The sequence below is a fragment of the Candidatus Competibacter denitrificans Run_A_D11 genome, assembly GCF_001051235.1.
GTDB lineage: Bacteria > Pseudomonadota > Gammaproteobacteria > Competibacterales > Competibacteraceae > Competibacter_A > Competibacter_A denitrificans.
Window position 1 is genome coordinate 1 of record NZ_CBTJ020000111.1, and the last position, 56,950, is coordinate 56,950.

58 protein-coding genes and 1 pseudogene (1 of these 59 cut by a window edge) are annotated in these 56,950 nt (G+C 55.3%); 32 read left to right on the forward strand and 27 right to left on the reverse strand.

Translation table 11 applies throughout. From position 1 onward, the window contains the following. Positions 1-177: 177 nt before the first annotated feature. From BN873_RS18950 to BN873_RS17120, 13 genes are all read left to right on the forward strand, one after another. On the forward strand, positions 178-855 hold the full coding sequence (locus BN873_RS18950; protein ID WP_053085435.1) for a carbonic anhydrase: 678 nt from the start codon (positions 178-180) through the stop codon (positions 853-855). Between the two features lie 237 nt (positions 856-1,092). Continuing rightward, the gene (locus BN873_RS17065; RefSeq protein WP_048676606.1) at positions 1,093-1,572 is read left to right on the forward strand and encodes an SUF system Fe-S cluster assembly regulator; all 480 of its coding nucleotides are present in this window, start codon (positions 1,093-1,095) and stop codon (positions 1,570-1,572) included. Positions 1,573-1,602: 30 nt separating this feature from the next. Further along, positions 1,603-3,051, forward strand: coding sequence for a Fe-S cluster assembly protein SufB (gene sufB, locus BN873_RS17070; RefSeq protein WP_048676608.1), 1,449 nt, complete (start codon positions 1,603-1,605; stop codon positions 3,049-3,051). Between the two features lie 25 nt (positions 3,052-3,076). Beyond that, positions 3,077-3,376 (forward strand): hypothetical protein, encoded by a 300-nt coding sequence (locus BN873_RS17075; RefSeq protein WP_048676610.1) that lies wholly within the window; start codon positions 3,077-3,079, stop codon positions 3,374-3,376. A 21-nt stretch (positions 3,377-3,397) separates the two neighbouring features. After that, the gene (locus tag BN873_RS17080; protein WP_048676612.1) at positions 3,398-3,871 is read left to right on the forward strand and encodes a Uma2 family endonuclease; all 474 of its coding nucleotides are present in this window, start codon (positions 3,398-3,400) and stop codon (positions 3,869-3,871) included. Between the two features lie 100 nt (positions 3,872-3,971). Beyond that, complete coding sequence (locus BN873_RS17085; protein WP_048676614.1) at positions 3,972-4,844, forward strand: DNA adenine methylase; 873 nt, start codon at positions 3,972-3,974, stop codon at positions 4,842-4,844. Further along, entirely contained in the window at positions 4,841-5,962 is a 1,122-nt protein-coding gene (locus tag BN873_RS17090; RefSeq protein ID WP_048676616.1) for a hypothetical protein, read from the forward strand. Before BN873_RS17085 ends, BN873_RS17090 begins: the two co-directional genes overlap by 4 nt. Positions 5,963-6,046: 84 nt before the next feature. After that, on the forward strand, positions 6,047-6,817 hold the full coding sequence (gene sufC, locus BN873_RS17095; RefSeq protein WP_048676617.1) for a Fe-S cluster assembly ATPase SufC: 771 nt from the start codon (positions 6,047-6,049) through the stop codon (positions 6,815-6,817). 10 nt (positions 6,818-6,827) lie between these two features. Continuing rightward, complete coding sequence (gene sufD / locus BN873_RS17100) at positions 6,828-8,150, forward strand: Fe-S cluster assembly protein SufD (protein ID WP_048676620.1); 1,323 nt, start codon at positions 6,828-6,830, stop codon at positions 8,148-8,150. Continuing rightward, positions 8,147-9,412: a cysteine desulfurase gene (locus BN873_RS17105; protein WP_048676622.1), complete on the forward strand. Its 1,266-nt coding sequence runs from the start codon at positions 8,147-8,149 to the stop codon at positions 9,410-9,412. Before sufD ends, BN873_RS17105 begins: the two co-directional genes overlap by 4 nt. Next, positions 9,412-9,855 carry a Fe-S cluster assembly sulfur transfer protein SufU gene (sufU, locus tag BN873_RS17110; protein WP_048676624.1) on the forward strand — a complete coding sequence of 148 codons (444 nt, stop codon included), beginning with the start codon at positions 9,412-9,414 and terminating at the stop codon, positions 9,853-9,855. The genes BN873_RS17105 and sufU overlap by 1 nt, the downstream gene beginning before the upstream one ends. A 23-nt stretch (positions 9,856-9,878) precedes the next feature. Further along, a complete protein-coding gene (locus BN873_RS17115) occupies positions 9,879-10,217 on the forward strand; it encodes an SUF system Fe-S cluster assembly protein (RefSeq protein ID WP_048676626.1) in 339 nt (112 codons plus the stop codon). Between the two features lie 66 nt (positions 10,218-10,283). After that, the gene (locus tag BN873_RS17120) at positions 10,284-10,529 is read left to right on the forward strand and encodes a hypothetical protein (protein ID WP_048676628.1); all 246 of its coding nucleotides are present in this window, start codon (positions 10,284-10,286) and stop codon (positions 10,527-10,529) included. Positions 10,530-10,608: 79 nt separating this feature from the next. Here the strand turns inward: BN873_RS17120 and BN873_RS17125 are convergent, their stop codons facing one another. Then, complete coding sequence (locus BN873_RS17125; RefSeq protein ID WP_048676630.1) at positions 10,609-11,091, reverse strand: hypothetical protein; 483 nt, start codon at positions 11,089-11,091, stop codon at positions 10,609-10,611. Continuing rightward, on the reverse strand, positions 11,088-12,047 hold the full coding sequence (locus BN873_RS17130) for a methyl-accepting chemotaxis protein (RefSeq protein ID WP_048676632.1): 960 nt from the start codon (positions 12,045-12,047) through the stop codon (positions 11,088-11,090). The genes BN873_RS17125 and BN873_RS17130 overlap by 4 nt, the downstream gene beginning before the upstream one ends. Positions 12,048-12,381: 334 nt before the next feature. On the opposite strand from BN873_RS17130, the gene BN873_RS17135 reads away from it, so the two are divergent. The 3 genes from BN873_RS17135 to BN873_RS17145 are packed head-to-tail and all read left to right on the forward strand — an operon-like array spanning position 12,382 to position 13,930. Next, positions 12,382-12,780 (forward strand): DUF1924 domain-containing protein, encoded by a 399-nt coding sequence (locus tag BN873_RS17135; RefSeq protein WP_048676633.1) that lies wholly within the window; start codon positions 12,382-12,384, stop codon positions 12,778-12,780. Between the two features lie 10 nt (positions 12,781-12,790). Next, entirely contained in the window at positions 12,791-13,285 is a 495-nt protein-coding gene (locus BN873_RS17140) for a diheme cytochrome c (RefSeq protein WP_048676635.1), read from the forward strand. A 36-nt stretch (positions 13,286-13,321) separates the two neighbouring features. Continuing rightward, positions 13,322-13,930, forward strand: coding sequence for a cytochrome b/b6 domain-containing protein (locus BN873_RS17145; RefSeq protein WP_048676637.1), 609 nt, complete (start codon positions 13,322-13,324; stop codon positions 13,928-13,930). A 16-nt stretch (positions 13,931-13,946) separates the two neighbouring features. Here BN873_RS17145 and BN873_RS17150 read toward each other — a convergent pair whose 3' ends face one another. From BN873_RS17150 to BN873_RS17165, 5 genes are all read right to left on the reverse strand, one after another. Beyond that, positions 13,947-14,816, reverse strand: coding sequence for a DMT family transporter (locus BN873_RS17150; protein ID WP_048676639.1), 870 nt, complete (start codon positions 14,814-14,816; stop codon positions 13,947-13,949). 673 nt (positions 14,817-15,489) lie between these two features. Further along, positions 15,490-16,221 carry a helix-turn-helix domain-containing protein gene (locus BN873_RS19755; protein ID WP_082161375.1) on the reverse strand — a complete coding sequence of 244 codons (732 nt, stop codon included), beginning with the start codon at positions 16,219-16,221 and terminating at the stop codon, positions 15,490-15,492. Continuing rightward, on the reverse strand, positions 16,214-17,140 hold the full coding sequence (locus BN873_RS19760; RefSeq protein WP_082161376.1) for a Dam family site-specific DNA-(adenine-N6)-methyltransferase: 927 nt from the start codon (positions 17,138-17,140) through the stop codon (positions 16,214-16,216). Before BN873_RS19760 ends, BN873_RS19755 begins: the two co-directional genes overlap by 8 nt. 349 nt (positions 17,141-17,489) lie before the next feature. Further along, positions 17,490-18,038, reverse strand: a complete 549-nt coding sequence (locus BN873_RS20200) for a hypothetical protein (RefSeq protein ID WP_139031768.1) — start codon at positions 18,036-18,038, stop codon at positions 17,490-17,492. A 64-nt stretch (positions 18,039-18,102) separates the two neighbouring features. After that, on the reverse strand, positions 18,103-18,456 hold the full coding sequence (locus BN873_RS17165) for a hypothetical protein (RefSeq protein WP_048676645.1): 354 nt from the start codon (positions 18,454-18,456) through the stop codon (positions 18,103-18,105). A 100-nt stretch (positions 18,457-18,556) separates the two neighbouring features. Here BN873_RS17165 and serC point away from each other — a divergent pair, with 100 nt between their 5' ends. Beyond that, positions 18,557-19,636: a 3-phosphoserine/phosphohydroxythreonine transaminase gene (gene serC / locus BN873_RS17170; RefSeq protein WP_048676647.1), complete on the forward strand. Its 1,080-nt coding sequence runs from the start codon at positions 18,557-18,559 to the stop codon at positions 19,634-19,636. Positions 19,637-19,713: 77 nt separating this feature from the next. Further along, positions 19,714-20,883, forward strand: coding sequence for a 3-phosphoglycerate dehydrogenase family protein (locus BN873_RS17175; RefSeq protein ID WP_048676650.1), 1,170 nt, complete (start codon positions 19,714-19,716; stop codon positions 20,881-20,883). 219 nt (positions 20,884-21,102) lie between these two features. Here the strand turns inward: BN873_RS17175 and BN873_RS17180 are convergent, their stop codons facing one another. Beyond that, positions 21,103-22,008 carry a LysR family transcriptional regulator gene (locus BN873_RS17180; RefSeq protein WP_048676651.1) on the reverse strand — a complete coding sequence of 302 codons (906 nt, stop codon included), beginning with the start codon at positions 22,006-22,008 and terminating at the stop codon, positions 21,103-21,105. A 160-nt stretch (positions 22,009-22,168) separates the two neighbouring features. On the opposite strand from BN873_RS17180, the gene BN873_RS17185 reads away from it, so the two are divergent. Beyond that, positions 22,169-23,038, forward strand: a complete 870-nt coding sequence (locus BN873_RS17185) for a pirin family protein (RefSeq protein WP_048676653.1) — start codon at positions 22,169-22,171, stop codon at positions 23,036-23,038. 36 nt (positions 23,039-23,074) lie between these two features. Here the strand turns inward: BN873_RS17185 and ggt are convergent, their stop codons facing one another. Continuing rightward, positions 23,075-24,811 (reverse strand): gamma-glutamyltransferase, encoded by a 1,737-nt coding sequence (ggt, locus tag BN873_RS17190; RefSeq protein ID WP_053085436.1) that lies wholly within the window; start codon positions 24,809-24,811, stop codon positions 23,075-23,077. A gap of 257 nt (positions 24,812-25,068) precedes the next feature. Here ggt and BN873_RS17195 point away from each other — a divergent pair, with 257 nt between their 5' ends. Then, entirely contained in the window at positions 25,069-25,494 is a 426-nt protein-coding gene (locus BN873_RS17195; protein ID WP_048676655.1) for an OsmC family protein, read from the forward strand. Between the two features lie 18 nt (positions 25,495-25,512). Further along, positions 25,513-26,454: a pirin family protein gene (locus BN873_RS17200; RefSeq protein ID WP_082161377.1), complete on the forward strand. Its 942-nt coding sequence runs from the start codon at positions 25,513-25,515 to the stop codon at positions 26,452-26,454. 71 nt (positions 26,455-26,525) lie between these two features. Here the strand turns inward: BN873_RS17200 and BN873_RS17205 are convergent, their stop codons facing one another. The 9 genes and pseudogenes from BN873_RS17205 to BN873_RS21070 all read right to left on the reverse strand — a co-directional run. Continuing rightward, entirely contained in the window at positions 26,526-26,927 is a 402-nt protein-coding gene (locus tag BN873_RS17205) for a diacylglycerol kinase (protein ID WP_048676657.1), read from the reverse strand. A gap of 31 nt (positions 26,928-26,958) precedes the next feature. Next, positions 26,959-27,471: a phosphatase PAP2 family protein gene (locus BN873_RS17210; RefSeq protein ID WP_048676659.1), complete on the reverse strand. Its 513-nt coding sequence runs from the start codon at positions 27,469-27,471 to the stop codon at positions 26,959-26,961. A 101-nt stretch (positions 27,472-27,572) separates the two neighbouring features. Next, complete coding sequence (locus BN873_RS17215; protein ID WP_082161378.1) at positions 27,573-28,637, reverse strand: YihY/virulence factor BrkB family protein; 1,065 nt, start codon at positions 28,635-28,637, stop codon at positions 27,573-27,575. 7 nt (positions 28,638-28,644) lie between these two features. Continuing rightward, complete coding sequence (locus tag BN873_RS17220; RefSeq protein ID WP_071244432.1) at positions 28,645-29,730, reverse strand: YihY/virulence factor BrkB family protein; 1,086 nt, start codon at positions 29,728-29,730, stop codon at positions 28,645-28,647. 44 nt (positions 29,731-29,774) lie between these two features. Then, complete coding sequence (locus BN873_RS17225; protein ID WP_082161379.1) at positions 29,775-32,015, reverse strand: YgiQ family radical SAM protein; 2,241 nt, start codon at positions 32,013-32,015, stop codon at positions 29,775-29,777. Between the two features lie 414 nt (positions 32,016-32,429). Continuing rightward, complete coding sequence (locus BN873_RS17230) at positions 32,430-34,346, reverse strand: PatA/PatG family cyanobactin maturation protease (RefSeq protein WP_048676661.1); 1,917 nt, start codon at positions 34,344-34,346, stop codon at positions 32,430-32,432. Positions 34,347-34,351: 5 nt separating this feature from the next. Further along, positions 34,352-37,912, reverse strand: coding sequence for a tetratricopeptide repeat protein (locus tag BN873_RS17235; protein WP_048676663.1), 3,561 nt, complete (start codon positions 37,910-37,912; stop codon positions 34,352-34,354). 129 nt (positions 37,913-38,041) lie between these two features. Then, positions 38,042-40,252, reverse strand: coding sequence for a 1,4-alpha-glucan branching protein GlgB (gene glgB, locus BN873_RS21065; protein ID WP_048676788.1), 2,211 nt, complete (start codon positions 40,250-40,252; stop codon positions 38,042-38,044). A 654-nt stretch (positions 40,253-40,906) separates the two neighbouring features. Next, positions 40,907-41,506 (reverse strand): annotated as a pseudogene (locus tag BN873_RS21070) (GlgB N-terminal domain-containing protein); the annotation flags it as partial. Positions 41,507-41,767: 261 nt separating this feature from the next. Here BN873_RS21070 and BN873_RS17245 point away from each other — a divergent pair. Both BN873_RS17245 and BN873_RS17250 read left to right on the forward strand, forming a co-directional pair. After that, positions 41,768-42,334, forward strand: coding sequence for an NUDIX hydrolase (locus tag BN873_RS17245; RefSeq protein ID WP_048676665.1), 567 nt, complete (start codon positions 41,768-41,770; stop codon positions 42,332-42,334). Positions 42,335-42,456: 122 nt separating this feature from the next. Next, positions 42,457-43,263: a hypothetical protein gene (locus BN873_RS17250; RefSeq protein WP_171820516.1), complete on the forward strand. Its 807-nt coding sequence runs from the start codon at positions 42,457-42,459 to the stop codon at positions 43,261-43,263. Positions 43,264-43,328: 65 nt separating this feature from the next. Here the strand turns inward: BN873_RS17250 and folD are convergent, their stop codons facing one another. Next, positions 43,329-44,231 (reverse strand): bifunctional methylenetetrahydrofolate dehydrogenase/methenyltetrahydrofolate cyclohydrolase FolD, encoded by a 903-nt coding sequence (gene folD / locus BN873_RS17255; protein ID WP_048676669.1) that lies wholly within the window; start codon positions 44,229-44,231, stop codon positions 43,329-43,331. 108 nt (positions 44,232-44,339) lie between these two features. Between folD and BN873_RS17260 the strand changes: the two genes are divergently transcribed. From BN873_RS17260 to BN873_RS17275, 4 genes are read left to right on the forward strand one after another with little or no spacing between them, the layout of a single operon-like run. Further along, positions 44,340-44,852, forward strand: a complete 513-nt coding sequence (locus tag BN873_RS17260) for a GNAT family N-acetyltransferase (RefSeq protein ID WP_053085437.1) — start codon at positions 44,340-44,342, stop codon at positions 44,850-44,852. A gap of 42 nt (positions 44,853-44,894) precedes the next feature. Further along, positions 44,895-45,254: an HlyD/EmrA/EmrK family protein gene (locus BN873_RS17265; RefSeq protein ID WP_048676671.1), complete on the forward strand. Its 360-nt coding sequence runs from the start codon at positions 44,895-44,897 to the stop codon at positions 45,252-45,254. Further along, positions 45,251-45,532, forward strand: coding sequence for a hypothetical protein (locus BN873_RS17270; RefSeq protein WP_048676673.1), 282 nt, complete (start codon positions 45,251-45,253; stop codon positions 45,530-45,532). Before BN873_RS17265 ends, BN873_RS17270 begins: the two co-directional genes overlap by 4 nt. Before the next feature lie 36 nt (positions 45,533-45,568). Then, positions 45,569-46,840 (forward strand): NAD(P)/FAD-dependent oxidoreductase, encoded by a 1,272-nt coding sequence (locus tag BN873_RS17275; RefSeq protein WP_048676674.1) that lies wholly within the window; start codon positions 45,569-45,571, stop codon positions 46,838-46,840. Between the two features lie 215 nt (positions 46,841-47,055). Here the strand turns inward: BN873_RS17275 and BN873_RS17280 are convergent, their stop codons facing one another. The 5 genes from BN873_RS17280 to BN873_RS17300 form a co-directional block, all read right to left on the reverse strand. After that, positions 47,056-47,268 carry a tautomerase family protein gene (locus tag BN873_RS17280; RefSeq protein ID WP_048676792.1) on the reverse strand — a complete coding sequence of 71 codons (213 nt, stop codon included), beginning with the start codon at positions 47,266-47,268 and terminating at the stop codon, positions 47,056-47,058. A 37-nt stretch (positions 47,269-47,305) separates the two neighbouring features. After that, positions 47,306-47,734 carry a nuclear transport factor 2 family protein gene (locus BN873_RS17285; RefSeq protein WP_071244434.1) on the reverse strand — a complete coding sequence of 143 codons (429 nt, stop codon included), beginning with the start codon at positions 47,732-47,734 and terminating at the stop codon, positions 47,306-47,308. A gap of 18 nt (positions 47,735-47,752) precedes the next feature. Beyond that, a complete protein-coding gene (locus BN873_RS17290) occupies positions 47,753-48,493 on the reverse strand; it encodes an SDR family NAD(P)-dependent oxidoreductase (protein ID WP_048676676.1) in 741 nt (246 codons plus the stop codon). 75 nt (positions 48,494-48,568) lie between these two features. Next, entirely contained in the window at positions 48,569-49,165 is a 597-nt protein-coding gene (locus tag BN873_RS17295) for a TetR family transcriptional regulator C-terminal domain-containing protein (RefSeq protein WP_048676678.1), read from the reverse strand. Between the two features lie 133 nt (positions 49,166-49,298). Beyond that, entirely contained in the window at positions 49,299-49,790 is a 492-nt protein-coding gene (locus BN873_RS17300; protein ID WP_374727174.1) for a DUF411 domain-containing protein, read from the reverse strand. 549 nt (positions 49,791-50,339) lie between these two features. Here BN873_RS17300 and BN873_RS17305 point away from each other — a divergent pair. The 3 genes from BN873_RS17305 (at position 50,340) to BN873_RS17315 (ending at position 52,236) form a co-directional block, all read left to right on the forward strand. Then, a complete protein-coding gene (locus tag BN873_RS17305; protein ID WP_048676680.1) occupies positions 50,340-51,236 on the forward strand; it encodes a hypothetical protein in 897 nt (298 codons plus the stop codon). 119 nt (positions 51,237-51,355) lie between these two features. After that, positions 51,356-51,742, forward strand: a complete 387-nt coding sequence (locus BN873_RS17310) for a VOC family protein (protein ID WP_048676682.1) — start codon at positions 51,356-51,358, stop codon at positions 51,740-51,742. A gap of 65 nt (positions 51,743-51,807) precedes the next feature. Continuing rightward, positions 51,808-52,236, forward strand: coding sequence for a PH domain-containing protein (locus BN873_RS17315; protein ID WP_048676683.1), 429 nt, complete (start codon positions 51,808-51,810; stop codon positions 52,234-52,236). A gap of 181 nt (positions 52,237-52,417) precedes the next feature. Here the strand turns inward: BN873_RS17315 and BN873_RS17320 are convergent, their stop codons facing one another. Genes BN873_RS17320 through BN873_RS17330 form a run of 3 tightly spaced genes read right to left on the reverse strand, consistent with a single transcriptional unit; the run spans position 52,418 to position 54,125 of the window. After that, the gene (locus BN873_RS17320) at positions 52,418-53,185 is read right to left on the reverse strand and encodes an anti-sigma factor family protein (protein WP_048676685.1); all 768 of its coding nucleotides are present in this window, start codon (positions 53,183-53,185) and stop codon (positions 52,418-52,420) included. Continuing rightward, positions 53,186-53,692: an RNA polymerase sigma factor gene (locus BN873_RS17325; RefSeq protein ID WP_048676687.1), complete on the reverse strand. Its 507-nt coding sequence runs from the start codon at positions 53,690-53,692 to the stop codon at positions 53,186-53,188. Between the two features lie 7 nt (positions 53,693-53,699). Beyond that, positions 53,700-54,125: a nuclear transport factor 2 family protein gene (locus BN873_RS17330; protein WP_048676689.1), complete on the reverse strand. Its 426-nt coding sequence runs from the start codon at positions 54,123-54,125 to the stop codon at positions 53,700-53,702. A 288-nt stretch (positions 54,126-54,413) separates the two neighbouring features. On the opposite strand from BN873_RS17330, the gene BN873_RS17335 reads away from it, so the two are divergent. Further along, on the forward strand, positions 54,414-55,394 hold the full coding sequence (locus BN873_RS17335) for an ACP S-malonyltransferase (protein ID WP_139031770.1): 981 nt from the start codon (positions 54,414-54,416) through the stop codon (positions 55,392-55,394). A 436-nt stretch (positions 55,395-55,830) separates the two neighbouring features. Further along, positions 55,831-56,950: the 5' portion of an acyl-CoA carboxylase subunit beta gene (locus BN873_RS17340; protein WP_048676801.1), read on the forward strand. Its footprint extends 440 nt past the window's final position; the window shows 1,120 of its 1,560 coding nt (coding positions 1-1,120); its start codon is at positions 55,831-55,833; its stop codon lies beyond the right edge, outside the window.

Below are 56,950 nucleotides of genomic sequence, written 5' to 3' on the forward strand. Positions count from 1 at the left end.
CGCTATCAGAAACTGGATGTAGTCTTCATCTGTGACTTTCGGTGGGTTCATAACCTTCCTTATCGCTCTTTATCAACCAACTGCGTAACTCCTAGTTTTTTTAGATCGAACCCTAAATTTTTTAAGCGGCCGGCCGATCTTGCAATGACATGCCGATTTTCGCCGGAGATTATCTCAGTGTTCAAAGCTCATCCTGCAAACTGCCCAGCGCCAAGCTGTCACGATCACGCCCATTATTTACCGGCCCCTGACCTTAACCGACGCCGGTTTATCCAACTTGCCGCCCTCGGCGGTGGCATCACTTTACTCGCCCTGGCGACACCCTGGCGGATCACGCGGGCTGAAACCGGGCATGGTCCTGCTTTACAAGCGCAAGCAGCGAACGCCGGGCATGATACCTCCGGCAAGCAGGGTACTGATCCGCAAGCAGGGGCCGCCGCCCATACCGCTGAGGCCCTGTTGCTAAGCTGCATGGACTATCGCTTGATCGACGATATCACCCGCTATATGGATGGTCGCGGCATGACCAACCAATATGATCACATTGTGCTGGCAGGCGCCTCACTGGGTGCGCTCAGCGATTATTCCAAGCAATGGAAAGAGACATTCTGGGAGCATTTGAAAATTGCCAGCGATCTGCACCACATCAAGAAAGTCATCCTGATGGACCACCGCGATTGCGGCGCTTACAAGGTGATCCTGAAAGCAGATTTTTCCAAAGATCCGCAGTTGGAAACCCGCATCCACGCTAAATTTCTCCGTGATTTGATGACCGCCATCCACAAGCGCCACCCTGATTTAGAGGTCGAAAGACTCATGATGAATCTTGATGGCACCGTACAACCCATCAGCTAAATTTTCCCACCTCATCCCGACCGATCCCGCCACACACTCTACGCGGCTCCGGTCGGGTTCTGCGCATCAAGCCGATTTCTGTCCTGGAAGGACTGGTCTTCAAAATATCGGGATTGCTGTCGGCTCCTTCCTCTAACCCATCAACATCCGCCTCTTGGCAACCTGCCAGTTTGGAACTATCCTATATCTATATAGCACTAATCTAGTACCGATTTCTCAGTTCAGTATGGAGTGTCCATGATCCGCATTACCCGCGAAGCTGATTACGGCATCCTGCTGATGACCTATTTAGCTCAGGCTGAGAGCCAGGCATTGAGCGCCGCCGCCTTAGCCCAACAGCGTCACCTGCCTTTACCGATGGTCAGTAAGATTCTGAAAACGCTGGCGCGGGCTGGCCTGCTCACCTCACAGCGTGGGGCGCTGGGCGGCTACAGTCTGGCGCGACCGCCCGCCGCTATTTCCGCTGCCGACATCATCGGCGCGCTGGAAGGCCCCATTGCCATCACCGAATGCAGCGAGGAAGGCCACGATGGCTGCTGTTCGCGGCAGGCGTATTGCGAGGTCAGTGGGCATTGGCCACGGATCAATCAGGCTATTTTCAACGCCTTGCAAGGCATCAGCCTGCTGGAAATGAGCCGACCCGATCCGCTACAGCCGGTGCAGTTTCATCCGCTGCGCCAAACCGTGACCGCCAACGCCGCCGATCATCCGATTTGAGCCGCCACCTTTCGCACAGGAATTTGAACGATGAACGATAGCAACCAAGCCCTCGAAAAGTTGGCCGCCAGCGATTACAAGTACGGCTTCGTCACTGACATTGAGCAGGAAACGGTGCCGCCGGGGCTGAATGAAGACGTGATCCGGCTGATTTCTGCCAAGAAAGACGAGCCGGACTGGCTGCTGGCTTGGCGACTGGAGGCGTTTCGCTTTTGGCTGACCCAGACCGAGCCGACCTGGGCGCGGGTGCATTATCCGCCGATTGATTATCAATCCATTTCTTACTACGCCGCACCGAAGCAGAAAGGCGATGGCCCGAAGAGTCTGGACGAGATCGACCCGGAATTGCGCCGCACTTACGAAAAGCTCGGTATTCCACTGGCAGAACAGGCGATTCTGGCGGGCGTGGCGGTGGATGCAGTGTTCGATTCGGTGTCAGTAGCGACCAGCTACAAGGGCAAACTGGCGGAACAGGGCATCATCTTTTGCTCATTTTCTGAGGCGGTGCGCGAGCACCCCGAACTGGTGAAGAAGTATCTGGGAACGGTGGTGCCCTACCGCGATAACTTCTACGCAACGCTCAATTCGGCAGTGTTCTCGGATGGTTCTTTCGTCTACATCCCGCCGGGCGTGCGCTGTCCGATGGAATTGTCTACCTACTTTCGCATCAACGCCAGCAACACCGGCCAGTTCGAGCGGACGTTGATTATCGCCGACGAAGGCGCATCTGTGTCATACCTTGAGGGGTGCACCGCGCCCATGCGCGATGAAAATCAACTCCATGCGGCAGTGGTGGAACTGGTAGCGCTGGACAATGCCACCATTAAATATTCCACCGTGCAGAACTGGTATCCGGGCGATGCCGAAGGTCGGGGCGGTATTTACAACTTCGTGACCAAGCGCGGCTTGTGCAAGGGCCGCGATTCCAAGATTTCCTGGACGCAGGTCGAAACTGGTTCGGCGATTACCTGGAAATATCCGAGTTGCATTCTGCGCGGTGAAAATTCAGTCGGGGAGTTCTATTCGGTCGCCCTGACCCGTGATTATCAGCAGGCCGACACCGGCACCAAGATGATCCACATGGGCAAGAATACCCGCAGCACTATTGTTTCCAAGGGTATTTCCGCCGGTCACGGTCAGAATGCGTATCGGGGCTTGGTAAAAATCCTGCCGACCGCCGAAAACGCCCGTAATTATTCGCAATGCGATTCCCTGCTGATGGGCGCTCAATGCGGTGCGCATACCTTCCCGTATATCGAAGTGCAGAATCCGACCGCCCAGGTCGAGCATGAGGCCAGCACCTCGAAAATCAGCGAGGATCAGCTTTTTTATTGCAAGCAGCGCGGCATCAGCGCCGAGGATGCGGTGAGTTTGATCGTCAATGGCTTCTGCAAGGATGTATTCAAAGAATTACCGATGGAATTTGCGGTGGAGGCGCAGAAGTTGATTGAATTGAAATTGGAAGGGAGTGTGGGTTGATTAAATTGATTGGAGTAATAAATCAATGGAAAATTTTATAAACAATTTAGCTGATATGAACTGGGGATGGTGGCCGTTTGTTTCACTCAAACCAGCTCAAGATGAAAAAATGACAAATGCTTTAGTGGCCAAGATGGCTCTTTATTTTGGTACTTTTTATGGAATTATTTTTTATCTTATCACAATGGGATCGCTTGCAAATTTTAATATAATTAAAGCCATATTATTTTTAGTATACATAATTATATTCTTCTTTGTTGGCTATCGAGTTACTTTTGCTTATTTCTGGAATAAACGTGCTGATCGTTTAAGGTCTAAAGAGTAAGCTCTAAGAGAATCATAGTTCATGCAATGGCAAGACGTTTGTGAACATCCCAGTTTGCAGAATTTGCCCTTTAAAATTGAACTCAATGAAAAAGGGCAGATTCTCATGTCTCCTGTAAAGGTTTATCACTCGGCTTTTCAGGGGAAAATCAGCCAATTATTGCCGAAGCAGGGTGTAGTCCTTGCTGAATGCGCGATCAAGACTGCAAAAGGAACCAAGGTTGCTGATATTGCCTGGTGCTCAGAGGGGCGATTTAAGCAGATTGAGCAGGAAACAGAGTGCTCTATTGCGCCGGAAGTGTGTATAGAAGTGCTTTCTTTCAGCAACACGAGCGGCGAGATCGAAGAAAAACGGACTCTTTATCTTGTGGCGGGAGCCATTGAATTTTGGGCCTGTAATGAAAATGGCAATATGGCTTTTTTTGATGGCAATGGCCCATTAAAAACTTCCAATTTGATTCCTGATTTTCCACATCAAGTAAAAATTATTACTTAAATGAAATCGCAAATCAACTTGAGAGCTTACGAAGCGATGGAGTAATTGCCTGATGGCAATAAGAGCGAGAAGTCCATCACCGATATTCCTGGATGAGAATATGGAGACAGAAAGCTCCAGGGTGGTCTACGTCCGTAACCGTCGTCGCCGAATTGTTTTTGGCTGGTATGGTGGGAAATTCTCCCATCTGGATTGGCTGCTTCCGTTATTGCCAGTTTGTCACCATTATTGTGAGCCATTCTCTGGCTCTGCTGCTGTGCTACTCAACCGCTCGCCGTCACCAGTAGAAACGTACAATGATATGGATGGTGAGGTCGTCAACTTCTTTCGCATGTTGCGCGACCAGCACGAAGCGCTGATTCGGGCCATCGCATTGACGCCTTTTTCACGAGAGGAATATCACCGCGCCATCTATGGCGATACCAACGAAATCAGCGATATTGAGCGAGCCAGACGGTTTTATATCCGGGCCCGGCAAACGCGCACGGGCCTTGCCCAAACGGCATCGCTGGGTCGCTGGGCGAATTGCAAGGACACCAGCCGGGCGGGAATGTCCGGGGTCGTTTCTCGCTGGTTGGGTGGCGTGGAAGGACTTGACGACATTGCCCAGCGTTTGCTGCGGGTGCAGATTGAAAACCGCCCGGCTATCGATGTTATTCGGCTTTATGACAGCCCCAAGACACTTTTTTATTGCGATCCACCCTATTTGCACGCCACCCGCGGCGATACCAACGCTTACCGCTTTGAGATGGATGAGAGGCAATACCAGGAATTTGCTGAAGTCGCCCATCAATGCAAAGGCATGGTCGCTGTTTCGGGTTACGATCACCCTGTTATGGAACAACTCTTTCCCTCAGCACATTGGTTCAAAACCCTGGGTCAGGATAAAACTATTCACTCCACTAAGGGCGCTCGGCAGGAAGTGCTATGGACGAATTATGAGCCGCAGAGGCAAAAAGGACTTTTAGCATGACCCCGGAAGAAATCCTGAAAAATATCGTGGAACAAGCAACCGCGACACTTAATACCTCGGTCATTGCCGACTCGATCATTCGGGAACGGGTCGATTACATTTGCCGCTGCCTAAGTAACCGTGCCGGAGTGCGCTTGTTGATGGCCTGCTTATTGGGAAAGCTGGATAAGCCCACTATCGATCCGCGCAAACCCTATACCGAAATTGGTGGGACCGACAGCTTTTCAGGACGCACCTACGATGAACGTTATCTGACCCCTTTCATCAATCAATACCGATTGCCGGTCAATTCAACCACCGCCTTTCTCACACCGACTTTGCGCAATATCAATCAACCGTTATTCACAAACTGGGAACTGGTTGGCAGACCGCGTGAACTTTATAAAAAAACACTCGAATTGCTTGAAGATGTGGCTAAACAGCGAATAACGGCCGATGTGGTTCTGGTAGAAACTGTTCGTGTATTGATGCTGATGCGTGATGAAAAACTGGCACGGATGGCGTCTCTGCTGAAAGGACTTGAGCGCTCTGAAGGTACTTTGCCACTGTCCTCAGAGGCTATTATTACGCTGATTAGCCAGCATCTTGCTTGCAAGAACGCCAGCCGTTTACCGGTTCTGGTAGTAGCAGCCGCGTATCAAGTGGCAGGAGCACGCCTGACGGAAAGCCTGTTACCTCTGCAATCGCATAATGCCGCTGATTTACAAACAGGTGCATTGGGTGATGTGGAAATTGGTCTGGTTGGCGATGATGCGGCTGTCACCGTTTATGAAATGAAAATGAAGCGCGTCACTCCAGAGGATATCGATACGGCAGCAACCAAAATCGCCAGAGCACAGCAACGGATTCACAATTATCTATTTGTGACTACGGATGTCATTGAGTCGATAGCTTCTCGCTATGCGGCCACTTTTTATGAAAAAACAGACGGTACTGAAATTGCGATTTTGGATTGCATCGGATTCCTACGCCATTTCTTGCATTTATTCCACCGTATTCGGAGTGATTATCTGACGGCCTATCAATCGCTGGTTTTAAATGAGCCGGATTCAGCCGTCAGCCAAACGCTTAAAGAGGCATTTTTGGCCCTGCGCCAAGCCGCCGAGAGCGGGGAGTAATGAAAATTCGCATCAACAGATCACTTAAAACAGGCTGCTAGATTCCCTTTTTTAGAGGCTATTGACTACAGGAACCCATTCATCATGCTGGAAATCCGCAACTTGCACGCCACGGTCGAAGGCCGGGAGATTCTCAACGGCATCGACCTTCACATCCGGGCCGGTGAAGTCCACGCCATCATGGGGCCGAACGGCTCCGGCAAGAGCACGCTGGCGAATGTCATTGCCGGGCGCGAGGGCTATGTGGTCACCGAGGGTGAAGTGTTGTTCGAGGGTAAGAATCTGCTGGAGATGGCCCCGGAAACCCGCGCCTGTGAGGGCCTGTTTCTGGCGTTTCAGTATCCGGTGGAAATTCCCGGCGTCGCTAACCTGTATTTCCTGAAAGCCGCCGTCAACGCCGTGCGCAAATATCGCGGCGAAGCGCCGGTCGATGCGATGGACTTCTGGGATTTGGTCCACGAACGCATGGAATTGGTGAAGATGGATGAATCCATGCTCAAGCGCTCGGTCAATGAAGGCTTCTCTGGCGGTGAGAAAAAGCGCAATGAAGTGTTTCAGATGGCAGTGTTGCAACCCCGGTTCGCGGTGCTGGACGAAACCGATTCCGGGCTGGACATCGACGCCCTGCGGGTGGTGGCCGATGGCGTGAACGCGCTGCGCGGCCCGGAACGCGGCTTTCTGGTCATCACCCACTATCAGCGCTTGCTCGATTACATCGTGCCGGATTACGTGCATGTGCTGGTCAATGGCCGCATCGCTCGCTCTGGCGGCAAGGAACTGGCGCTGGAACTGGAAGAACAGGGCTATGCGCTCTACAACGAGGAACCCGGCCGGGCGCGTCGGGCCGCCGCGTGAGATTCGTACCATGACCGCTGTAGCCCCACTGCCCACTGATTTCTGGCGTCAACGCTTTATGACGTTCGTTGCCAACCACCACGAGCCGGAGCCGATCACCCGCTTGCGCCAACAAGCGTTTGAGCGGTTCGCGGCGCTCGGCCTGCCGACCCGCCAGCAGGAAGCCTGGCGTTTTACCGATCTCAGCGCCTTGACTGCGTTGACGCTTCAACCGCCTGCCGATGCGCCCGTTGACGCTAGCGCGTTGCCGACATTGGAAACATCCGCACACCGGCTGGTCTTCGTCAATGGCCGTTACGCGCCGGGATTGTCGAAGCTGGAAACGCTGCCGGATGGGGCGACTATCGCCAGCCTGAACCCTCACCCCAACCTCTCTCCCACCGGGGGAGGGGCTGAAGACGAGTTTGCTCAACTGCCCGGCTTGGAACAGCACCCCTTCGCCGCGCTCAATGGCGCGTTTGGGGAAGACGGCGCGGTCATCCATCTGCCACGCGGCACGGTGCTGGAAACGCCGATTCATCTGATTTTCCATTGCACCGGTGGCGATATGGCGGTTTATCCGCGCCTACTGATCACGCTGAAAGACCGTGCCCAAGCTACCGTAGTAGTCGAATATCGCGGACAAGGCCGTTATCTGAATGCGCCGGTAGCCGAATTATCGGTCGGCGCGGGCGCGGTGCTGGATTACCACCAGATTCAGGAAGAATCGGCGCAGGCGTTCCATCTGGGCGGCATCCGCGTTAAACAAGGCCGCGACAGCCAGACCCGCTTGCATCTGCTGTCCTTCGGCGGCCAACTGGCCCGCACCGATCTGGAAACGCTGCTGGACGGTGAACAGGCTCAATGCCTGTTGAACGGCCTGACCGTGGCCCGCGATAACCAGGCCGGCAATTTCTACGTCCGGGTCGAACACGCCCACCCGCACGGCAGCAGCCAACAATCCTTCAGAAGCGTGCTGGACGGTAAGGCGCGGTCGGTGTTCGATGGCATGATTCACGTCCGTCCGCACGCCCAGAAAACCGACGCCCGCCAATCCAGCCGAAATCTGCTGCTGTCCAAGCAAGCCGCCGCGCACTCCAACCCCCGGCTGGAAATTCTGGCCGATGACGTGAAATGCGGTCACGGTTCCACCACCGGCTTTCTCGATCCCAACGCCGAATTTTATCTGCGCGCGCGCGGCATCCCCGCCGCCCAGGCTCGCGCCATGCTGGTTTACGCCTTCGCCAACGACAACCTCAACCTAATGAGCCTGACGCCATTGCGTGAGCGCCTGGCCCGCCTGTTGGCCGAGCGGCTGGCGCTCGACAGCATCGAGGAGGACATCGCATCATGAGCGCCCCGTCCGCGCTATCCCCTTTGCCGGCCAAAAGTTATGAGCCGGATTTGGCCCGCATCCGCCTTGAATTCCCGATTCTGGGCCAAAAGATTCACGGCAAGCACTTGGTTTATCTGGATAACGCCGCTTCGGTGCAGAAGCCGCGCGATGTGATTAAAGCCGTTAGTGATTGCTACAGCCATTACTACGCCAACATCCATCGCGGCGTGCATTTGCTGTCGGAACGCTCGACCACCGCCTACGAAAACGCCCGGGAAACCGTCCGCGCCTTTATCAACGCCGCCAGCGGGCAGGAAATCATCTTCACCCGTGGTACGACGGAAAGCATCAATCTGGTGGCGAGCAGCTTTGGCGGTAGCCGATTCCAGTCGGGCGATGAAATCCTTATCACCGGCATGGAGCATCATTCCAACATCGTGCCGTGGCAACTGCTGTGTGAGCGCACCGGCGCCACGCTCAAGGTCGCGCCGTTCACCGATGCGGGCGAACTGCTGCTGGACGAGTACGAGCGGCTGTTGGACAGCGGGCGGGTGAAACTGGCGGCCTTCGTCCATATTTCCAACGCGCTCGGCACCATCAACCCGGCCAAGACGCTGATTGAACTGGCCCACGCCCGCAATATCCCGGTGCTGGTGGACGGGGCGCAGGCAGTGGCGCATCTGCCGGTAGACGTGCAGGCGCTGGATTGCGATTTCTACGCTTTCTCCAGCCACAAGATTTATGGCCCCAGCGGGGTTGGCGTGCTGTACGGCAAACAGGCGCTGCTGGAAGCGATGCCGCCCTATCAAGGTGGCGGTGACATGATTCGGCTGGTCACTTTTGAAAAAACCGAATACGCCGACCTGCCCAATAAATTCGAGGCGGGTACGCCGAACATTGCGGGAGTCATCGGCTTGGGGGCGGCGCTGGATTGGCTTAACAGCGTCGGTTTGGAAACGGTCGCCGCCCACGAACACGCGCTGCTGAACTACGCCACCGCCAAGTTGGCGGAGATTCCGGGCTTAAACATCATGGGCACCGCCCGCGACAAGGCGGCGCTGGTGGCGTTCACCCTGCGCGGCGCTCATCCGCACGACATCGGCACCATTCTCGACCGGGAAGGTATCGCCATCCGCGCCGGTCATCATTGCGCCCAGCCGGTGATGCAACGCTACGGCGTTCCCGCCACCGCCCGCGCTTCGTTCGCGGCCTACAACAGCCGTGAGGAAGTGGACTATTTGGTTGACGCTCTCTGGAAAGTGAAGGAGTTATTTGAATAATGAACGACTTGCGCGACTTGTACCAAGAAGTCATTCTGGATCACAACAAGCGGCCCCGGAACTTCCGCATCATCGCGGAACCGACTCACAAAGCCGATGGCGTCAACCCGCTCTGCGGCGACCGGGTGAGTGTATTTCTCGATATTCAGGATGGGACGATCAAGGACATCGCGTTTCAGGGGGCGGGTTGCGCCATTTCCAGCGCCTCGGCCTCGCTGATGACCGAAGCCCTCAAAGGCAAAAAGGTCGCGGACGTCGAACATCTGTTCGATGCCTTCCATAACGTTGTCACCACCGACTGCGAGTGTCCGAAAGGCTTGGGCAAGCTTAGCGTATTGGCTGGGGTGCGCGATTATCCCAGCCGGGTTAAATGCGCGACGCTGGCCTGGCACGCGGTGCGCGCCGCACTGGAAGAACACAAGCAGCCGGTGGCGACCGAGTAATTTTCTCCGTTCAGGAGGCCCGCATGAGCACGACGACGATGGATTTACCGGATGCTGAGGAACTGGAAGCCAAGGTCATTGAAGCCATCAAAACGGTTTATGATCCTGAAATTCCGGTCAATATTTATGAATTGGGGTTGATCTACAATCTGGAAGTCGATCCCATCGGCAATCATGCCGACATTCAAATGACCCTGACCGCGCCCGGCTGTCCGGTCGCCGGTTCCATGCCGGAATGGGTGGAAAACGCGGTTCGGCACCTCGCGGGCGTGGAATCGGTCAACGTCGAACTGGTGTGGGACCCGCCGTGGTCTACCGAGCGGATGTCGATGCGCGCCAAGTTGGAATTGAATATGCTATGAGTCAGTGAACTTGCTGAGTCATCTCAGCATAACATCGGCTTCGACCTCGACGACCAAGGTACTCCTGTGGAAAATTTCGTCCCTGTCTTTGAATCCAAAGTCAAAAAGCTTTATGACAAGGTGGTCAAAGAGCTATCTATCCCCAAAAAAGAACGGAATAAGAAGCGCCTTAAGAAGATGCTGCGAGAAATCAAAGGCATGAAGAAAACGATTCGATCCGCAAAAAAGGTCAAATCCTGTCCCCACTGCGGCCATGCGCTATGGGACGAAGATGATCTGCCCTATGCGGATACGGATGTAGCGGCCGCCTAAGATGGGCCTTGCCCCCTTCAATATAGAACGACGCCGACACAGGCTTATCACGCTGGCGCCGCTCTACCTCTAAGCCTTTCTATCCAGCAGCCGCGCGGCGTAGCGCGTCATGCACATTTGGATATTTTCGCCCAAAGGCTGAGGCACAAAAGGCATCTACCTCACTGGCCAAGCGCGCAAGACTATCCACTTGCTCGATCTTTTCGATCCATGGTCGCACACCAAAATCCTTCTCGCTGATATCCAAAAGAATATCGAGAACGGCGAATCGGACTTCGGCAAGACCTTTTTTAGAGGTGGTCGAGCTAGGATGGGTTGGCGGTAGGTTCTGAACCGTAGCGTTCTTTGGAGCTTCAATCAGTTTCAGTTGATACAACATATCAAATGAATCGATATCGACTTCTCGGATTCCCAGACGCAACAAGTCATTGACGCTACGCACTCCATTAATCATGATCAAAAGCTGATAAAGATTCGGTGGAATGTTCGTTTTGGCCGCGTTATTTTGTGCGGCGCCGAACGTGGTCTTGACTGGAATATCGCTCGGCTTGTAGCCACTCATGAAGATTTCCCTGCCTCGCGATCAATACGGATGCGGCCTATCGCGTCGCGTAGCCTACCGACATCGGCCAGTAAAGCATCCCGTTCACTCGTCTGAGAAAGCCCATTAGCCCGTGCCGTAATGTCATCAGCCACGGTGCGAATCGCCAGGCTGATATTGCGCAACCGGCTTTGCATCATTTCAAGAGCGCCGATCAGCGATGCAGGCGTCTTGGCATTCAGCCGCTCGGTGAGATCGCCCCGCGCCATACGACTGGTGGCGGTCACCGCATCCTCCGGGTCAGTTCCCAGCGCGGTTAAGACGCTATGCGATAGCGCAACAGCGACCGCAACCAGCAGCCCAGTCAGCAATAAAGTCACTAAAGCAGCGGTAAACACCTGATTGCTGGTATTGCTTCGCACGGTAGCCGCTTCATCGCCAAATCGTTGAGCAACGCGCTTTTGGAGATCAGCCACTAACGAGTCGATACCGGCGGACGTCGACCGGTCCATACCACGAACTTCAAGGTCAATGGCCGCCTGAGCCTTGACGTCCAAGACTGCTTGTTTATCGAGCGCCTTACGATAACGCTCACCCAGTAGTTTATGTTCGGCAATGGTTTTTTTAACCTCTTTAGTCGGCTCTTCCATGCTCAGAGTGGACAGATTGCTGCTTAAGCTTTGCAGCATCTTATCCATCTTAGCTTCCTGCGCTTCAAAGCCTTGCCAATGCTTGTTACGCAATTCGAGGTCACTACCTCGAATGAGTACGTTTTTCCACTCCTGTACCTGCCGCTGAAATGCTATCTGGGCCTCGCGGGCTGTATCGACGATCTGGGTGAGTTTCAACCCCTGCTGATAGGCAAAATCCGTTGCATCCAGCAAGCGACCCGATGCCCACCAACCTCCGAACAGTAGAACGATGATCAACGCGATCATACCGGCCACTAGGGCCATCAAACGGGTTCGAAAACGCATGACGGGTTCACCAATGAGTTGATATCCGATGATTATTGATTGAGAAAACCCGCTTGAACAGCATCATGGGGTAATCTCTTTTAATTATAGAAGCTACGCAGTTAGATTTTTAACACATTGATTTTTCTTTAACTTGTGCAGCACATCATAAAAATTATTTTTAGATCAACGGCTTATTGTTTTAAGCGCGTAACTCCTAAATTATGTTAAGCATTTTTACAGGTAACCGTTTTTACCGCTAGCCCCAAACTCAAATAAACGGCTTTAAGATTCAATTTAGCTTGTGCTTGTATGCTGGAACGCATGATGCCCCTCCCCATACTGGAGAATCACCATGCGTTTTGCCTTCATCACTGTCTTATTAGTCCTCAGTTTCAGCACTCACGCCGAAACCCCCGCTGATTTTCAAAAACAGTTCGCCGCCCAAGCCCAGCAGGAAAACCCCGCATTCACCGGCTTTTCCGCCGAGCAGGGCCAGCGCTTCTATGCCAACACGCACGGCAAGGAGTGGAGCTGCGCCTCTTGCCACAGTCAAAACCCAAAGGCCATCGGGCAGCATATCGCTACCGGTAAAACCTTGGCGCCACTGGCCCCTGCCGCCAGCCCGGAGCGCTTTACCCGCCCTGATAAGGTCGAAAAATGGTTCAAGCGCAATTGCAATGAGGTGCTGGGCCGAGCCTGCACGGCGCAGGAAAAGGGTGATGTGCTGAGCTATCTGTTGAGCGTTCGCTGAGGAGACCGCCATGAGCCTACCCTATTGGAGTCGTTGGCCGGTTCTGTTGTCGGGGGTACTGCTGGCCACTGCTGGCGCGGCCTTCGCCGATGACGATGATGATGACAATGCACGTATCCGCCCGCTGAATCATGCTGCCTGGCGGCAGGAATGCAGCACCTGCCATATCGCCTACCCGCCGCAATTACTTCCCGCCGTGTCGTGGCGGGCGATCATGAAGGGACTGGATCAGCATTTTGGCACTGATGCCTCGCTGGACCCCCAACAACAGGCCGATATTCTGCGCTTTTTGGAGGCTAACGCCGGTGGCGAGGGGCGTTCGAGGCGCGGCGAGCCACTCTTACGCATCACCGAAACCCGCTGGTTTGTTCATGAGCATTCCGAGGAATTGCCCAAGGATATTTGGAGCCGTCCCAGCATTAAATCCGCCGCCAATTGCAACGCCTGTCATACCGCAGCGGAGCGTGACGATTACAGCGAGCACACCTTGCGCATCCCGAAATAGGGAAACCCAGCGCATAACCCACTGTTGGAGATGGTCATGAATCCTTTTAATCGAGTCCGCTGGTTCCATGGCTTGTTCGTTCTGGCATTCCTGCTGGCCTATTTCACCGGTGACGAGGGCGAGCGATTGCATGTCTGGCTCGGCTACAGTTTGGTGGCGTTTTTGGTGATCCGGCTGTTCACGACGCTGGTCAAGGTGAAGGGATTTCCGCCGCTGTCGCCGACATTTCGTCCTGGTATGGCCGTTAGCGCCGTAAGCCGTTCCTTGGTGGTCGCCTTGCTTCTTGCCATCAGCGTAACGGTGGCCACCGGGTTGACAATGGTCGATAACGCCCGCGTGCTGGGCATAACCGCTGCTGCGCCCGCCAACGTCGTCGCCGCTGCCGATGAGGAATGGGCAGAGTCCACGATCCCCCCCTGGCTTGAACAGGTGGAAGATATCCATGAACTGGCTGCTAACACGACGCTGACGCTGGCGGGCTTGCATGTGGGTTTTCTCCTGGCATTCCGGCGACGTTTTGCGCTCAACATGATTCCAGGATTAGCGAATCTGGCGCAATGCTGTAGCGGCTTGGCCGCGAAAATAGCGCCGATGGCTGGAATCTCATCGTCTGCAACGAAGGGGACGATTTTGCCAGAGCGCTAGCCGATACTCGGCGGATTCACCCGGTTTTGGCGGGGCGGCTAAAAGTCGTCATATAGACGCCGCCCACCGCCAGCGCCATGCCCATCAGCGAGATCGGGGGCAGCGTCTCGTTAAACAAAACCCAGGCGATTAAGGCTGTGCTCAACGGCACCAGATAAAACAGGCTGGCGACATTGACCGCGCTACCGCTGTGGATCAGCACGTTGAGCAAGCTGATCGCGCCAATGGACAGCACCAGCACCAGCCAGCCCAGCGCGAAGATAAACTCCGGCATCCAGTCGATCTGGAATTCGGTAAACAGGGCAATGGCGATGGCCGTTACGATAGCGCTGGGTACGAACTGAATCACCGAGCCGGTGCGCAGATCAAAGCCGGAGCAAAAGTGTTTTTGATACAAGGTGCCGATGGTGATGCCCAGCAAAGCCGCCAGTGCCGGAATCAGGATCGGCCCCAGCGCATTCTGGAGGCCGAACTTGCCGCTGATCACCAAGGTCACGCCGACAAAGCCCAGCGCCAGTCCGAACCATTGCCGCGCCACCACCCGTTCGCCCAACAGCCAGCCCGCACCCAGCGCCGTCAAGAGCGGCTGCATCCCGACCACCAGCGCGGCGATGCCGGACGGCAGGCCGTGTTTAATCGAGATAAAAACCCCGCCCAAATAAATGGCGTGAATCAGTATGCCGGATACCCCGATATGGATCCATTGACGCGGATGTTTCGGCCACGGTGCACCGCTTAAGACCGCCAGGGTTGTCATGAGAACGATGACGCACAGATAGCGCACCAACAAAAAAGATAATGGTTCGGCGTGCGGTATCCCAAAGCGCGCACCGATAAAGCCGGTACTCCACAAAAAAACGAACAACAGCGGGTAGAGGCGTTTCATGTCAGACCGGCGGGCGGGTTGGGGAAATGTAAGTTGCCGCTTGCGTGGCATCTGCACAAGGCGGGTTATAGATGACTGGCGCTGGATTATCCAGCGAAGCCACCCAGGCTATCCTTAAAGTTGATTCTGTAGCCCTCGGCTCATCTGTATGGGACTAAATCATTATTCATTTTAAAAATTCGATTTTATTAAATGCACCCATTTTACACATAACGTTACCAGTACTATCATATTGCAAACCTTTTCCAAGTGTAATTCTGACTTTCCTGCCTTTGAATTTTATTGGCATCTCAGTTTTTTCATTCCACGCTTGACAGATAGGTGCAGCACACAAGCCACTATGATATCTGCTATCTTTACTCACAACTGTAAGATAGCAATTAGCTCCGCATTCATATACCAGAATAGATCCTTCAACAACTGTATTTTTTTCATTAGCTGTAGTTATGCAAAGAAGGCTTGTTAACACAAACCCAGTAGTAATATGGTATTCATATTTTTAGCCCCCAACAGTTAAATTCAGCGGTAACCAAACAGTGAAGCTATAAGAAGTTTTCATCAAGGAATCTAAACAGCCGAAGCCCATTGTTTCAACTAACCCAAAGTGGCTGCGGATAAGCTGTAATCGGTGAACAAAAGTGAAGTTTTTGGGGTGTTTCAGTTGAGCGTCATGTTAGGTGCTTCTACGCCGGATTTCATTTTCAATTATCTCTTTTACGAACAATGGTATTTCTTTCTCTAGGAAACGTGCCTTTGTTTTTAACTTTTCATAGGTGGTAACTTCATCCTCTTGCCAAACAAGATCAAGCCGCCGTATTTGGCGCATGGCAATATGTGAATAATTTTCTGGATAAGCCCAATAACATGTCAGACAAATCGTTCTGTCTTTAGTGTTTTTCCAGTTCTCGCAATGCTCACAAGACCACGATTTGGCACGATTTGCTGAACCAGAAAGCAACATAAAATCTTCTGGGTCAAGTTCAACACTCTCCCCATCACCACCAACTTCATAGGGTACACGATGGTCAATCTGTAATTCTCGCCCATCAATTTCCTCAAGGTAGATAAAACACTTACAACCATATTTTTCTGTTAGGGCATCTTTAATTTTTTTGGATAGCCCAGTTCTACCTGATAATTTTGTAAACCTCTTGGTCTTTACATCGCCGAAGCGATAAGCAGCAATCTTGCGTCCATCGGAACTCATAACCCTGAAAGTTTCAAGTGGGATTCCGTGCTCGCGCACATCTCTGATTGCCCTTGGTGGGTGGTTATAACCGTATATTTCTTTCAACTCCTCAGTTGTGATAAACCCATGCTCCAAAATATGGTCAATAACAGTTTTGGGGCGTTTTGCTGTAACAGAATGACAGAGTTCAATGAAGTCTTTTGGTAGATTAGGCATATTGAGCTTGGGGTTCGAGCAAGACATACTGCTGCGCTTTTGGTTGATGATAATCCTTTGGTTTGCATGGAAGTCTATCTGTCAGCGCACGAGAGAGATAGAGAGATTCATAGGTAATCTCATCACGCCCAAGCAAAGTGGACTGGCTAGAACGCCCCGCCTCCAATTCAACGCGGGCAAGTTCAAGCGAGGCGGGCAGTAGTTCCCCAAATGCTTTTTCGCCCCTGCGCCCATCGTAGCTGACAATATATGAAATATCTCTTGAATTAAGCTCTTCAAGAGCGGCCACAAAGTTAGCATGAGTAATTCCAGAAAAATAACGTGAATCTCGGTCCCCGCACACCCCTTGGTAGGGTGGGTCCATATAAACAAGATCTAATTTTTTTGCTTTAGCCAAAACAGCTTTATAATCCAAAGATGAAAATTCCGTTTTTTCTTTTAACAGTTTGGAAACACTAAGAATATTCGCACGCATAGTCTGTGGCCGGGTACCGTGTCGTCTTTTATCAGGGCTTTGATTGAACATCCCTTCAGAGTTGTACCGAACTGAACCTTTGACACATCTCGCTAATAGATAGAGAAAAAGACGTGGGTCTTGTGTGCGGTTGAAGCCCTCTCGAACTCTGTAATAGTGCTCAATGGAGTCGCTATATTGCTCATTCCAAACTGTTTCATAAAATGAAGCGACATTGGATGGGGATTCGACAATCAATCGCAACAACTCGACCAATGGCTCATTCAAGTCGTTAATGAGATATGTTTTCGCCATGTGGCGAGCGGCAACAGCAATGCTAATTGCAGCAGAACCTGCAAATGGCTCGATTAAGCAATCAACCCCCTGTGGTATATACTGTAAAATGATGGGGGCTAAATTTCGCTTGCTACCTTGATATTGAATGGGGTGTGGGACTTTTTTCATGTAGCCACTATACCTCTATATGATTGGCTCGGCAGCCCAAAGCACCTAATGGGGCGGCGGATAAGCCGTGAAGCCGGAAAAGCTAAAGGCTTTCACGGCCGATGTTGGCTTCATCCGCTGGTCCTGCGGCGCTTCGCGCCGAGCAAGCAGCAGATGGTGATCCGCCGCCCCGTTGTTGGGGATGCAAAGCGTCCCCGACAATACCTGAGTTAAGCCGCAGTGCGTAGTGGCAGGCGGCGGGTTAGGCTGCAAGCCTACCCGCAAGGTCAGCCATGAAGCAACGTCGGTTTGAGCGAGATTTCATCACAGCCATAAATTAACGACTAGCGGCCATCAGCATAACCCAAACTCATGGCTTACGTTGCCCAAAGTAAAAACCGATATACCAGAAGAGAAGGGAGGTAGCTGCTCCTCCGCAGAGCATTCCAAGCAATTCATCAGAGTTTCGGACTATCCCTGGAAAGTCACCATGTAAACCAATATATCCTAAGAATAGCCCTGCCAGAGTTAACCCCCAAGTGGTTGCTAAGCGCAAGGGTGACTTTCTAATAAAGGTAACGAGAGCTATCGCGCTCGCTGGAGGAATAAGCAATAAGAAGAAGGGTTCTCGATGAGATGAGTCTGAACCATGTGCTAATCCAGTCGCATACAAAGTTACCATGATGGCAATTACGCCAAACAGGGGCCAAGGTCTGTGATTCGCGCCAATTTTCTCCGCAAAAAATATGATTATCGCGCCTGGCGTAGCAATAATGAAAGCAGCAATGAAGGTGGTTAAAAATCCTAGATGCAACGGCCCATTGAAACTCGCTATTGCTGAGGGCGATAAGCACTGAAGACCTATGCCAAAGATCCAATATGGTAGACGCATTAATCTTGGTACTGGTTGATGCATCATCCAGATCTCCGATATTGGCTAACCCATGATGAGCTATAAAGTAGGGCTGGCATGAATAATAGACTCAACCCTGAAACTCCCGCACCACCTCAATTAACCCCACCAGATTGTTATTCAGTTCTTCAAGTTGCTCGGCGGGAATCCACCGTTCGGTGTGATGTGCGCCACCGACTTTCTGGATCGGATACTGCGCCATAAACGCCGCTTTTACCCGAAACTGGGTAACGGCTCCAAAACCGCTCTGCTTCACATTCCATTGTTCCGCGATTTCAGAGGCATAGCGCTCATTGGTAACCGGATAGAAGATCGGCTGCTCCGGCAGCCGTGGCGGCCAGCGGCTGAAGCCGTTCTGCCGGAGCAACGCTAACTCTCTGGGGCCAACCGGCCGGAACAAGGTCACCGTTTCTGCTTGTTTCATGGCGCTATTTCGTCCGTGGGGCAACACTGCGCATTATCAGAAACCGAACATTTCTGCTACCATGCGCGGCATTTCAGTACAGTCATAAAGGATGTTTACGATGTCACGCCCCTATAACTTTAGCGCGGGTCCGGCGATGTTGCCGGAAGCAGTTCTGGAACAGGCCAAGGCCGAGATGCTCGACTGGCATGGCTCCGGCATGTCAGTGATGGAAATGAGCCATCGCGGCAAGGAATACATCTCGATTGCCGAACAGGCCGAAGCCGATCTGCGCGAACTGCTCGCCATTCCGGCCAATTACAAAGTGCTGTTTTTGCAAGGCGGTGCGTCCAGCCAGTTTGCGATGGTGCCGATGAATCTGCTGCGCGGCAAGACCAGGGCCGATTACCTCAACACCGGGCAGTGGTCGAAAAAAGCCATTTCCGAAGCCAAGAAATACTGCCAGGTCAACGTGGTAGCCAGTTCCGAGTCGGCGAATTTCTCGACCGTTCCAGCGCGCGACACCTGGAAATGCGATCCAGAGGCTGCCTATTTGCACTACACGCCCAACGAGACCATCGGCGGCGTCGAGCTGCACACCATCCCGGACGTGAGCGTACCGCTGGCGGCGGATTTTTCCTCGACCCTGTTATCGCGGCCGCTGGATGTGAGCAAGTTCGGCGTGATCTACGCTGGTGCACAAAAGAATATCGGCCCCGCCGGACTGACTATTGTCATTATCCGCGAAGATCTAATGGGTCAGACTGTGGCCGGGACGCCGACCATGCTCGACTACGCGACGATGGCGAAAGAAAGCTCAATGTACAACACGCCGCCGACTTATGCCTGGTACATCGCCGGGCTGGTATTCCAGTGGTTGAAGGCCCAAGGCGGGTTGAAAGCGATGGGCGAGCGCAATAAAGCCAAAGCGGACTTGTTGTACAAGGCCATTGACGAATCCGGCTTTTACAAAAATCCGGTCGATCCGGCCTATCGCTCGTGGATGAACGTGCCGTTCATTCTGCCCGATGAAGCCTTGGATAAGCCCTTTTTGGCCGAAGCCAAAGCCGCTGGGCTGTTGACGCTCGCCGGGCATCGCTCGGTCGGCGGGATGCGCGCCAGCATTTACAACGCGGTGCCGCTGGAAGGCGTTAAAGCGCTGGTCGATTTCATGGCCGATTTCCAGAAGCGGCGCGGCTAAACGATTCCCCCACCTAAACAACCCCGGCTGCCTGGCAGTCGGGGCTTTCTTTTTTGGAAATGACGGATTGAACCCCGATGGCTAAATACAAAATCCTCACTCTCAATAACATCAGCGTGTGTGGTCTGGAGCGCCTGCCCCGCGACCGCTATGAAATCGCCTCGGAAATCCAGCATCCTGATGCGGTGCTGCTGCGCTCCTTTGCCATGCACGACTGGCCGGTGCCTGGGACATTGAAAGCGGTGGGTCGCGCCGGCGCGGGCGTCAACAACATCCCGGTGCCGCAGATGACCGCCAAGGGCATTTGCGTGTTCAACGCGCCCGGTGCGAATGCCAATGCCGTGAAAGAACTGGTCATTGCCGGAATGTTGCTGGCGGCGCGCAATATCTGTCCAGCCTGGGACTACACCCGCAAGTTGCAAGGCACCGACGCCGAACTGTCGAAACAGGTCGAAGCCGGTAAGAAAAATTTCGTCGGCATCGAACTGCCCGGCCGCACCCTGGGCGTGATCGGGCTGGGCGCGATTGGCGTGAAAGTCGCCAACGCCGCCCGCGCGCTGGGAATGCGGGTGATCGGTTACGATCCGCACATCACCGTCAGCAATGCCTGGCAGTTGTCTTCGCAAGTCGAGCAGGCAACCAGCGTCAACGAGATTGCCGCGCAAGCCGATTTCATGACCCTGCATGTGCCGCTGAATGACGCCACCCGCCAGATTATCAACGCTGCGCTACTAAAAAATGCCAAACCTGGTCTGATTTTGCTCAACTTCTCGCGCGAAGGCGTGGTGGACGAGGAAGCGCTGTTTGCAGCGCTGGAAGCAGGTAAGCTGAAATCTTACGTCTGCGATTTTCCGACCAATCGGCTGAAGGATCATCCGCGCGTGATCATGTTGCCGCATCTGGGCGCATCGACCGGCGAGGCCGAGGACAACTGCGCGATCATGGTGGCCGATCAGGTGCGTGATTATCTGGAAAGCGGCACGGTGCACAATTCGGTAAATTTCCCGGAAGTCGTGATGCCGCGCAACGGCGGCCCGCGCCTGGTTATCGTCAACGCCAACGTCCCGCACATGATCGAGCGGATTTCCAAGGCAATTTCAGGGGCGGGGGTCAATATTCAGGATATGCTCAACAAGTCACGCGGTGACATCGCCTGCACCCTGGTAGACACCGCCGCCGCCGTGCCGGATGCGGCCGTGGCGCAAATCGCTGAAACTGAAGGTGTGTTAAGCGTGCGGGTGATCTAACCAGCCGACGGTTTGTTCACCAGCAACGCTGCAAGAAGCCCACACAAAAATGCTCTCGCCGCTTTCCAAAAACGACGAGAGCGCAACACCAGTTGCAGTTCCAGATGCAGCACTTGCTCGACGTTTTGTGATTGGTGAGTGGTGGCGATCAGACCGGCGATTTCACCTAGTTTTAGAGCCTAACCCTTCCGGCTGCCCTATTTCCCTGGCTTCGGCCGATTAGTCCTCATCCAGCGCCTTGAAGCGTTGCGCCAGATCGTCGATCAGGGCGCGCACTGCCGGTAACAAGCCACGCCGTGAGGGATAGACCGCATGGATGATCTCCCGCCGGGGTGCCCAATCCGGCAGGAGTTGAACCAGCGTCCCTTGCGCCAGTTCGCTACGCACCAGCATGGTCGGCAGTTGCGCCAGACCCACCCCGGCCAGTGCGGCCGCCCGCAGGGCCACCATGTCGCCAGTGATCAAACGCGGCGTGTGATACAGCGTCGCCTGTGCCCCATTCGGCCCGAACAGGGTCCACTGATAATGCTGCTGCGGCGCGCTGTGGGCCAGGCTCGGCCATTGCGCCAGATCGGCCGGACTGTGCGGATGGCCCAAACGACCTACCAGCGCCGGACTGGCGACCAGTGCTTGACTGCGATCCGCCAGCACCCGCAACACCAGTTCGCTGTCGTCCAGTGGCGGCGGGCGGACCCGTAACGCCAGATCGATGCCCTCGCCAATCGGATCGACCCGCCGGTTAGTAGCATCCAGATACAAAGTGACGCGCGGGTGAGCGGCCAGAAACTCCGCCAGCATCGCGCTGACGTGGGCGTGCAACAGCGCCACCGGACAGGTCAGCCGCACGCTGCCACACGGTTCGGCGTGGGTGACGGCAATGGCTGTTTCCGCCGCTTCCGCTTCCACCAGCATCGCCTTGCAGTGCTCGTAGTAGGTCTGGCCGATCTCGCTCACGACAAAACGCCGGGTCGAACGCTGGATCAGCCGCACGCCGAGCCGTTCTTCCAATAGCGCAATCCGGCGGCTGAGTTTGGATTTTGGAATGCCGAGCGCGCGGCCCGCTGGGGCGAGACCGCCGTAATCGACCACCTGCACGTAGTAATAGAGATCGTTCAAATCCTGCATAGCCGGTCTCCGCGTTGTTGCGCTGAAGTCTGCTAAGGTGAATGATCGTTCTCATGATAGAACACTGAAGGCTAAATTTGCCGTCTACTGGATCGATTGTCCTGTTGATAAACTGCTTACCATCCAGTCCAGAGTGACTTAACCATCTTGGGAGAACGTGATGAAGCCAGTGAGCGGTATCTACAGCGCGCCGCGCCCGCATTGGGTCGGCGATGGTTTTCCGGTGCATTCCATGTTCGATTACAGCGGTCTCGGCAAATTGCTCAGCCCGTTTTTATTGCTGGACTACGCCGCGCCAACCCGGTTCGAGCCGAATACTGGTGCGCCGCGCGGTGTGGGCGAGCACCCGCATCGCGGTTTTGAGACCGTCACCATTGTTTACGATGGTGAAGTGGAGCACCGCGATTCCACCGGCCAGGGCGGCGTGATCGGCCCCGGCGATGTGCAATGGATGACGGCGGCGGGCGGTATTCTGCATCAGGAATTTCATTCCGCAGCGTATTCGCGGGCGGGTGGGCCGTTCGAGATGGTGCAGTTATGGGTCAACTTGCCCGCCAAGGATAAGATGAGCGCGCCCGGCTATCAGGCGATCATGAATGCGGACATTCCGGCGGTGGCGCTGGCAGATGGCGCGGGCACAGTGCGGGTCATCGCCGGTCAGTACGCTGGCCACACCGGCCCGGCGCACACCTTCACGCCGATGCAAGTGTGGGATGTCCGACTGAATGCGGGCAAGGGCACTGCGTTCGAGCTGCCCGACGGTTGGACCACGGCGCTGGTGGTGCTGCGCGGCAACGTGCGCGTGAATGGCGATACAGCAGCGCGTGAGGCGCAACTGGTGGTGCTGGAGCGAGCGGGCGCTGCGGTGCTGGTCGAGGCCGACACCGACGCCAAGCTGTTATTGCTGGCGGGTGAGCCGATTGCTGAACCCATCGTCGGCTACGGCCCGTTCGTGATGAACAGCCAGGCGGAGATTTCGCAGGCAATGCAGGATTTCCGCAGCGGCCGCTTCGGGCGGATTGCTCGGTAGTGTTCAGGCGGTCGGTTGACTGGCTTGCAAACCCCGTCAGTAGCCGACCGCCAGTCCACCCGGTCGGCGCGTATCGGAAAAGCCATACAGTCCATCCGGGGTGCGGACGATGCTTTGGGTATCGCCCATCGCGTCTTTCACCACCACCTTATGGCCCCACGTCCGCAGCAATTGCACCGTGTCCGGGCTGAAGCCTTCCTCAAGCCGTAATTCGTCCGGTAGCCATTGGTGATGCAGGCGGGGGGAAAGCGTGGCCTCGGCAATGTTCATCTGATGATCGATGACGTTCGACACCGTTTGCAGCACGGTGGTAATGATGCGACTGCCGCCCGGACTGCCAGTAACCAGCACCGGTTGCCCGTCTTTGAGGACGATGGTCGGACTCATCGAACTGAGTGGACGCTTGCCCGGCCCCACGGCATTAGCATCGCCGCCGATCAGGCCGTAGGCGTTGGGCGTACCCGGTTTGGCGGCGAAATCATCCATCTCGTTATTCAACAGAATGCCCGTACCCGCTGCGACGATGCCGGAACCGTAGCCGAAATTCAGCGTGTAGGTTACGGCCACCGCGTTACCATCGCGGTCGATCACCGAATAATGAGTGGTTTGGTCGCTTTCGTGGCGTTGCGGCTGACCGGGCTTAATCTCGGCGGCCGGTCGGGCGCGGTTCAAATCGATACGCGCCACCAGTTCCCTGGCATAGGCTTTAGCGGTCAAACCGGCGACCGGCACTTTAACGAAATCAGGATCGCCCAGATATTCACTGCGGTCGGCGTAGGCCAGTTTCATCGCTTCGGCCAGGCGGTGGACGGTAGCGGCACTGTTGGCCCCCAACTCGGCCAGCGGCCAGCTTTCCAGCATGTTGAGCAATTGTACCAGATGGACACCGCCGGAACTGGGCGGCGGCATGGAGACAATATCGTAGCCTCGATAGTTACCCCGTACCGGTTCGCGTATCACGGCCCGATAATTTTTCAGATCATCTAAGGTGATCAGGCCGTTATGCGCTTTCATATCGGCCACTAGCCGCTGGGCAATGTCGCCCTGGTAAAATGCGGGCGGGCCTTGTTCGGCGATCAGTTTGAGGGTGGCCGCCAGGTCAGTTTGGATGAGCGTTTCACCGACCGGGTAAGCGGCGCCATCGGCCTTGAAGAAGATGCGCATACTGGCGGGCCAGGGGGCCATTTGCTTACGGGCTTCCTGGAGGGATTGCGCCAATTCCGGGCTGACGATCAGGCCCTGTTCCGCCAGTCGGATGGCGGGCATTAGCAGATTCGGCCAGGGCAAACGACCGTAGCGGCCGTGGGCGATAGCCAGTCCGGCGACCGTGCCCGGCACTCCAGCCGCCTGGTGACTATGGCGGATGCGGCTTTCATCGACCTCGCCTTTGTCGTTCAGATAAAAGTTTCGGCTGATAGCGGCAGGGGCCATTTCCCGGAAATCGATGGCTGCCGTGCGTTTTTCGATGTTGTCGTAAACCAGCATAAAGCCACCGCCGCCTAAATTACCGGCCTGCGGCAGCGTGACCGCCAGGGCAAAGCCGACCGCGACCGCCGCATCCACCGCGTTACCCCCCTGTTGCAAAATCATCGCGCCAACCTGACTGGCCAGCGCTTCCTGGCTGACCACCATAGCGTGGCGAGCCATGACCGGATGGATGCGGTCGAGCAGATTGTGGGCGAGGTCGGCCCAGCCGCTATGGGGCGACAGGGCGCAGAACAGGCTCAACACGCTCAAGACGAGCCAGCGGCGCGATAGCTGAATAAAGGGCATGTTGACCTCCAACCGAGTAGGGGCGGCGATGTGTACGGCCTACAGGTACTGGCGCGAAATCGCTACCGTCGATGAGCGACGCCTTGTCACAGATCTTGTATAGCTCGGTTTTCCCCGCTCAGCAAGGCGGCTATGGATGAGAAGAAATCTACGACGAACCACTGGATTCGCAGTCCAACTAAGCCAGAATCAAGGGATACAGGCTCAGCTTGCCCCAATATCCAGACGTATCCACCCCTCATTAAGGAACGCCCACCATGAGTAACCCGACCGTTCGCACCTCGCTGGAAACTACCGCCCGCTATCGAGTGAATCTGACCGATGGCACCCATCAATGGCAGGCCGACGAGCCGCCCGCGCTGGGTGGCAACGACACCGGCCCCACGCCGCATCACTTATTGTTGTCGGCGCTCGGTGCGTGTACCTCCATCACCGTGGCGATGTACGCCCAACGCAAGCAACTGAAACTTGAAGGAATCGACGTGGAATTGCGTGTGGCGGAAGAAAAATTATCACCGGCACCGGCACGGACGCGCATCACGCGGAACATTCAACTGCAAGGTGATTTAAGCGCTGCCGAACGCCAGCGATTGCTGGAAATCGCCAATCTCTGCCCGATTCATAAGATTCTGAGCGGTGAAATCAGCATCGACAGTCAATTGGTCGATGCGCTGTCAGATTGACCAGCGGGGAGGCTCTTCATGGTTAACGACCTGCATTTTCCCGCGTCCTTTTCGGGCGATGGCGGTTCCGGCGCTGCGGGACGCAACATCCAGCGGATTGCGCCACGCACCGCTGAAATCGGCGGCGGTATTACGGTCGCGCGGCTGTTACCGTCGCGGCAGCGGCGCACCATCGGCGCATGGTGTTTTTTGGATCACGCGGGGCCTGCCATGTTTGCGCCCGGCGGTGGGCTGCGGGTGGGGTCGCATCCCCACACCTGCCTGCAAACCTTTACCTGGATGCTGGAAGGCGAAGTGCTGCATCGGGATAGCCTGGGTAATGCACAGATGATCCGGCCCGGCCAGGTGAATCTGATGACCGCTGGCCACGGCATCGCTCACACCGAGGAATCGCCTGCGACTGAAACGCGTGCCCATGCCGCGCAACTGTGGATTGCGTTGCCTGCTGGCAGTACCGACATCGCTCCGGCGTTCGATCACTACCCGACGTTGCCGCGCTGGCAAGAAAGCGGCTGTGAGTTCACCCTGTTGGCTGGTACTCACGGTGGACGCACCGCCCCCGCTCGAATCTATTCGCCGCTGATCGGCATGGACTTGTTCGCCGCACAAGGCGCTGACTTGATGCTGCCGCTCGATCCGACATTCGAGTACGGCGTATTGCTCTTGGAAGGAACGGCTGAAGTGGAAGGTCTGGCGTTAGCCGCCAACGAGCTGGCCTATCTGGCCTCTGGCTACAGCACGTTACAGCTAACGCTCAGCGTTGGGACACGGGCGCTACTGATCGGTGGCCAGCCTTTCGCGGATGAAATCACCCTGTGGTGGAATTTTGTCGGCCGCGATAAAGCCTACATCACCCAGGCGCAACGCGATTGGGAAGCCCACAGCCCGCGTTTTGGTGAGGTGAGGGGCTTTGCTGGCCCGCGCCTGGCAGCACCGGAACTACCCTGGACAGCTGATTGATGTGGGTGATTGCAAGCAGATTGATTGAACGGGTCAATCTGCTGGTGGATTTATGGGCAAACACTGTTGAGCTATCCGCGCCAGCGCTGCATCAGTACGCTCAAGAGATCCATGAGATCGCTGGCGACTACAATCACCCAGATGGCCATGATCACGGCGACAGCAGCAGCGGCAATGTCCTTGACTGCGCGAATCTTCTCGTTCTGATTGGGTTCTACGAAATCGCACAGGGCTTCAATCGCGCTGTTAAACATCTCTGCCATCAATACCAGGCCCGTCGCCAGCAGCAGCATCTGCACATCAATCCAACGCTGAAAGATGATGGCCAAGACCATGACGATAGCGGAGACCACCAATTTGTACTCGACGCTGAAATCATACTGAACCGCAAACCGCAGTCCCGACAAGATGACTTTGAGCTTGCGCCAGGGGTTATAGCCTGCTTCACCCGTACCCAAAAATTTATTTCGCATGGTGGTTTCCCGGTAGCTTGCACAAACAGAATCAGAGCATTCGCTGGGCCAAGGCAATCCAGATCCCAGACAGCACCACTCCCGCCAACACATCCGACGGGTAATGAACCTGTAGGTAAATGCGCGAAGCCCCTACCAAAAGGATTAATGCCCCGGCGAGCACGGCGGCGACAGCCCATCCCTGGGGCCAAATCCGGCGGATGATGAACAGCGCGCAGAGCGCAAAGGCAGCGATTTGCATCGTGTGGGCGCTCGGAAATGAGCTGTCCCAGGGTAAAGGCACCAGCCGTTCCCCCAGCGCGGGCCTTGGGCGGGCAAAAATCAACTTCATCAGATGAACAAGAAGCGTCGCACCGCCCAGCCCGACCACGAGTAACTCTGCTTCCCAGCGTTTCTGGAAATGCCACAACCAGGCGCTGCTGAAAAGCGTCAATGGAATCAGGATATACAATGACCCTAACCAGGTCACAGCGCGAAAGAAATTGTCTAAAGCATCCGAGCGATGCGCTGCTGCAAACAGAAGAATATCGTTATCCCAAGACATGAGATGACCTGATTGATTAAGAGTCGCGCTGCTCCCTGCCAAGCGCTCAGACGGCTGTTTGGCAGGCTAGTGACCAAAGTGCAGCGGGGTTGTAGCGGCTCTTAGCGCGAACGAGCCGTGGGTTTTCGTTGCCAGGCTAGCACCACGCCTGCGATAAACGCCAGGATCATGGTTCCGGTGGGTGTGGGTAGCACGCGAGGCAGCGGGGTCTTAGTAGCACGCCCGCGATTGGGGGCCGCCGCCGCTACAACGGTTTCCTGGCTGGGCATTCCTTGCTGCGTGCGTTCGCCTTCGGTCACCCGCACCGCGTTCTTAGTCGGCTTGATGTCGGCACCGTAAGCCTGGGCATAGACTTGGGTAAACTCCGCGCCCAAAAACAGGATTTGGCTGGAGTAATAAACCCAGATCAGTAAAGCGACCAGTGAACCCGCCGCACCATAGGATGATTCGGTGGCGGTATGACCCAGATACCAGCTAATCAGGAATCGGCCCAGTGAGAACAAGGCAGCCGTGACAACAGCGCCGATCCAGACATCGCGCCAACGGATCTTGGCATCTGGCAATACTTTGAAAATCAAGGTGAATAGCAGGCTGGTGACGCCAAAGGACACCACAAAGCTGATCCCGCGCCACATCAGCGTTTGGCCGTAGGCCTCACCTGCGACCAATTTGCCGGTCGCTGCCAGTGCAGTGCTAATCAGCAGAGAAACCAGTAAGAGAAAGCCGGTGCCGAGCACCATCGCAAAAGAGAAGAAGCGATCCTTAAGCATTCCCCAGATACCCCGGCCGGGTTTGGGTTGTACTTCCCAAATGGTATTGAGCGCGTCTTGCAACTGGCCAAATAAGCCACCCGCCGCTATCAGCAGGGTGATGACGCCGATGATGGTGGCAATAGTGCCGGTAGTCGGTTGCCGCGCACCTTCGATCATCGCTTCAATAGCTTGGCGGCCGCTAGAGCCGATCAAACCCCCTAATTGCTCCAAAATGCTGGTTCGGACCTGCGCTTCATCGAAAAATAAAGCGGCAATCGCAATGGCGATAATGAGCAGCGGTGCCAGCGCGAAAATGGTGTAGTAAGACAGCGCAGCAGCCAGGCGCGGGGCGCGGTCTTCGTCCCAGGAGATGAACGTATCTTTCACTAAACCCCACATCGAAGGATTTTTCATCGTTGAGTTACCGGTTGGTTGCATTGGGTTTACGTTGCCAAGCGAACACGATGCCGAATAGAAACGCTAACACCACACCGCCGACCGAGGTGGGGGAGACCGCTGCCCGCAATCGGTCAGCGACTTTGATGGGGATTGGTGCTGAGAGGACTGGCTTTGCGGTCGTGGCGGTGTTGACTTCGGATTCACGCGGGATTCCCTGTTGGGCACGTTGCTCTTTCGTGAGTCGAATCGCATTAGCCGCCGGTTCGATGCGGACACCGTGAGCCTTGGCGTAGATTTTGGTGAATTCCGCGCCCAAAAACAGGATTTGGCTGGAGTAATAAACCCAGATCAGTAAAGCGACCAGTGAACCCGCCGCACCATAGGATGATTCGGTGGCGGTATGACCCAGATACCAGCCTATCAAAAAGCGGCCGAGCGTGAATAAAGCTGCCGTGGCCGCCGCGCCGATCCAGACATCGTGCCAGCGGACTTTGGCATCCGGCAACACTTTAAAAATCACCGCGAACAGCAGCGTACTGATGCCGAAAGAAACGCTCAGATTAACGGCTTGCCACAGGAGCGCCTGACTGGCCGCATCACCGCCCAGCAGTTTTCCGGCGGCTGATAGCACGGTGCTGATAATGAGAGACGCCAGCAGCAGACCGCCGGTTGCGATCACCATGCCAAACGACAGAAAACGATCCTTAACGATGCCCCAGAGGCCCCGCCCCGGTTTCGGTTGCACCCCCCAGATGGTATTGAGCGCATCTTGCAACTGGTTGAACAAGCCGCCCGCCGCCACCAACAGGGTCACAACGCCAATCACCGTGGCGATCAGGCCGGTGGTGGGTTGCCGCGCGCCTTCGATCATCGCTTCGATGGCCTGACGGCCGTTCTGACCGATCATATTGCCCACTTCGTTCAACATGTTCTGGCGGACTTGCGTCTCGTCGAAAAACATCGCTGCGACCGCGATGGCGATAATTAACAGTGGCGCGAGCGCAAAGATGGTGTAGTAGGCCAACGCAGCGGCCAGGCGTGGCGCGCGGTCTTCGTCCCAGGATTTGAAGGTTTCTTTCAGCAAATCCCATAGCGCTTTCTTGTTCATGATTGCCCTCGGCGTGATTGCTGAAAATGGAGATGGATCAGAGGTTAGGGCCGCTTGCGGCGGTTGGCCGCCGGTGGGCTGCGGTGGTCCGCGCTGATGGCCGGCGGATTTTTGGGCGGCAAGCCGGTATGTTGGGTCAAAAAATGTTGTACTCCATGCTTGCGGCCTGCCCGCGTTCCCTCGCCGCCGCTCGCGCCCGTGCCCGCCGGTTGCCAGGTCGGAATCAAATGCCGCTTGCCATTACCGATCAGCTCGGCCCGACCCATCCGCTTCAGCGCATCCCGCAACAGTGGCCAGTTTTCCGCATCGTGATAACGGAGAAAGGCTTTATGTAGCCGTCGCTGCTTGAGACCCTTAGCCGAGACGACCAGTTCACCCCGATCCCGATGAATGCCTTTCAGCGGGTTGCGGCCACTGTGATACATCGCGGTGGCCAGTGCCATCGGGCTGGGCAGAAACGCCTGCACCTGATCGGCGCGGAAGCCGTTATGCTTGAGCCAGAGCGCCAGATTCAGCATGTCCTCATCCGTGGTGCCGGGATGAGCGGCGATAAAGTAGGGGATCAGATACTGTTCTTTACCGGCTTCCTGGGAGAATTTCTCAAACAGTGCCCTGAATTGATCGTAAGCACCGAGGCCCGGTTTCATCATCTTGTTCAGCGGGCCGGTTTCGGTATGCTCCGGCGCGATCTTGAGGTAGCCGCCGACGTGATGGGTGACCAGTTCACGCACGTAGGCCGGATCACGGATGGCGAGATCGTAGCGCAGCCCGGAGGCAATCAGGATTTTCTTGATGCCCGGCAGTTCGCGAGCCTTGCGATACAGGCCGGTCAGGGATGAATGATCGGTGTTGAGATTCGGGCAGATGTCGGGATAGACACAGGACAACTTGCGGCAGACTTTCTCGATCTCTGGCGATTTGCAGGCCAGCCGGTACATATTGGCGGTCGGCCCACCGAGATCGGAAATCACCCCGGTAAAGCCAGGCGTGCGGTCGCGGATGTCCTCGATTTCGCGCAGGATCGAGCGTTCGGAACGGGATTGGATAATGCGGCCTTCGTGTTCGGTGATGGAGCAGAAGGTGCAACCGCCGAAGCAACCGCGCATGATGTTGACCGAAAACCGGATCATCTCGTAAGCGGGAATCCGGGCGTCGCCGTAGCTCGGATGCGGGACGCGGGCGTAGGGCAGATCGAACACGGCATCGAGTTCCGGCGTGGTCAGCGGAATCGGTGGCGGATTCAGCCAGACATCGCGGTCACCGTGGCGCTGAATCAAAGCGCGGGCATTGCCGGGATTGGTTTCCAGATGCAGCAGCCGCGAGGCGTGGGCGTACAGCACCGGATCGTCCCGCACCTGCTCGTAAGCGGGTAGACGGATGGCGGTTCTGGCGCGGTCGAATGCCCTCACCCCCAACCCCTCTCCCGGAGGGAGAGGGGCTTCTGCTCCTCTCGCTCTTTGAGAGGGGGGCTGGGGGAGAGGGGCTTCTGCTCCCCTCGCCCCCTGGGAGAGGGGTCGGGGGTGAGGGTTGTTTATGGCATACGGATCGGGATGCGCGTCTACCACGCCGGGTCGATCCACCTCGGTCGAATCAATCTCCAGCCAATCGGCCGGTAACTCCTTGCTGATGCAAGCAGTGCCGCGCACATCGCGGATGGTTTTTGGCGCTTCACCAGCGGCGATCCGATGGGCGATTTCAACGATGGCGCGTTCGGCGTTGCCATACAGCAGCAGATCGGCTTTGGCATCCAGCAGAATCGAACGGCGCACCTTATCCGACCAGTAGTCGTAATGAGCGATCCGGCGCAACGAGGCTTCAATGCCGCCGATGATGATCGGCGCATCGGGATAGGCTTCGCGGCAGCGCTGGCTGTACACGATCACCGCCCGGTCGGGCCGCTGGCCGCCTTCGTCGTTCGGCGTATAGGCGTCGTTGTGGCGCAGCCGCCGGTCGGACGTATAGCGGTTGACCATCGAATCCATATTGCCCGCCGTGACGCCGAAAAATAGATTCGGTCGCCCTAGCACCTGAAACGGCTCGGCGGAATTCCAATCCGGCTGGGCAATGATCCCGATCCGAAAGCCTTGTGCTTCCAGTAAGCGGCCAATGATGGCCATGCCGAAGCTGGGATGATCGACATAGGCGTCACCGGTCACCAGAATAATGTCGCAAGAATCCCAGCCGAGCGTGTCCATCTCGGTACGCGACAGCGGCAGAAAGGGCGCGGTGCCGAAGCGGGCGGCCCAATAGAGGCGGCGGGAGAACAAGGGGATAGGAATTTTCACGAATGGCTAGGCGCTGTGCAGTCCAAGGAAGCAAGGCCAATTAAACAACGCCGGGACAGAATAGTGAACAAATGCTACTTGAACAGAGCCTTCCGTGGCTCTTAGTACAGACGATGAAGCAGGGGTCTTTAAAATTTATACCCAAACGCAAGGCCCAACATCTCTTAAACCACCAAGAGTGTTATCAATACAACGACATCCTTCTGATGTCGCTGTAGGTCTCCCCCCGTTGGGACAGGTCCAACGTGAGGGATATATAGCGGCCTGGGCTGTGCTTCGACCAGTTTTAAGAGCTTGCACATCGCGAATAACGCCTGTCGATAATTTTGGTAAATGACGCATATTGTATCGCCTCCTCTGCTGTTGCTCAGTGATGAAGAGCTTACAAAAAATTTGGGAAAATTGTAACTTCTGCTACCGTAAAGACCAGGTTCGGACTTTGCCAACCATAACTGGCACTATATCACTGACGTCCGTCGTGAATAAATAGACTCTTTTAGCCTGCTCAAATATTTTGCAGGGATTAAAAAAGCTCAACTTTACGTCCCAGCAATCTGATTCCGGCCGACAGATTGGGCTACGTTCTACACTGATGGTATCAAGCTCCATTCCCTTTCGCAGGGCATCCTCAAAAATATCGGCAGCCAATAGCGCATTGGTGGCCGCATAGTTGATAGCACGGTCCTGAGGGCTAACTCCCAGATTGCGGAGTTCTTCATAAACGCGAATCAGGAAATTTTCAATATGATCTTTGGATTGATCTTCCGTGTCTTTCTCTTTACAAACAGCAGCAGCTAACTCTTTAGTATTCCAGCTATACATGCCACGCAGGCTAGGGCAAATAATTGGAACCACTTGGCCAGTAAATAATTTCACACTTCCAGCCAGAGAACCCGGAATCGAAATTCGCTCGACCTCACCTTTAGTTTGTTCCTCAAGAAATTCTCGGAGTCGTTGATAAACCCGGTCCGCAAACGCCCCGGTAGCCTGGATGGCATAAATAGGCGTGGTGTCCAGATTCAATGTCCAATAAATCGCTGCGGCATCCCAGGGATTTTCTGCGAGATAGGCCAATAACTGCTCTGGGTGGTAAGGGTCATTGGCATTGGAGGCCATATGCTGTTTGATGGAGTCGCGGCGAGCTTCCGTTCCAAAATCATAATTTAATTTTCCTAAAGCAAAGACTACTTGGTTTTGGGAAGCCTTTCCGCAACTGCATCCGCAACTGCATCCACAACTGCATCCACAACGGCTACTGTCGCACCCACAACTACTTGGCTGACTGGTGCTAGGATTCACCATGTTCTGATAGCTAGCTCGATTGTTCTGATCAGGCGCAGCAAAGACGGTATCGATCTTGGCTGCACTATTATCCTGTGGCTGTTCTTGGCAGTTTTCTGGAATCTGTTTTCTAGTCGCTTCATTCGGATTAGACATGGAATTTATCCCTTTTATGATAAGAGAAGTGGCACCCTTGATATTAAGCCGCCCAGCCAGTAGGCGGCGGCAATCGTATACAGGTTCAGCGTCACAGCCAATGGCGCTATTGATGAGTGCTGAACGTATCGCCTGAAGGTCAGGCTTTTTCCGATATTTTAGTTGCAGGCTTAAGAGAAGCGCAGCAACACCTGAGACTATGGGCGTGGCGTAGCTGGTGCCTGTGTGGGCAGAAAGGCCACCGCTGGGATTGGCACCTAGAATATTTTCGCCTGGGGCCAGAATGCCATGCGTCCGGTAGCCCGGACTCCAATTGCTGAAATCCAGCGGCAGGCCTTGGAAATTCATCGCGCCCACCGCCAATACGGATGGCAAGGCACCGGGGATATGAAGGCACTCGCAACCGTCATTACCTGTTGCAGCCACGATCAGAATACCTTGCTTAAAACTGGCTTGGACTACTTTGGCCAGGAGAGGATGGGCAGTGCCAGATGGCGTGAATTCACCCCCACTGATATTAATAATCTGCGCCCCTTGCTGAATGGCCTGGCTAATGGCGCGGGCCAGATTCAGTTGGGAGCAAGCCGTTAGGGAGCGGCCATCATTCCCATCAGAAAAGATGGGTACGATTAAAGCTCGGCAGTGCGGCGCAATGCCTTTAATTGGGCCAGTATGCTGGCCAAAAATAATGCTGGTAATGTGAGTGCCATGTTGTAGCGCTGGGCCTTCACGTTTAGTTTCTGATGCCAGTGTCTTGATTTGAGTAAGGTTGGCATCTACCAAACTAGGATGTAATGGGTTGATTGGGCCATCAAGTATGGCAACACAAACACACGGATCACCAAGCGTTTCAGCCCAAAGCGCTTTAAGTCCAGAGAGGGTTTGGAGATCCATATCTCTTAAAAATTCAATTTAATCCGCGAAAGGATAGTTCGATCCGGTATAAATCTTGGATTTTCTAGATTTTGGTATGAGTTTCTAAAACTCATATCCTGAAATTGAAATTCCTGGTCGAATAAATTCGATACCTCTAAGCTAAATGAGCCTTGTTGTTTTGGTAAACGAAAACCAACGGCTGCATTCACTACAACGAAATCATTATGATCAGTCTTTGACTGGAGATCTCTTAAATCAAAATCAATACCCGTAAATTGTTGCCAAACATACGTGGTACCAAGCTCTGCAAAAAATCCCGATGGTCTAAAGTATCGGACAGTGAGTGGTACACTTAGCGTTTCAATATGGGTCAGGTTGGCTTTAGCATCATATTTTTCAATTTCAACCTGATTCTGTATCGCCCAATACGGATGCGGCATCCAATAGAGATAAGCTAATAGTTTTTGCTCTTGCTCCGCTTGGTAAGTTATATGACCGAGGTAGTTCGGAAAAGGCACATCAAGATCACGATAGCTGCCTTGAATTCCACCATAAAGGCTGTTATTAAATTGTGCATCCAATCCAATAGCATATATTTTAGCTTTAGTGCCATTTAGATCGTCGTAGAATTGATCAAAACCTGCAATTTGAGTGGGTTCAATGGTTTGTTCAACAACAAGCGCCCGTTTCAAAGTACTAAAAGCCGCAAGCCTGAATTGAAGGTTATCAGCGATATTCCAGCGAAAACCCAGTTTTGGATTCAGCTGATCCTGATGAATATCTTCTATTTCATCATGGAGGTGATCATGGCTAAGACCGACCGTCCAGATTATATCCTTTAGCAGAGCAATATTGGCATAACCATAAACAGTCGTGTGTTCTGCCTGTTGAGAATTTTGTAGATAACTGGCTTCGCGTGCCGTCTTAGCTAAGCCACCCCCAGCGATGATATTGTAGGCAAGCTCGCGGAATAAATATTGACCTTCCAGTTGGTCGGACTCCGTTTCCGAAAGTTTATCAGGAGACGATTTTCTGTCCTCTCGGTCAGCATGGATGAATGAGACGATAACATTTGATTGGGGCGAAGGGGTATAGCGAGTACCTAGCCGAGCCGTATCTTGGCGTATTTTTAGTCGCTCCTGAGTAGATGGTGCTGCCGAAAAATAAAGACTTAAGTCGCCCTGGTCGGTCTCTCTTCGCCTTAATTCAGCTTGTAGATTGAAATTTGGGGTAACGGCAACTTGGGTAAAGAGATTATAAAGATCATGCTGAAAATCATTGTTTTCTCGGAATCCATTAGTTTGATAATGAAAATGGCCCAAGCTATAGGAGAATTGATTATAAAGACCACTTAGAATTGCCTCATCGCTTAGGGTATCGTGATTGCCGACAAGGCCTGATAAAGCCAGGTTGGAGTGATTACGTAAAAAAAGTGAATTGTATTCGTATAATGAGGGAGTCACTGGGCCTAGAGTTGTTAAAATCCCTAATTTGGTTTCAGCAAGCTGTGGCTGTACAGGGGCAATGTTAATAGGTTGCAGTAATTGGGCTTGGAGCAATTCGCTCGCCCGCGCGATCTCATGCCGGGGTAAGGTGGAATAGGAATCGGCTAAGAGCCGATGCGCGGAGTAGTTGGTCGGATCGTTGGTGAGAGATTTGCGGGCTTCGTACAAGCTGAGTTGCTCGAAACCAACCTCATTATAAATTCTGCCTAAAGCGGTGCCTCGCGTAGCGAGGTCTTCATCGAGTAATAATTGCGAGCGATAGACAGCGCGATTGTCATTAAGATCGATAGACTGTTGGAGTTGGTGGATCGACTCAATGGGCTGATAATAACTTTGGAGGCGAAGGGCGTCGTAGAAATGGGGCGTAGGGTCATGGGGATCAAGCTGTTTGGCTTTAGCAAGATGCTTTTGGGTGGCGCGGTCATCCTTGAGTTCATAAAAAGCTTTGCCGAGATAACTGCTGTAAAGGGAAACCTTGGGTTCCAGCAGGGTGGCTTTAAGGATTTCTTGCGTGGCAGCCTCAGTCTGGTTCTGGCGAAAGAGGGCGATTCCAAGACCTAGATGGGGTTCGCCGAGTGTCGAATCTTGCGCAATGGCTTCTTGAAAAGACTGAATAGCCTCTTGGATACGGCCTTGAGCCAATTGTAAGAAACCCCAGGTCGAGTGGACTATCGGGTCTCCAGGCCGAAATTGATAGGCTTGTTGAGCGAGCTGAGTGGCCTGCCTGATGTCTCCCATACCGAAGAGTAAGCGGCTTTCCTGAATCAATGCTTGCGGATTTTCAGGATCAAGCGCCACGGCTTTTTGGGCGGCCGCCAATGCAGCATTCAGGTTAAATTCTGCTTGTTTGACCAGGCTTAAATTAAGATAAGCCGTCGGTGAGGAGGGATTGACCGCCACCGCTCGCTCGGCGGCCTCCAGTGCCCGTTCCTTTTGGTTTTGAACCAGATAGATGTTGGAGCGTAGGCTATGCGCGAGTGCGGAGCGAGGGTCGCGCGTTAGGGCTTGGTCCAGTGCTCGATGCGCCTCGTCAACGCGGCCACGAATGAGGGCGTTAAGGGCCGCTTGTACCCAAGGCAAAGAGGCTTGCGGGAATTGCCTTTGGGTTTCGGCAATCACTTGATCAGCCTGGGTGAATCGATTGAGCTGATACAGGCTGTTGGCCGTACCGACTGCACTCATTAAGGTCGGCGGGCGTACTTGCTGAAAGGCGGCCAACGCCGCATCCACTGCGCCTGCTTCGAGCAAGGTCCAGCCTAGCCCGGTTCGTGCATGCGGATGATCGGGATCATGCTGGAGTGCTTGCGCAAACAGTTGCCGGGCTTCCTGGCGATTACCGCTGTTAAAGCGTGTTTCGGCTTGGCTGATTAATTGCTCAACTGTTGCTTGGCTAGCAGCAATTGGGCGCTTTTGTGATCGGCCATTGGGGTGGGGCAATGCCTGGCCCGCTAGCAGATAATCTCGATAACTGACAGTGCCCGGATAGTAGAGAGACCACTGTGCCGCGTCGATTGGGTTAAGCAATACCGTCTTGCGCGGGGCTTCCCCCAATCGGACAGTCGCCTGTTCATTCGCCTCCACCAGCACGCTGCCTTGAGCGTTATGAAAGTCGATTAAGCCGTCAAACACTGCCAAACGCGCGCTATGATCGGGCTTGACGGCAAGGTTGAACTCGGTTCCTCGAATAGTGGCCACGACCGAGATAGTCTGAAGCTCTAGCGGTATGCCATTGCTACGGACCCAGATTTCGCCTTGCGGTACGCGCAAAATATTAAGCGTGGGTGCGTTTGCGGTGGGCGCCAAGCCTTCTTGTGAAACGATATGCTTTAGCTCCAATTGGCTGTTGGCATTGATCTTAAGCTGAGCGCCATTGACAAGCTGTAGCGCGATGCGGCTACCTTCGCCTGTTTTAATGGCTTCGCCGGCTGCCACTTTTTCACCCGTTGCCACGGGTTGCCAGCGCCCTTGCCGCAGGACCTCGACCGTGCCAAGCGCACTGACGATCTCTCCTACGTCTTCGGCAAGCGCGAGACGAAGCGAACCCAGTACAACGAACAGCAGGAGGGTGTACCAAGTCAATCGTCGAAAAGATGGCGAACTTATCACTGGCAAGCCCTGTAGGTGTCGCTTTAAGGCGACTATAGTTTTCGTGTGCCCAAACATCCCTTAAATTAGCCCATTATGAGAGCCTGTCCAATAGATCACGATCTATTTCAGCTTCAAAGGGCCTGGCTTCAATACGGTTGTGCTGAAAGGCGCTAGATCCAACACCACGGAAAATGCGAAGCCGTGGCTGGCAATCTCATCGTAATGAATCTGCTTTTTAAGTGGTGTTTTGCTATTGCCGCCGTACTCGCTGGCATCACTATTCAGCAACTCCCGATAAGCCACCGGATACGGTACGCCCATGCGATAGCTCGGATAATGCTGGTCGGAGAAGTTCAGCACGAACAGCAAAGACTCGCGCGGGTCGCGCGCCTTGCGCACGAAGCCAACCACGCTGGTCTCAGCGCCACTGGCATCAAGCCACTCAAACCCCGCTCCGCGAAAATCCACCTGATACAAAGCCGGCTCACGCGCGTAAAGCTGGTTGAGTGCAGCCACGAACTGTTGCAGACCTTGATGCCCGGCCTCCTGTGATTGTGCCCAATCCAGTTCGCCGTCGTGGTTCCACTCCGTCGGCTGACCGAATTCTCCACCCATGAACAGCAATTTTTTGCCGGGCTGGCCGTACATGAAGGCGTACAGCAGCCTAAGATTCGCCAGTTGCTGGGCCTCGTCACCCGGCATCTTGCCGAGCAGTGACTTTTTCAGGTGCACCACTTCGTCGTGCGACAGCGACAGGATGAAGTTTTCGTTAAAGGCGTAGGTCAGGCCGAAGGTCAGCTTATGGTGATGGTAGCGGCGGTTGGCCGGCCTCTCTTTCATGTAGGACAGTACATCGTGCATCCAACCCATATTCCATTTGAAACCGAAACCCAAACCACCGATGTCGGTGGGCCGGGATACGTTCGGCCAGGCGGTGGATTCCTCGGCAATCATCATCACGCCGGGGAAGCGAGCGTGCATGACCGCGTTGGTGTGTCGGAGAAACTCGATGGCTTCGAGATTTTCATTGCCGCCATACTGGTTGGGAATCCAATCTTTCTTGGAATAATCCAGATACAGCATCGATGCGACCGCATCCACGCGCAGCCCATCGAAATGAAATGTTTCCAGCCAGTAAATGGCATTAGCGATTAGGAAATTTTCTACCTCGTGGCGGCCGTAGTTGAAAATCAGCGTGCCCCAGTCGGGATGCTCGCCTTGCCGTGGATCAGCGTGCTCGTAGACGCAGGTTCCATCAAACCAGGCCATCGCGTGTGCATCCTTGGGAAAATGCGCCGGCACCCAATCGAGGATCACACCGATACCGTTTTGGTGGCAACGGTCGATCAGTTCCATTAGCTCTTCCGGCCGACCGTAGCGGGCGGTCGGTGCATAAAAATTGGAAATCTGATAGCCCCAGGATGGCCCATAGGGATGTTCGGCCAACGGTAAAAATTCGATATGGGTGAAACCCATTTTCAGGACATAGGGGATCAGTTGATCAGCCAGTTCGCGATAGGACAAAAACTCGCCATCCGCCTGACGCCGCCATGATCCGGCGTGGACTTCGTAAATCGCCAGCGGTCGTTCCCAGATATTGTCGCTCGCTCGTTTGGCCAGCCAGTCATCGTCGCGCCATAGATGCTTGCCGGCACGGTCGTAGACCACGCTGGCCGTGCCCGGCGGCACCTCCGTATAAAATGCGTAAGGGTCGGTTTTCAGGAATACCGGACCCGTGCGCGGCAGAATCTCGAATTTGTACAGCTCGCCCTCCGTCAAGCCGGGTACGAACAGCTCCCAAATCCCTGAGCCGGGCCGCAAGCGCATCGGATGGCGGCGGCCGTCCCAGCCATTAAATGCCCCGGTCAGGCTGACTCGCTGCGCGTTCGGCGCCCACACCGCAAAGTTGATCCCAGCATGACCGTTGGTCTCGCAGGCGTGCGCGCCGAGTTTTTCGTAAATCTGATAGTGATTGCCTTCGGCAAACAGATAACAGTCCTGGTCGCCTAGAAACGAGAAAGGGGCGGCATAAGAATCGGCGAAGGTATGGTTTCGGCCGCGCTCTGTGGCGTTGATCCGATAGCGCAGGCCGACTGGATCGGCGGTGACGATGGCCTCGAACAACTTGTCATCGGCAACCCACTGTAGGGGGTATAAAACCGTCGGTGCGCTATCCAGTACCAGGCAAGGCATTTCCGCTTCGGGCAATAAAGCGCGGATGACGGTTAGATCAGAGTGGGGCAGGGGATGCGGTCCCAACAGTGCATGGGGGTCAGAGCATCGACCCTCCTGTAGGGAGAGGCGTTCGGCGGCAGTCAGCGTGGCTAACATCGCCGTCTCCCTGAGCAGGAAGCGTAAATCTGCAACCAGTGCTTGCTCCTGGAGCCGGGCGCGGTAGGTACGGACATCGGTGCTGAGCGCATCGATATGATAGACCTGGCGCCAGAATTGGGCGTTACCGACCAAGTAATTGCGCACTTCCGGACGTTCCAACGCGAAGGCCAAGCATGGCGGTTGCTCCGGCACATCGGCGTCATAAATGCGCGTGCCATCGAACCAGCTCAGTTGCTGCCCCTCGCGCGGCAAGAGCGGCGGAATCCAGTCAAGAATCACTCCGATTCCAGACTGGTGGCAGGTATCGACGAACGCCATGAAGTCGGCGGGTCGGCCATACCGGGGATTGGGCGCGTAATAGCTCGCAACCGTTTCATCCGATGCCCAAAGGGCCAGTTCGACATGGGTCACGTTTCGCGCCAGCAGGTGCGGGAGCACGGCATCGGCTAACTGCTTGTAATTGATCGCGCTATCAGGGCCGGCAGCATTCGAGTCTAGAGTAACACGATGGATGTTGACCGGTAACGCCCAGCCGGGCGCTTGTGCCAAGCGATTCATCCACAGGCCATCATTCCAGTCATGATGGCGTTCAAGATCACAGATGATGCTGGCGGTATCCGGGTAAATCTCGGTTTGAAAGGCCAGCGGATCGGGCTTGAGAAAGACCGCACCTTCAGTGTTGCGGATTTCGTATTTATACAGCTCACCCAGTTCAATGTCGGGAACGAACAGTTCCCACACGCCGGATTCGTGTCGCGCTAACAGGTGGCGGCGACCGTCCCAATTGTTGAAGGTTCCTACGACACTGACTCGGGTAGCATAGGGTGCCCACAGGGCGAAATTGACGCCGGTAACGCCTCCTTTCACCTGCGGGTGAGCACCCAGCTTGGCGAACAGGGTATCAAGCGTACCCTGCTGGAGTGCGGTGCCGTCGGTCTGGGTAAAAAAGGGTTTTTGGCTGGCGTAGGCATCGCGCAAGGTTACTGCCTGACCCGTGGCATCCACTGCCACCAGTCGGTAGTCCAACTCCTTGATCCCTGGAATTCGGACAGTGAACAGCCCGGCGGGATGCAATCGCTGCATTTCGCGCTTGCCGGTGCCATCGGCGCGCAGCACGTAAGCGTGCTCAGCGTGCGGCAAGAAGGCCCAGATCATCAGCGCCCGCTCGCGCTCGCTATAATGAGGTCCCAGAATGGTGTGCGGGGCATCATGACGTAGTTCGATGATTTTCTGAATGTGTTCTTCCAACATCGTCCTTATCTTCTTTCTTTAGGCTGTGCTGTCGGGTGGATGACGGGAAACTGATGACCCATTCTAAATCAGCCTGGGTCAGGCGGGCAGATAAAGCATAGAGGAAATAGGGTTGTCCCGAAAAAAAGATGGGTTTTGCGTGTTACCGGAGTACTGCTGTTAAGCGTCAGGGTTGAATTACCGCGCTTGTTCATCGCCGGCCATGATCTGATACTGTTGTCATCTCACCGTCGCAACGGGTTTCGGGCAAGGAATCGTTCCATGAAATTTTGCAGCCAGTGCGGGTCTTCGCTGAGCGTGCGTGTGCCAGAGGGCGATAACATGCCCCGGCATGTGTGTGATGCCTGTCATACCATCCACTATTTGAATCCAAAAATCGTCGCCGGCTGCATCCTGGAATGGGGACAGCGGGTTTTGCTATGCCGCCGGGCCATCGAGCCGCGCTATGGCCTGTGGACCTTGCCAGCGGGGTTTATGGAAAATGGCGAATCGGCGGTGGCAGCGGCGGCGCGCGAAGCGTTGGAAGAGGCGGATGCCGTCGGCGAAAGTCTGACATTGTATGGATTATATTCACTGACCCATGTCAGCCAGGTGTACCTAATGTTTCGGGGGCAACTCAAGGACGGCCATACCCGCCCCGGTGCGGAAAGCCTAGAGGTGCGATTGTATGCTGAGGAAGAAATTCCCTGGGATGAGATCGCCTTCAAGGTGGTGCACGAGACGCTGCGCCAGTATTTCGCCGAGCGGCGCACTGGCCACTTTCAGGTCCATGTTGGCGATATTATTCGTGAGGCGGATAACCAGTATCGGATTCATCGCTATTATTGAGCGAACGGTTAGCAACCGCGCGTGACCCAAACCCTGGCCTGGCTCCATTCGGCTGTTGGATTTGCTCGCGTAAATTCGTCAACTGCCGCACTGCTGCGGCCTCACTTCGCTGGAGCTATTCCTTGTTAATTCCGGAACCCCCCCAGGTGGAGACCCTGATCGCTGAAACCGATGATGCCGGCATCGGCATGTCATACGTGTTGCGGGAAGAAGAACAGCTTGCGCAGGTGTGGAGCGAGGCGGATCGCACCGAGCACGAGCACAGTGTGCGCGAGATCATCGACCGGCTTGGCGGTGTCCGCCAACTTGTTGAGGTGGTGCGTATCCGCTCCGATTCGATCTGGGAGCGGTTTATCACCCTGACCTTGGAGCGGTTGCTTTCCAATCAGCTTCGCGAATTTTTAGATGGAGTCGATGTGCAGATTCTGGCGTTGAGCCAGCAAATGGTGGAAGCCGATTGCGAGATCGACCGGCTACGTGCGCGTGTCCAGAAGCGGCGAGGTTGGCTGAAAGAGAAAATCGCCGCCTTGGAACCCATGGCCCATCGGACATCGACCCAGACCCATCTCAATATGATGCTGGCTCGGGTGGAAGGGTTGGAGGCTTATCTGTTGGGTCGCAAGGATGTAGCGCCGGAAGCCTACGAATACCATTACAAGCGGCATACGACGTTGCCTGGGGATCTGCTCTATATCCGGGTCCGTCTATCGACCACGCGCATCGCCATCCTGGCGTCCAACCGCAGCAAGCAGTTAGGTGAGCTAGATACCGAACTGGTAGGGTTGCTGCCTGAGATCGACCGCTATAAATCGGCGCTGACAGCCTTGGTGACCCGGATTGAATGTATCAGCGAAATCTCGCGCTATTGGTTGGCATATCTGGATATAGCCGGCGACGAAAAGATTGCGGCTAGCCAAGAGCCTGAATAAGGTCATGTTGATAGACGGGATCGAAAGCTGCTATCACTGGTTCAGCACCCTTCCAGGGGCGCTTTTCATTCCGCCGCCGGCTGTACTTCCGGCACCGGAATCCCGCGTTGCCGACAGGCGGCGGTCAGGGTGTTCAACAGTAAGCAGGCAATGGTCATCGGCCCGACCCCACCCGGCACCGGGGTAATCGCGCCCGCGACCTGAACCGCTGAGTCGAAATCGACATCGCCCACCAGACGGTTCTTACCGTCCGGGGCGGTAATCCGATTGATACCGACATCAATTACGGTCGCGCCCGGTTTGAGCCAATCGCCTTTCACCATCTGCGGTTTGCCGACCGCCGCTATCACAATATCCGCCCGGCGGCATTCCTCGGCCAGATCGTGGGTGCGGGAATGCGCGATGGTGACGGTGCAATGCTCACGCAGCAGCAGCGCCGCCATCGGCTTGCCGACGATGTTGGAGCGGCCCAGCACCACCGCCCGCAATCCGGCCAGCTTGCCGAGCTGATGTTTAAGCAGCATCAGGCAACCCACTGGCGTACAAGGCACCATCCCCGCGCCGCCCACCGCCAGCAGTCCGGCGTTGTAGGGATGGAACCCATCGACATCTTTCGCCACGGCAATGGCGTCGATGACCGCATCGGCGTCAATATGCTTGGGTAACGGCAGTTGCACCAGAATGCCGTGGACGGCCGGGTCTTGATTGAGTTGGTTGATCTTCTCTAATAACTCGGCGGCTGTCACCGTGGTCGGCAAGCGATGATCGAAGGAATTCATCCCGGCTTCCTGCGCCTGAATGCCTTTGTTACGGACATAAACCTGGCTGGCCAGATCGTCGCCGACCAGCACGACGGCCAGTCCAGGCGTCAGGTGGTGCGCTTTTTTCAGGTCGGCGACCTGCACGGCGATAGCAGCGCGCAAGCGGGCGGCAAAATCTTTGCCGTCAATGATAGTGGCGGTAGCCATGAAGCCCCTCGTCATTGTTAATATGAGCCGGGAATTCTACTACAGACGCTGGGCAGACTTTTCAGACTGCATACCCAAAATGGCACTGCGCTTCACCGGATATTCAGCATGATTTGGATTCAGCCGGAACAATCGCCAGATTATGCAGCGGTCGATCAGATCAACCGCTTGGCGTTCAGTCGCGCCGATGAAGCGCAGTTAGTGGCCACGCTACGCCGCCAAGTACCGGCGGCCATTTCGCTGGTCGCCTGGTGGGAAACCGAAGCTGTGGGCCATATCCTGTTGACGCCGGTGAGCCTGGAACCGCCCTTGCCCGGCGTCACTGCGGCGGGGTTGGCGCCGCTGGCGGTGTTGCCGTCCAAACAGCGCCAGGGCATTGGCGGCCAGTTGATCGAGGCCGGTTTAGCCGCCTGCCGAATACAGGGCTATAGCACGGTGATCGTGCTCGGTCATCCGGCCTATTATCCGCGTTTTGGCTTCGTACCCGCCGCAACGAAAGGATTGTATTGCGAATTTGTGGTACGGCCTGAAGCGTTCATGCTGTGCGAACTCACGTCGCAAACGTTTGATTTACCGAGAGTCGTCGTTCGCTATCATCCGGCCTTCGCCGGTTTTGGCTGAAAGCGCACTTATGCCACCGCTACCCAGCAGAGGACTTCACCCATGAGCGCGCCCGCACTGGATGCCGGTACATCACCTCCGGCCCGACTCAACCGTAAACGCTGGCGGGCGCTTTTGCTGTTGTCGCTGCTGTTCGCAACCCTGCTGGCGGTGGTCGGCAGCTACTGGTTCTTTCATGCGCGCTGGTATGTCAGCACCGATAATGCCTATGTCAGCGGCAACATCATCCAAATTACCCCGCAAATTCCGGGCACAGTCGTTGGCGTGCTGGTCGATGACACGGATCGGGTGGAGCAGGGCCAACCGCTGGTGCGGCTTGATCCCGCCGATACCGAGGTGCAACTGTCGGCTTGCAAAACTTTATGCGCAACCTCGGTTCCAGTTTCGGCACAGCAATCATGACCGCGTTATGGGATCACAAAGGCATTGAGCACCATGCTCGGCTGGTCGAAGCGATCAATCCCTATAACCCGCTGGCGCTGCGCTATCTGGAGCCATTGCAAGCCACCGGCCTGAGCGCCGAGCAAGCTTTGCTGCAAGTGGATCGCACCATAACTACCCAGTCCTTCCTGCTGTCCACTAATGCCGTTTTTTGCATCAGCGGGCTGTTGATGCTGGCGCTGATCGGTCTGATCTGGTGGGCGAAACCGCCATTTACCGTGCGGGCGGTGGGCGATTGAACCAGACATCGTTCTAACCATCGAGATGCACAACGGATGACAACCAAAACTAAAGTCATCATCGCTGGCGCAGGATTTGGCGGGATTGCCGCCGCCAAGCGGCTAGCGGGCTGCGACGCCGACGTGACCATCATCGACCGCCGCAATTATCATCTCTTTCAGCCGCTGCTGTATCAGGTCGCCACCGCCGATCTGTCGCCCGCCGACATCGCTTGGCCGATTCGCGGACTGTTCACCCGCTATCGCAATATTGCGGTCGCGCTGTCGGAAGTGACCGCCATCAATCCGAGCGCGCAGGAAGTGGTAGCAGGCGGTCGCCGCTACCCTTATGACTATCTGATCCTGGCGACTGGATCGGGCAATTCTTATTTCAATCATCCCGAATGGGAACCGGACGCACCGGGACTGAAACGGATTATCGACGCTATCGAAATCCGTAAGCGCATTCTGTTGGCCTTTGAGCAAGCCGAGATTGCGGACAATCCAGCCGCCCAACGCCGTTTGCTCAATTTCGTAGTGATTGGCGGTGGGCCAACCGGCGTGGAGATGGCTGGCGCGATTGCCGAGTTAGCCAAAGTCGCCTTGGCGCGGGATTTCCGCCATATCGATCCCAAAGCAGCGCGAATCGTACTGGTGGAAGCGGGTCAACGGCTATTGGCCAGTTTTCCGCCGGCGCTTTCGCAATATGCCCAGAGTTGCCTGGAGCAACTCGGCGTTGAGATTGCGCTAGGCCAACCGGTGCAAGCCATCGATACACAGGGGGTTCGGATTGGCGAGACTTTGTTGCCCACCGCGACTGTGATTTGGGCAGCGGGGGTCAAGGTGGAAGGGCCAGGCCAGTGGCTCGGCGTCGAGACCGACCGGGGCGGACGGGTAGCGGTGACGGCGGATTTATCAGTACCCAATCATCCCAACATTTTCGTGATTGGCGATGCGGCGAAAGTCATCTGGGAAGGAGAAAAGCTGGTGCCGGGCTTGGCTCCCGCCGCCAAACAACAAGGCCGCTATGTGGCCGATGTCATTTGCGCCCGCATGGAAAATCGGACAGCTCCGCCGCCGTTCCGCTATCGCCATGTTGGTAGCTTGGCCACCATCGGCCGCAACGCCGCCGTGGTCGATTTCGGCCGCTTTAAGCTGAAAGGCTGGTTGGCGTGGTGGTTTTGGGGGCTGGTGCATATCTATTTTCTGATCAATGCCCGCGCCGCTACCTTGGTCTTATTGCAATGGTTTTGGGCCTATCTGACCCACAAGAAAGGCGCACGGCTGATTACTGGCTTGCGGCCGCTATTTAGCCCTCCTAAACGCTGAAGCAATTAGTTTGGCTACTTTTCTAGCCGCCGGTGGTTTTGAAAATCCGCACTGGTCATGATCGATTACAACAGGCGGGTGTAGCCTCGACAACCGGCGCCACCCCAAACCCACTCCATCGATTGCGTGGCCTACTCGACCCACGCTGCAAGCAGCAACTTGGGCATCGGAATTCACGCTCGAAGCGCACATGCCCCAATGCCCAAGCCTCGCGCTCATTGTCCGGCGTGGCGCTTGCGATAGTCCTCGACCGGCAATCCGCCGATCCCCCAGTTTTCCATATCCACCTCATCGATCACCACGACCGTAGTCGCTGGCGATTTGCCCAGCACTCGCACCAGCAACTCGGTCGCACCTTCGATCAGAGCCGCTTTTTGCGCTGCGGTGGTTCCGCCTTCGCGGGTGATTTTGATATTGACATACGGCATCATTATCTCCTCCGATTAGATTGCAACGCATGTTCCATTACGCCGGGTCTGGATCGTAATGAAACACTTTGGCGGCGATCCGCCATTCATCGCCAACTTCAAGTAAGGCCAGAAAATCGACGAACCGCTTGCCGAGCAGCGACGAACGCATCCGTACCAGCGCGGTGGTTGGCCCGGCGAACTCGATGGATTCCAGTTCAAAACCGTAAGCATCGCCGCGATGGGCTGGTGATTCACGGGTGGCGACCCGCTCCAGATAACTCGCCAGATCGAGTTGCACCAGTTCGCCACCCGAAGCCGTCGCATAAGTCGCCCCAGGGTGAAATACACGGTATAGCGCCTCGACATCGCCGTGAAACAGGGCCTCATAATAACGGCCCAGCAAGTTGGCGACCGCGCTATAGGGTTCGGATGAAGCCGCCGATTCGCAGGCGGCACAAGCCGTCACATCACAACCAGCATTCATTGCCTTGGCTCCTGTTTTTCAAGCGCGGCCGGTGATGAAACCGCCATCGACCGGCAAGATGTGCCCGGTGACGAACAGTGCGCCCGCCAGATAGCGCACGGCTTCAGTGATCTCGCCGACCTCAGCGACTCGATTGAGCAGCGCGATACCGCCGAAGGCGTCCACGTCCACACCCGCGTGCAACGGGGTGCGTACTACGCCAGGTGCGACCATGTTGACCCGAATCCGATCCGGCGCGAGTTCGGCTGCCAGGCTATGGGTGAGCGCGTGGACGCCACCCTTGCTGGCCAGCGGCGCGGAGGCTGGAAAACCACCGATGGCGTGATCGATCAACACTGTGCCGATATTGACGATGGCCCCGCCCGTGCCTTGCGGCTTCATCCGCCGTACCACCGCTTGCGTGGTCAGATAGGTGCCGCGCAGATTGCTATCGAGAAACCCGTCCAATTCCTGTTCGCTCACATCGAGAAACGGCTTGGCGGCAAAGATACCGGCATTGTTGACCAGCACGTCGATCCGGCCGAAGCGTTCGACCGCTGTCCGCGCCAGCGCCTCGCCGGTTTCGCGCTCGCCGATGTTGCCCGCCACCGCTGCAACCCGATCTGGCGTTCCGAGTTTGGCCGCCACGGTGGCGAGCTTGTCAGAATCGCGGCCGTTGATGACCACATTAGCGCCCTCTTGTAGAAAAGCGCGTGCGATATCCAGGCCGATGCCGCTGGAGGAACCCGTGATGATGACAGTACGATTTTTTGCTGACATGGAATGATCTCCGGTAATGACAATAGGTGAAGTTGATTATAAATAGACCGGTCGTCTTATAATTTAGTCAAAAAATCACCTCTCAGGTTGAAAATAGTCGCCAAATAGCCGGGCAATCACCCGGTGCAGCGGCTCCAGCGAGCGTTCGAGCTTCATGCGAATCACCGCGCCTTCCCACGCTTCGGTCAGCAGATCGGCGAGATCATTGGCATCCAGATCGGCGCGCACCCGGCCCAGTTGCTGGCTCTGGCGTAGAATCTCGGCCACGCCGTCGCGCCAGTCGCGGAAAGCCTCGGCGAGGGTCTCACGGCAAGCCTCATTTCCTTCCAGTTCGCCGCCCAGATTGGCGATCAGGCAGCCGCCGACATAGCCCGCCGCTGCAAAATCGGCCATCAATCCTTCAAAAAAGCAGCGCAATCCGGTATACGGGTCCGGCGCGGCAGCAACCGCTTGGCGCATCCTGTCCGCGAAGCAATCCGCATAATGACGGATGGCAGCGACGGCAAAGGCTTCTTTACTCTCGAAGTAGTTGTAAAAAGAGCCTTTCGGCACCTTAACCTTGTCCAGCACGTCCTTGATGCCGGTGCCGTGAAAGCCGTTGTATAGAAACGAGGCGACGCCTTGTTCCAACAACTGTTCACGAGTTTTGCCACTGAGTCGAGGTCTAGCCATGCAATTAATATACGACCGGTCATATTTGATTGTCAAGCGGCTTGAGCAGATATCAGGCGCACTAAAATCGTCTCATAAAGTTTATGAGTCGCTAACTCAGCACCATTTCGACAAGCCAACCCACAATGGCCGATCAGCGATAAGACTGAAACACGCGAGAGCCGCCATTCTTGGTCAATAGCAGCACATCGTAAGGGTCTTTATCCCCGCCGTATTCCGGGCCGTCCATGCCAGGTGAGCCAATCGGCATTTTCGGCACCGCCAAGCCGATGGCGTCTGGCCGTTCGGCCAGTAAACACCGGATTTCCCGCGCGGGCACATGGCCTTCGATAGCGTAACCCTCGACGGCGGCGGTATGGCAGGAGCCATACTGATCAGCAATGCCGAAGCGGTGACGGGCAGCGGCGCTATTGCCCTCATTCACACGCACCATAAACCCATTCTGCTCGATGTGCGCCACCCAATCCTTGCAGCATCCGCACGCCGGGCTTTTCCAGACTTCCACCAGCGGGCTAACAGGAGTAGCTGGCGGGTCGGATGCAGCCCAGGCGCGGGGCAGAACCAATAATAATGAGCCAGCCAGTAACTGGCGACGTTTCAAGTTGATCGATGTCATGGGCAGCATGTCTCCTAAATTCATTTTCAATGCAGCTTCGAGGATATCTCACACAAGAAAGTTTCGGTGATAATCACCACTGATGGAACCAACTATTCTGCTTCGGCTTGCACGAGCCTACCTGAAAGTAGCCAATTTACCCTTGGCGGTTCAGGATTGATCGACCAAACAGAACCAGTTCTCTGGCAACCGCTCTATCAAATCCATGAACGATATCTTATTCTTAGTAAACGATAAGTGCCCATAGGGTAGCTGGCCTAGCTTCGGATATTTGCTACCCGCTACTTCGTTAGCTGCTTTCGAGTACAGGGAACTACTGGCCGTTAATCGGCGATTCTGCTTTCCAGAAATCTCAGAGAACAGTGCTCTGCTGTATAACTCTAACAATGGTGGAGTTATGCGGAAACCATATAATCATTTGTTAGGCGACTACCCATTTCAAATATGGTTTGCTCATTCCCAAGCACCAGCTTCGCGAAACAGGAAGCTAGGGCTTCTACTACTGAAGTTCCAAGCTGTAGCTTTGGAACTAACTAAAAATTATGAGGGAAGTTTTTTATGCTCAGGCCCGCAGTTTATGTTAAGGCATATGCAAAACTGTCGTCGTGGTTATGGTTCAATGATGATTGGAATTGGACTAATACCCCGATTGTCATGTACCTACAGAACAGTGGTGATCGGCAAACCAAGGCAAACGTCGTTGAAAACGCCTTCTGGGAGAAGCTTACCAAGGCAAACAAGGGTAAGTCCCTGCGTTATCTCAAGACATTTAATTTCGACGATTACGACTACATACCGGCATCGATCCACCGCACCTTCATAGGCAAAGCCTGCCCGTGGGAAATCCAGGAGACGATCCAACTTGGCTCGTCGATCGGTGTGATCAATCGAGACAACGTCGACAAATACTGCCGCGATAATATCGGAGTCGATTGTGGCGGATTCGTTGCGGCTTACTGGGGAGAAGCGGTGCCTCACATGGCGGGGCCGAATCCACCCATGGCGACCGGTATCTCGCCGCGCAGCTTTTGGTCCGACAGCAAGACATGGCCGGATGTGATTCGCCGGCGGCGGACAGACCCGACCGCGATCCAGCCTGGTGATGCAGCGATATTCTTTGAAGGCGTCAAGGGCAACAATCCAGATATTATGGCGCGGAAAGATAGCAACGGTAACTGGATTAAGGATAGCGGGTCCAAGGCCTTCCATATCGGGCTCGTGAACGATATTAGCGCCTCCGGAACCGCGATCACCAAACTTGAGATTGCGGAATCGAGCGGTGCGCCATCAATATACGGTGGAAACGGCGTCAATGTTCGCACTGCCAGAGTGACCTCAACTGGCAAGTCTAACTCCTATGTCTATGCCGAAGTAGGTCAGAACGAGCGTATTTATTTCCTTGCCCCAATACCAGGAGCCGGACCGGAGCTACCGTACGGTTTCAGCGACGAATAAAATGGTAAGGCATACTCTGCGGCATTTTTACTCAACGTCTCCGCCTAACCCAACGCTCCAGCGGAGCTTTGCTATCGCTCAGCCCGCTGAGCTTTGCGTTAGGCATCAAACGAAACGCCATGCACATCGCCCGTCTGGATCATCTTGTTTTGACAGTGGCGAGCATCGAGGTGTCCTGCGACTTCTATTCGCGCGCGCTCGGAATGAACGTCACGACGTTTGGCTCAGGGCGTAAGGCTCTGGAGTTTGGCGCTCAGAAGATCAATCTCCACCAACTGGGCAGCGAGTTCGAACCGAAGGCGACGAAGCCAATGCCAGGATCGGCTGACCTGTGTTTCATCGCAACTACAGCCATTGATGCGGTCGCTCAGCATCTCATTGAGTGCGGAGTACCAATCCTTGAAGGACCCGTCAAGCGTACAGGCGCAACCGGTCCGATTACGTCAATCTACTTCCGCGACCCTGATGGCAACCTCATTGAGGTCTCGAACTACATTGAGGCCTAACCACTCGCTCGAGCCATCCGCCTAGCGGGCAGCTCAGCTCGAACGTTAAAGCGTAAGACAACATCATGGCAACCACGTACAAATCTAAAATCGACACTTGGCTCTTAGTAGTGATGATCCTTGCAGTAGCCACGAGCATACTCGGATTAGTCACGCTACTCACTTTCAAAGAAACGCCATTAGCAACTGTATTCTTGCTGGCTACAGTATGCTTGCTACTTATTGGAATAATATTGCCCGTCTGGCTCCTGCTCGGAACGAAATACGTGGTCGATGCCGACAGGCTGCTAATCACGAGCGGTCCATTACGGTGGAATATTCCAATTGCAAGCATTCGAGAAATCACCGACACATCGACTGTATTTTCGAATCCGGCGCTATCGCTTGATCGCATACGAATTGAGTATGGAAATGGCCGGTTTATTTTTATCTCACCGCTGGACAAAACCGGATTCTTGCGTGAAATACAAAGCTTAGGCGTGCGGGTGCTCTAACAATTTCATTCCAGCCGACGCCGCTTCGCGGCTTGATCTGGGCATCTGCCCTACGCCGCGCCCAGACCCGCGCCACTTTCACTCGAAGTGCAGTCCGGCTTGAATCGGCAAATCCCCAGCCAGAGAAATCACGCCGGATAAATCTCGTAAGCTATTTGCAGCGGGATTGGCGCCTTGATGTTCAAGGATTGAGCTGCTGATAAACCACATGCGCGGCCCGATCCAGCACCGGGCGCTCTAAATCACCGATCAGGGCGTAAGCCAGATCGCGGTCAACCCAGTAAAACGCGCTTTTACCGTCCTGTTGGGAAAACTGGAAAGCGGTATCGCGCGGGTTATCCAATCCTCGCCGCACGTAGAGCGTCAAGCGCCGCCCACCGGCGTCTTGATACATGAATTGCGCGGCGGGCTTGCCGTCGTCAGGCAACAACCGGCCGCCCAATAACTGAAATCCCAGCGTGCTCAGCGTCGGGGCCTGGATCGTCGCGCCTAGCCGTTTGGATAGCCACGCGACCAGGTGCTGCGCTTCGCTCGCCTCGACTTCGACCGGATGGCGGACTTCCGAGACATAAACCGCATGGGCGCCCAAAGCCTGCTGGACGAAAGATTCCTGAGCCAGACCCGGCTGGCTGAACCGCTCGTGAGCGAACCAGCCTAACCCCCCGCCAATCAGCATGAAGCCCACCGCCGCCGCTGTTTGCAGCAGCCCAATGCGCGGCGCACGGCTGCGGTGTTGTGCTGCCAGCCGCAAAGCAGCCGGGATCGGTTCATCCAGCACCGGATCGAACAAGCGATGCAGTTCGGCGTCAATCCGCTGATAATCCAGCAAGCGTTGCCGTTCGGCTGGGTTTTCGGCCAGATAGGCTTCCACCGCCGCCTGCCGCGCGGGGTCCAGGCGACCATCGACGTAGGACTGCAAATCGTTTTCCTGGATCAGATCAGGATTCATCTACTTCACTCTCCGCAGCCGGGCGCGGGGCGGTTCTTGCAACGCCCGCCGCAAGGCCGCCCGCGCCCGCGCCAGCCGCGACATCACCGTGCCCGGCGGCACATTCAGGACGGTCGCTACCTCAGCGTAATCCAGTTGCTCCAACCCCACCAACAACAAGACTTCACGGTGATCGACGCTCAACTCCGCCAGGGCACGTTCCATATCCCGCCATTCCAGCGCCGCCTCATGCCGGGACGGCGCAAGTGCTGGTGGCTCCTCGTCGGGTAGCGGGTCGAGCGGCGGCGCGTGAACCCGGTGCCGCACCTGATTCACATACAGATGATGCAGAATGGTGAATAACCAAGGGCGCAATTCGCCCTGTCCGGTCCATAAATGTCGCCGACTCCAGGCCCGCTCCAGACTATCCTGTACCAGATCATCCGCCCCTTGCGTCCCCACCAGCGCTCTGGCATAGCGGCGCAAGCGGGGAATCTGTTCGGTGAGCAGCGCGGCGAAGTCGGCCATGATCCGGTCAACCCGCTAAGTTCGGATCAATCTGCCAAACCTCGCTGACAATCTTGCCATCACGATAGGTCAACACATAACGCACCTTAATGTCGCTCTTGCCGCTGAAGATCACGTTGGCCGTCACCGTGCCGCCCTTGGGATTGGCGCTTTCCCGCAAATCCGACACCTTAAACTGCAAATCCCCTTGCGCCTTGGCGAATTTACCCCAGACTTCGCCCAGAGCGGCTTTGCCGGCATAGCGGCCATCCAGCGGCCCGCCGACCCATTCCAAGGTGGCGCCATCGGCATACTGCCCCACTAAATTCTCGATCTGTCCACCCGCTATCGCCCGAAAATGGGTTTGGGCGTGATCGGCGGCAGGGCCAGCCACGGCCGTGCCTGCGACCATGAATAAGAGGGGAACCAGCGCGTGACGAAGGGTATAAGCCATGATCTTTCTCCAGTAGTCATCAATGAATTCATCAAGCCGCCAATCGGCCTGTACTGGAGTACACACTTGCCAAATTAAATTATTCCGAGGATCACCGTAAATTGTAAGTTAAGGCAATACCGATGACCCCAACCATACCCCACACCCGGCCAATCCATCTCGGCTTATTCTCTAACCGAGGCGTCAAACCGGTGAATGAAACATTTCATTGACGCTTTGTTGGCTTGCCTTGTTGCTCACTTGCCCGTATCTTTGCACGTTTGCTATTACTCTCAGGGGGCATAGGCCGTGTCGAGCCAAGACCAGAAGATCATGTTCGTTTTTCCGGGGCAGGGTTCTCAATATGTGGGGATGGGTGGTGACCTCATCCAGGATTTCCCGGTGGCTCAACGGCTTTACCAGCAGGCTAATGAGATCGTGGGCTATGACCTGCTCAAGCTCTGTCTGGAAGGCCCCGAAGACGACCTGAAACTGACCCGCCATACCCAGCCAGCCCTGTTGACCCATTCGCTCGTCTGTCTGGCCGTTTTCCGCGAGCTGACCGATGATCGGGTAAAGCCAATTTTAGCGGCAGGTCATAGTCTTGGCGAATACTGCGCTTTAGTGGCTGCGGGAGCACTGGATTTTGAAACCGCGCTGCGATTGGTGCAAAAACGCGGTGAATGCATGGGCACTTACGGCGAGGGAGAAATGCTGGCCTTCCCGCTGCATCTCGATAACGTCAAACACCTGGCGGAAAAACATTTCTGCGCGATTGCCGCCTGTAACCTGCCGGATCAAACCGTCGTCGGTGGCCGGGGAGAGGACCTGGATCGGCTGACCGAAGACGCCCACGGCCATTTTCCGAAGAAGCGGCCCACTCGCCTCAAAACGGAAGGGGCATTCCATACCTTTTATATGATCGCCGCCGCCTTACACTTCCGCCCGGTGCTGGATGCTGCCGCGATGGCTGAACCCACAGTTCGCGTTCTTTCCAATTACAGTGGTGTGGCTCACGACCCCGATCCTGCCGCCATCAAAACTCGACTGTTCTTTCAACTGTTTCATCCGGTCAATTGGATCGGCAATTTGGAAACCGCTTTCCATAACGAACTGACGGCCATCGTCGAATTTGGCGGTGGCTTGGGCAGTGGTCCGGTGCCCGCCGACAAGCGCCCCAATTTGGAAAGCATGATCAAGAAAGCGCAACGTGGTTCCGATTACAGCATTCACTATCACGCGGCCATCAACAGTCAAACGCTACGGGAAACAGCGCAGGTGCTGCGATGATTAGATATCGGGCATTGCAAAACCAACGCACCCGGCTTGCTCTCACCCAAGCGGCGATGAAGCGATCCCACCGCCGTTGCGATTTAATCCGCACCACTCCTGATCAGGTTTCCACCGTATCAGCTTTGTCGGTGGCCCAAGAAGGGGAGGGAGAGCGGCACGACTCGCGCATAACCACGTCATCGCTAGCCTGATCAAGCCCGCTGCAACGATGGTTTCTCACTAATGGAGTGCGTTGGTATGTTGTCGTTGAAATCTCGCGTTTGGCCAGATTTCGACTAACCTTAACCCAACGTGCTGATCAAGATTTATCCCCAAGCCAATCCTGTATCTTCGAAGAGAATAAAAATTATCGGCCATAGACCCGATGCCGGCTGAAGAGAAGGTTTGTGACTATCAATTTACCATCCAACACGAACGCCAAGAGGTAAGGTTTATGCTCTCCGAGAAGCAACTGGACATTCTACGGGAACGTCGCGCCAAGGTTTTGGCGGGTGGCGGTGAGGACAAAATCAAGGAACGCCACGAAAAAGGCTTGTTGGGCGCCCGTGAGCGACTGATGATGCTGTTTCAGGAAGGCACCTTCCAGGAAATCGCCACCCACGCCAAGCACGCCGGTAAACATTTCGGCCTGGCGGATAAGGAACTGCCCTCCGATGGCGTGATCGTCGGCACCGGTTTTGTCGACGGTCGTCAGGTTGCTGCCTTCAGTCAGGATTTCACCGTGATGGGCGGCACGCTGGGCAAGATGCACGCCAAGAAAATCGTGCAATCCATGCAAATGGCGCTGAAGACCGGGACGCCGGTCGTTGCCTTCAAGGATTCCGCAGGCGCGCGCATTCAGGAAGCGGTCGATGCGCTGTCCGGTTACGGCGAGGTGTTCTACAACAACGTGCTGCTATCGGGCGTGGTGCCGCAAATCGCCATTATCGCCGGGCCGTGCGCGGGCGGGGCGTCGTATTCACCGGCGCTGATGGACTACATCATCATGACCCGGCACAACGCTTACATGTTCATCACCGGCCCGGAAGTCATCAAGGCCGTCACGGGCCGCACCACCAGTCTGGATGAAGTCGGCAGCGCCGAGATGCACGCTACGGTCAGCGGCAATGTCCATTTCATCGCCGAAGACGACCGCCACGCCATTCAGATCGCCAAGACCCTGTTGAGCTATCTGCCGTCCAATAACACCGAAGACCCGCCGCATCGGCCCTATCCCGATCTCGATCTGTCGCCCGATGAAGGCATCAATGAGCTGATTCCAGAAACCTCGGCCGAGCCGATGGATGTCAAGCAGATCATTCACCGGCTGGTCGATGGCGGTCACTTCCTGGAAGTCCACGCCAGTTGGGCGGGCAATATCGTGGTCGGCTTCGCCCGGATTCAAGGCATTGTAGTGGGGATACTGGCCAATCAATCGCTGGTGCGAGCCGGAGCGATGGATATTGACGCCTCCGATAAAGGCTCCCGTTTCATCCGCTTCTGCAATGCTTTTAACATTCCCATCGTGACGCTGGTGGATGTGCCCGGCTTTCTGCCCGGCATCGAGCAGGAAC

Coding starts and splice junctions, on each gene's coding strand:
- BN873_RS17285 (WP_071244434.1), bottom strand. CDS start 47,734: ATGAATGCTGGTTGTGATGTGACGGCTTGTGCCGCCTGCGAATCGGCG.
- BN873_RS17295 (WP_048676678.1), bottom strand. CDS start 49,165: ATGGCTAGACCTCGACTCAGTGGCAAAACTCGTGAACAGTTGTTGGAA.
- BN873_RS17265 (WP_048676671.1), top strand. CDS start 44,895: ATGAGCGCGCCCGCACTGGATGCCGGTACATCACCTCCGGCCCGACTC.
- BN873_RS17205 (WP_048676657.1), bottom strand. CDS start 26,927: ATGCGAAATAAATTTTTGGGTACGGGTGAAGCAGGCTATAACCCCTGG.
- BN873_RS19755 (WP_082161375.1), bottom strand. CDS start 16,221: ATGCCTAATCTACCAAAAGACTTCATTGAACTCTGTCATTCTGTTACA.
- BN873_RS17115 (WP_048676626.1), top strand. CDS start 9,879: ATGAGCACGACGACGATGGATTTACCGGATGCTGAGGAACTGGAAGCC.
- sufU (WP_048676624.1), top strand. CDS start 9,412: ATGAACGACTTGCGCGACTTGTACCAAGAAGTCATTCTGGATCACAAC.
- BN873_RS17315 (WP_048676683.1), top strand. CDS start 51,808: ATGGCAACCACGTACAAATCTAAAATCGACACTTGGCTCTTAGTAGTG.
- BN873_RS17215 (WP_082161378.1), bottom strand. CDS start 28,637: ATGAAAAATCCTTCGATGTGGGGTTTAGTGAAAGATACGTTCATCTCC.
- BN873_RS17305 (WP_048676680.1), top strand. CDS start 50,340: ATGCTCAGGCCCGCAGTTTATGTTAAGGCATATGCAAAACTGTCGTCG.
- BN873_RS17090 (WP_048676616.1), top strand. CDS start 4,841: ATGACCCCGGAAGAAATCCTGAAAAATATCGTGGAACAAGCAACCGCG.
- BN873_RS17300 (WP_374727174.1), bottom strand. CDS start 49,790: ATGCTGCCCATGACATCGATCAACTTGAAACGTCGCCAGTTACTGGCT.
- sufD (WP_048676620.1), top strand. CDS start 6,828: ATGACCGCTGTAGCCCCACTGCCCACTGATTTCTGGCGTCAACGCTTT.
- BN873_RS17195 (WP_048676655.1), top strand. CDS start 25,069: ATGAGTAACCCGACCGTTCGCACCTCGCTGGAAACTACCGCCCGCTAT.
- BN873_RS19760 (WP_082161376.1), bottom strand. CDS start 17,140: ATGAAAAAAGTCCCACACCCCATTCAATATCAAGGTAGCAAGCGAAAT.
- BN873_RS17145 (WP_048676637.1), top strand. CDS start 13,322: ATGAATCCTTTTAATCGAGTCCGCTGGTTCCATGGCTTGTTCGTTCTG.
- BN873_RS17220 (WP_071244432.1), bottom strand. CDS start 29,730: ATGAACAAGAAAGCGCTATGGGATTTGCTGAAAGAAACCTTCAAATCC.
- BN873_RS17245 (WP_048676665.1), top strand. CDS start 41,768: ATGAAATTTTGCAGCCAGTGCGGGTCTTCGCTGAGCGTGCGTGTGCCA.
- BN873_RS17330 (WP_048676689.1), bottom strand. CDS start 54,125: ATGGCTTATACCCTTCGTCACGCGCTGGTTCCCCTCTTATTCATGGTC.
- BN873_RS17165 (WP_048676645.1), bottom strand. CDS start 18,456: ATGAAACAAGCAGAAACGGTGACCTTGTTCCGGCCGGTTGGCCCCAGA.
- BN873_RS17150 (WP_048676639.1), bottom strand. CDS start 14,816: ATGAAACGCCTCTACCCGCTGTTGTTCGTTTTTTTGTGGAGTACCGGC.
- sufB (WP_048676608.1), top strand. CDS start 1,603: ATGAACGATAGCAACCAAGCCCTCGAAAAGTTGGCCGCCAGCGATTAC.
- BN873_RS17080 (WP_048676612.1), top strand. CDS start 3,398: ATGCAATGGCAAGACGTTTGTGAACATCCCAGTTTGCAGAATTTGCCC.
- BN873_RS17135 (WP_048676633.1), top strand. CDS start 12,382: ATGCGTTTTGCCTTCATCACTGTCTTATTAGTCCTCAGTTTCAGCACT.
- BN873_RS17130 (WP_048676632.1), bottom strand. CDS start 12,047: ATGCGTTTTCGAACCCGTTTGATGGCCCTAGTGGCCGGTATGATCGCG.
- folD (WP_048676669.1), bottom strand. CDS start 44,231: ATGGCTACCGCCACTATCATTGACGGCAAAGATTTTGCCGCCCGCTTG.
- BN873_RS17320 (WP_048676685.1), bottom strand. CDS start 53,185: ATGAATCCTGATCTGATCCAGGAAAACGATTTGCAGTCCTACGTCGAT.
- BN873_RS17310 (WP_048676682.1), top strand. CDS start 51,356: ATGCACATCGCCCGTCTGGATCATCTTGTTTTGACAGTGGCGAGCATC.
- BN873_RS17275 (WP_048676674.1), top strand. CDS start 45,569: ATGACAACCAAAACTAAAGTCATCATCGCTGGCGCAGGATTTGGCGGG.
- BN873_RS17280 (WP_048676792.1), bottom strand. CDS start 47,268: ATGCCGTATGTCAATATCAAAATCACCCGCGAAGGCGGAACCACCGCA.
- BN873_RS17200 (WP_082161377.1), top strand. CDS start 25,513: ATGGTTAACGACCTGCATTTTCCCGCGTCCTTTTCGGGCGATGGCGGT.
- BN873_RS17290 (WP_048676676.1), bottom strand. CDS start 48,493: ATGTCAGCAAAAAATCGTACTGTCATCATCACGGGTTCCTCCAGCGGC.
- BN873_RS17175 (WP_048676650.1), top strand. CDS start 19,714: ATGGCTAAATACAAAATCCTCACTCTCAATAACATCAGCGTGTGTGGT.
- BN873_RS20200 (WP_139031768.1), bottom strand. CDS start 18,038: ATGATGCATCAACCAGTACCAAGATTAATGCGTCTACCATATTGGATC.
- BN873_RS17180 (WP_048676651.1), bottom strand. CDS start 22,008: ATGCAGGATTTGAACGATCTCTATTACTACGTGCAGGTGGTCGATTAC.
- BN873_RS17260 (WP_053085437.1), top strand. CDS start 44,340: ATGATTTGGATTCAGCCGGAACAATCGCCAGATTATGCAGCGGTCGAT.
- BN873_RS17185 (WP_048676653.1), top strand. CDS start 22,169: ATGAAGCCAGTGAGCGGTATCTACAGCGCGCCGCGCCCGCATTGGGTC.
- glgB (WP_048676788.1), bottom strand. CDS start 40,252: ATGTTAGCCACGCTGACTGCCGCCGAACGCCTCTCCCTACAGGAGGGT.
- serC (WP_048676647.1), top strand. CDS start 18,557: ATGTCACGCCCCTATAACTTTAGCGCGGGTCCGGCGATGTTGCCGGAA.
- BN873_RS17105 (WP_048676622.1), top strand. CDS start 8,147: ATGAGCGCCCCGTCCGCGCTATCCCCTTTGCCGGCCAAAAGTTATGAG.
- sufC (WP_048676617.1), top strand. CDS start 6,047: ATGCTGGAAATCCGCAACTTGCACGCCACGGTCGAAGGCCGGGAGATT.
- BN873_RS17065 (WP_048676606.1), top strand. CDS start 1,093: ATGATCCGCATTACCCGCGAAGCTGATTACGGCATCCTGCTGATGACC.
- ggt (WP_053085436.1), bottom strand. CDS start 24,811: ATGCCCTTTATTCAGCTATCGCGCCGCTGGCTCGTCTTGAGCGTGTTG.
- BN873_RS17125 (WP_048676630.1), bottom strand. CDS start 11,091: ATGAGTGGCTACAAGCCGAGCGATATTCCAGTCAAGACCACGTTCGGC.
- BN873_RS17140 (WP_048676635.1), top strand. CDS start 12,791: ATGAGCCTACCCTATTGGAGTCGTTGGCCGGTTCTGTTGTCGGGGGTA.
- BN873_RS17075 (WP_048676610.1), top strand. CDS start 3,077: ATGGAAAATTTTATAAACAATTTAGCTGATATGAACTGGGGATGGTGG.
- BN873_RS17230 (WP_048676661.1), bottom strand. CDS start 34,346: ATGGATCTCCAAACCCTCTCTGGACTTAAAGCGCTTTGGGCTGAAACG.
- BN873_RS17085 (WP_048676614.1), top strand. CDS start 3,972: ATGGAGACAGAAAGCTCCAGGGTGGTCTACGTCCGTAACCGTCGTCGC.
- BN873_RS17325 (WP_048676687.1), bottom strand. CDS start 53,692: ATGGCCGACTTCGCCGCGCTGCTCACCGAACAGATTCCCCGCTTGCGC.
- BN873_RS17210 (WP_048676659.1), bottom strand. CDS start 27,471: ATGTCTTGGGATAACGATATTCTTCTGTTTGCAGCAGCGCATCGCTCG.
- BN873_RS17270 (WP_048676673.1), top strand. CDS start 45,251: ATGACCGCGTTATGGGATCACAAAGGCATTGAGCACCATGCTCGGCTG.